Raw genomic sequence first — 47,807 nt, forward strand, 5'->3', positions numbered from 1 at the left:
ATTATACCACAGCGATAATCTCAGGGGAACTATGACTGGCCTTCGCTTTTGCACGTTGCATTAGGATTATACCACAGCGATAATCTCAGGGGAACTATGACTCACGATCGGACCGTCATCCGCATCTGCCAATTATACCACAGCGATAATCTCAGGGGAACTATGACCACTTCTCCCATGAATGGATAAATATTTTTATTATACCACAGCGATAATCTCAGGGGAACTATGACCTCCGCCGCTTCTTTGTAGCTAAATCCTTTATTATACCACAGCGATAATCTCAGGGGAACTATGACTCCGCCATTTAACCGCAACACCTCCGACGTCATTATACCACAGCGATAATCTCAGGGGAACTATGACCCATTCGCCGTCGTGAAACATTTTGCCGAAATTATACCACAGCGATAATCTCAGGGGAACTATGACTTTCGGCTCGACAACGAATACTTCCGGCTTATTATACCACAGCGATAATCTCAGGGGAACTATGACACCGCCGACGCAATTACTATCACAGACAGTATTATACCACAGCGATAATCTCAGGGGAACTATGACAAGTTCGTGCAAGACGCATACCAAGCGCGGATTATACCACAGCGATAATCTCAGGGGAACTATGACTCCGAAACTCTTCAAAGTGAAGTTTGGTTTATTATACCACAGCGATAATCTCAGGGGAACTATGACTTTTTTAATCGGCTTATCCACCATTACCGATTATACCACAGCGATAATCTCAGGGGAACTATGACGTTGAAAACTTTTAATTATCATCATTATGAATTATACCACAGCGATAATCTCAGGGGAACTATGACTCCGACCGCCACCCGTTTTCATAAGGCATAATTATACCACAGCGATAATCTCAGGGGAACTATGACGTCGTACCGATTTTTAAATGTCTAAACACAATTATACCACAGCGATAATCTCAGGGGAACTATGACGCAGTAAGTGCAACTGCTTGACCGTCAGTAATTATACCACAGCGATAATCTCAGGGGAACTATGACGTATACCCAGCTCGCACTCGTCCATCCCGGATTATACCACAGCGATAATCTCAGGGGAACTATGACACAGTTGCGGGGTCGACGACAACATATGTAATTATACCACAGCGATAATTTCAGGGGAACTATGACAAACGCATAAAACCATTGTCGTCGATCCCCCGGGATTTTTGCACGATTGGGGGTCGACGACAATGTGAGGCTCGACGGCGAAGAGTCTGCTCTGCTTACCCCTTCACCCGTTCGATCTTCTCAACCGGCAGCCCGGTCAGTTCGTGGATCGTGTCGACATCATACCCTTTCGCCAGCATTCTCCTCACCACGTCGAGCTTCCCTTCCTCAATCCCTTTTTGGCGCCCTTGTTTAATGCCTTGTTTGATCCCTTGTTCGATTCCCTTCTCGATTCCCTTTTCCATTCCCCGCTGTTCGTACGAGACGATGAGCTCCATCACTTGCTTCGCCTCCTTCGTCTCCATTTGGCTCACCTCGTTTCGCAGTTTCGCTTCCTCCTCTTCGGACAACCGCAAATACGTTTCAAAAAAACCGAACAACAGCCGCTGTTTCGCCTCATCGAGCTCAAGGCGGACGAGCATGCGCAAAAATTCTTTTTTCACTTCGACCTTTTCTTCTTCATTATACCCCATTTTGCTNGCTCCATCACTTGCTTCGCTTCCTTCGTTTCCATTTGGCTCACCTCGTTTCGCAGTTTGACTTCCTCCTCTTCGGACAACCGCAAATACGTTTCAAAAAAACCGAACAACAGCCGCTGTTTCGCCTCATCGAGCTCAAGGCGGACGAGCATGCGCAAAAATTCTTTTTTCACTTCGACCTTTTCTTCTTCATTATACCCCATTTTGCTTAACAAGGCAGCGGCGACGGGATTGTCATGGCGGATGTACGCGCGCCACGGCAGTTTGCGCAGCTCCACCGTCAAGTAACGAAAATCGAGAACCGTCAAAAACGGAAACTGGACGACCAATGAGGAAGGTTCATCGTGGTGTTCATCATAGCTGAAGATGGCGATCGGAACAATACGGCGGCGGTATTTTTGAAACAAGCGGCTGAAGTAGAGGAACATTCGCTCGGGGAAGGTCCGCTGTGCGTAGCTTTGGTGTTCGACATGAACAATGACGAGCCCGTCTTCCCCTTTCATCTTCGTTTCCACCAACAAATCGACGCGGTGCTTCTCTCCGGCCGTCACGTCGGTAAACAGTTCTTCTGTGAGGAAAGAAAGGTGGTGAACGTCGATGTGCTCGTACACGTTGGGAAAGAAAAGAAGCAAAAACTCTTCGAAAAACGTCGACAGCAGCTCTTTGAACAACCGGTCGTGATCGATTCGCTGTTTGGCCACGTTTCCCCTCCTTGCGACATGGAATTCACGATATGTATTCGCTCTACGCGACGCAATTCCTTCTCATGAATGTAACTTTTTAGGAAGGAGGCCCGATCGCTTTGGGCTCCTTCCCTTGTCCTTCCTCTAGCTCGTGAATGGACTACCCGTTGATATCCCCTGTCAACCTCCCAATGATCGCCTCTTGATACCCGGCTTTTTTCTTTCGCCCGATGGCTTCTTTCACCGGCCGCAATGGTTCCGATGTGACGGATGCGAGTTTGGCGAGGCGCTCGGGTGTGAGTTCAACGACTGGGTTGGCGGCCGCATAATCGTCCAAGGAAAAGCGCCAGAGCGTGACGGCCTGTCCATACCGTTCAAGCAGCCGCTCTGCCATGGCCAATCCTTCCGGATCGAAGTCGCCGGAATAATACAGCTTGGCGCCAGAGGCCGCGAGCAAATCGAGCAGCTTCATCGTCGCCAAATTCATTTGCCCGTTCGTGCTGACAAGCGGGGCGCGGGTGTCAAGCAACGTCGAAAAAACACCGGCGTTTTCCACAATGTACACCGTCTTGCCGCGGGCGGGATGGGCGCCAACAAGCGACAAAACGTCCCTAAGCGGCATGTTCAGCGCCGTGTTCGTCTCCGAGGCGGCGGAGAAGACGGGATGCGGGCCGCCCTCGGTTTCAGCAAGGATGTTGGCGCATGTGACAAAGTTCAAAATATCTTCGCGGAGCAGGCCGACGGACTGCAACAGTTCATTGACACTCTCTACGGACGCCACATCCCACTGGCCTGGTGTCGTCGCTTGCAAGGCGGACAACAACAATCTCCCAGGAAGAGTGGACAAATCGAACGCGTGCGGGTCGCTGGCCACTTGCTGGGCAAAGAGCGGGAGGCGCATATATGAAGAGAGCGGGAGGCGGCAGAGGGCGGCGCCGACAAGGCGGACGGCGGCCTCAAGGCCGCCGCGGTCGGCTTCGTACGCCGTTTGGACGAAGCGTTGGCCGCGGACGGCCGCGAACCAATGATGTTCCTCTGCAAGGCGCGCGAAAAAACGCTCCCGCTCTTCCGCCTCTGCCTGGCGCCGTTCTTTGTTCGACATAAGCGGGACGCCGAAATAATGTTCGAGCAGTTCGACGAGTCCAACACCCGCAAACCTTGTCTGTCCGAGCTGTTTTTCAAAGTCGGAGAGAAAGACGCGGGAGACGTCTTTGCCGAAAAAGGCGGCGATCGACTCCCGCTCTTCCTTGGAGAACGACTGCAACGAAACCGCGCCGCCGACGCGGCCGAGCGACTCGTACTTGCGTTTCATTTCGACAAACAGCCGCTTAAAGCCCTGTTCGGAGCGGAAAAAGGCGGCCGCTTCTTTGACGGTGCTCACGTTTTGATCATCTCCCATTCTTTGTCATCAACCATGAGCTGTTTGACACGCCCGTTCCAACGGTAATGAATAACGGTGACAAACGATGCATTGCGCGGGCGGACGAGTTCGCAAATGGACAAAGCGGGCACGGTGTCGTAGTCGCCCCAAAGCGCCTGCGAGTTCATGATATAGTTAAAGCCAAGCTGTTCGACAAGGCCGAACAGATTGCGGATGTTGTTTTCGTCAACGCCGGCGAACGCCTCGTCGAGCGAGATGATGTACGGGGCGTCATCGCCCGCTTCTTGGTAGCGCGAATACGCCGCGGCGAAAAGGGGAATGTACATCGCCATCGCCTTTTCCCCGCCGCTGAATTGGTAAAAACGGTGGTTCGTCAGCTCGCGTTTCGGCTCATTTGTTTTTTCATAGTACAAGGTGAAGGCAAACCATTTCCGATAGTCGAGCACTTCTTTAATAATTTGATGGAGTGTGTTGCCTTGGCCGCGCTCCTCAAGCAATTCGCGGGCGCGGGCGATTTTCGAGCGGAAATGGTTCGTCACCCGCTGCAAATCTTCCTCTTTCAACAGCCGCGAATCGATCCGCAACAGACGGACCAACTCTTTCGTATCCAGCTCCGCTTCCGTCTCCGCCGTTTTCGGCTTCCATTGAATGGACAGCACGAGCCCTGATGACGTGTCGAGACCTCCCATCAGTTTGTTCATATCGCTCACCCACCGCTCGGCGCGCTGGATGCGGCTGCGCAAAATGCGGCCGACTGATTTTAAAATGACGTCCTCATACAGCTCGCGGTCTTGCTCCTTCATATACTCGTGCTGCAAGGCGATGTCGCGCTCCACCTCGGCGAGCACGGCAAACGGCGTGGCACGCTGGCCTTTGTAGTCGAGATAAATGACATGCCGTTCTTGTTTTTCCCGCCAATCGGCCGCTTTCATCGCCATCTCGTCGTCTGGGGCGGCGGCGATCCATTCGGACTCCTTTTGTTCCGCCAGCCGCTCGAACGTCGCCCGGTATTCGGTCAAGTTGGACGACTCTTGGAAGAAGACGGTGTTCAGCCGCGCCAAAAGCGAGGAACGCGTCTCTTTTAACACTGTTTCATACCGTTGTTTCGCTTCTCTGGCCTGCTCCAAAAGCGAACGTGAACGATCAAGATCCACGAGCCCAAGCGCCGCTTCATCGGCAAACGACCGCTCCCACATGGCGGCCAGCTGGCAGGCGAACTCTTCCCGTTGCGCTCCTTTTTCCCGCTCTTCGACTAAGCGCATGAGGCGCTGTTCCGTGCGCGCCCGTTCGTTGACAAGGCGCGGAATTTCTTGGCGCAAAAACGCCAATCGTTCTTGGATGCGGGCGATTTCCGCGCGAATGTCATCCGCTCCCATTTGGGCGAGCGTCCGTTCCATCTCAACGATCTCCAAGGAGATCCGCTCTTTTTCATCCCGAATCCGATTTCGTTCGCCTTTCGCTTCGTCGATCTCCGTTTCCAGCGCCGCGAGCCGCTCGCGCTGTTGGGCGATCATGGCCTCGGTATGGCGCGTTTCGCGGTAAAGCACTTCGAGTTCGTGCAAATGGCGGACGTACGATTTCATGGCGAGCTGGGCTTGTTCGCAGCCGTCCAAGGTAAAAGCCAAATCAAGCTCGGCCGACTCGTCATGGAGCTGTTGTTTGATTTGTTTCCATTCGCGCGCGAGGAGGGCGGCTTTTTCTTCTTGCCGCTTCCATTCCCGTTCTTTGCTTTCGGCTTGGCGGCGGGCTTCTTGCCCTTCCTCAAACGCGGTGCGCACATCGCGGTCCGATGGGAAGGACACAAACCAGTCGGCAAGCGCTTGGATGGCCGCTCCCACCGCCTGATGCTCACCGCTTAGACGGTCGATCTCTTGTCCCACAGCGGCGATCTCGGCTTCCAGCGCCGCGATGTTCTCAAGCCGCCACCGCTCCCGCGCCGCACGGCCGATGAACATCGCCCGCGCTCTCCGCGGCGCATGGCCACGGACAAGGCCGAGCGAATAGCGTCCTGTTTCGTCGATCGTCATGCCGCCTTTTTGTTCCGCATCGGTGATCACGATGCTTCGGAGCACTTCGTCAATCCGCTCCGCCGACACAGGGGCATCCGCATCTGGGCGCAAATAATCGGCCAACGTATGCACCATATGAACCGGTTTCGGGATGAGCACACGGTCGCAGTCGACGTCGACATCGCGGGCCGCAATGAGGGCGTCAAGCAACCCAGCGTGCGAAAGCGCCGATTCGATCCGCTCGCGCACATCGTCAGGCACATCGTCGACAAATTCGACCGCGGCATAAAACGGGACAAACGGAATCCCTTCCCGTTCCAATGCCAAGCGGGCGGCTGTCGTTTGTTCATCCCGTTCGGGTTCAGGGTCGCGTTGTTCCCGCCATTGACGCAGTTCGGCCTCACGTTCTGCCCGTTTCTCTTCCAACAGACGGATGTCATGTTCGAGCCGCCATTTCTCATCCTTTTTCTTACCGACGGCATCGTAATACGCTTGAACGAACGGGCGCTTCAGATCATCGAGCGAATACAGCTCATAGAGGGCGCCCATTTGTCGCAAAAACGCCTGAATGTCCGCTTCGGAAACGTCGATTCCTCCTTGCTCGACCCAGGCAAGCACGGCTTGTTCAAACCGCTCTTTCTCCTGCTCGAGCAGCTCTTCCCATTTCTGTTGCTGATGACGCCATTCGTCCATTTCCTGCCGCCGCTCGCCCGCTTCGGTGCTCGCTTCTTCATAGCGTCGTTTCACATCGTCATGCCTGCGCCAAAGGCGCGCCAACTCCTCGAGCTGCTCGATATGGCGGTCAGCTTCCTGTTTCCAAGCGGCAAACGAAAACTCTTGTTGCTTTTGGCGATGGCGGTGAAAATCGTCTTCGTTCGTTTCATGCAAAGAAAAGGCTCCTTCTTCCGCATCCGCTCGCAGCTGCGCCAACTCGTCTTCAAGTTTCCGTTCAAGGTCATCCAGCCGCGCTTCCGATTCATCGAGGCGGCGGCGATGTTGGCGTTCCAGCCGTTCTTTTTCCGCGATCGTCTGCTCGTGCCGCTCCCACCGCTCCTGCAGACGCTCCCTCTCCGATTTCAACTGTTCATACTTCTCCGCTTGCTGGAACACTTCGTGGCCAGCCAAGTCGATTTCACGTGAACGCAGCACGTCTTCTTCACGGCGGAGGCGGGTGATGGACTCATCAAGCTCATCAAGCGTCTTTCGCGCCTGCTCTTCTTCATCGTGAAGGCGGTGTTGTGCAGCAGCGAGCTGTTCAGCTTGCTTGACCGCTTTTACGTATTCTGTCGCCTTTTCGGCGATCATATATTCGTTGTAAAGGCGGTATTGATCGCAAAGACGCTTCAACGCCCGCTCGTCGCGTTCGAGCTGCTCAAGCTGCTGCTTCGCCTGGTCCATGTTTTCGATCGTGTCCGATAAATGGCGGAGCTCGTCGTCGGTCAACGGAGGCAGCGAGCTTTCCAAAATTTCATAAATCACGGTCGGCTTAAAGTCTTTGGACAGCTTCGGGCTGCGCAGTTGAATGAGCAGCTCGATCAATTCTTGAAACGCCTCAAGCGATTCAAAGCGAAACACATGCTTATTGACGAGCTCCATATAGTCTTTTTGCGTCTCGACGACCGTCCCGCCCGCGCCGAGCGCTGTGGCCAGCTCCCGCTTGGTCAGCGGGATTTTTTCACCTGTTTTTTCTTGTTTATACAACTGAAGGTCATAGCCGATGCGGCGGTTGTCAAAGAGGACAAACCCCCAGAAATCGAGGCTTTTTTGCCGCTTCGCGCGCAGGCCGATGCCCGTTGTGACGTATTGGTCGGATTCTTTCCGTTTATATTCCAAAAACAAATACCCGGTCCGCTCATCGCGATTGACGACATCTTTTTCCCCAAGCAAGTAGTCTTCCATGCGCCGCGCCCGTGAACCGAACGGATCGAGGCGATCGGGCGTCTTCTTGCCGTCTAAAAGCACCGGGATCAAGCTTTGCATCGTCACCGACTTGCCCGCCCCGTTGCTTCCCCGCAAGAGCAGCTTACCGTCAGCGAAATGAAAATACTGCTCGTCGTAATACCAAAAATTAATCAGCCCCGCACGATGAAGCACCCATGGATTCGCCATGTTCTCCTCCCTCTTTCGCGTCAAAATCATCCGGATACCGTCCCGACATCCGCCCGAGGAGGGGATAAAGGACGATCATTCCGGTGTCGTGCTCCACATCGGCCATGCGCCATTCGTTGAGCGCCGCAAGCACTTCGCGGACAAGCTCGGCAGCCGACATGTCGCGGTACGTTTTCCCCCACCCAGCCCCGTAGCGGCGCCGGCAATCGGCAAGCCAGGCGGAAAATTGTTCAGGCGTCAATCGTATGCGGCCGTATTCATCCGGCGGATATTCCCCAAGCCGCTCGCGCACCAAGGCGGCAAAATGAAGGATGACCTCCGACGTTCCTTTCTGATCAGGAAATACGGTGTACGGCGCCTGCCGTTCGGGAAGCGTCAACATGGCGGCGTTTTTGTACAATTCATACCGAAACGGCGTATGCGCTTCGATATCATCCCGCAGCCGATGGCGGAAGTTGCGCAAGTAGTAAAAGTCTTGCTCGTCCCCTTCCGTCCGGTGCACCGCCGGGGATAAAAACAGCTTTCGATACAGGCGATGGCGCCGATAATCTTGCGGTGATGCTTTCCACTCCTCGGCGAGCAATTCGTCGATCGATTCATATTGCAACAAATCTTTCGGATACGTGCGCATAAAATAACGAGCCAACACTGGCACTTCGTACAACGCCTCTTCCTCCACATGCTGGGCGAACGCCTCAATCTCCCCATCCATCCGGCGGACGAGTCCGATTTGTTCCGCCGTTTTCAACACGCGGATGAGCGCGCGCCGATGCGAATAGTTCGTCCAATCGACCGGTAGATCACCCGGGTACATGGCGCGGATTTCTTCACATACGTCAGAAAGCAAAAACTTTTCTTCCACTGCTTTTCCTTCCAAATACGCCATCAAACAGCAAAACAACGCATAGTCAAGCGGCTCTTGAAACGACTCGATGCCCATCCACGGCTCCGGTTCGGCGGGAATTTTCTCGAGCTTGGCAAAATAGCGGTGAACGATGAGCCGATAGCCAAACTTCTCCTCCACATACTTTTTCAACACATGTTCGCGCTCACGGACGAGCTGATACAAATCCGGCTCTTTGTCGCGAATGATCCAAAATTGTTCGAACAGCGCGGCGAGCGCCTCTTTCGCCTTGTCGTCAAACGCCGTTTCCATCCTCACTCACCTCGCGAAAGCACATGAATTTCGTAGTTCGGCATTACGAGTTCTCCATCTTCTGCGCGAAGGCAAATCGTCCCCTCTTTGTTCACCACGTTGACAACCCACCCGTTTTCCGTCTTCATTGCTTGCCCCTCGCGCCCCATCGCTTTGGCGATCCAGCCGAGCAGCGTTTTCCGTACGTATGGGGTCACCTCAGGAAGGTCGGCAAGCACGATTTTCCCGTCGGTCACAAATTGCTTCAGCTCGGCTTCCTCGCGCGCTTTTTCTTCCAAATAGCGAAGACGCGCTTCTTCTTTCTCCCGTTCTTTGTCTTCAATCGCCTGCGGCTTTTTCTTTTCCCCATAATGGCGGACGCGCGGTTTCGTCACCCACTCGGCTGGCGGCTCGTCCCATACGTCGCGGTATATGTTGTCTGTCGCCCCGAAATCGGCGACGAGATGTTTCGTATGGAAGCAACCGAACACGACCGCTGACAGGCAGTGCGCCTCTTCAATCGATTCAAGGCGGGAAAACCAACGGGCCAAATGCAAGTAGTCGCCTTTGCGGCTGCGAAAATGGTGATGCCGCTCGCCAAGCCGTTGCACGACGCGCGTCAGGCGGCGAATCGCCTCATTCGTCTGGTATTGCAAAAACGAAAGCTCGCTCTCGCGCCCATCGCGGCCTAAAAACCATTCGCACAGGCTGCGCCACGTCTCCCATTTTTCTTCAATCTGGACAGCGCGCGGCGGCAGCGCATCGGCAAAGCGAGGGATGGACCTCTCATAGTCGACGACATGCTCGATGAACTGCCGAACCCCGTCTTCCGGCAAGTCTTCAAGCAATTGCTCAATCTGCATCGACGTTTTTTGCAAGGCGACGATAAAATCGCGCAAATAAGCAGTAAACTGCTCTTTATAAACGAGAAACGACTCCGATGTCATCCGCTCTTCCAAATTTTCACCGTGCAAATAAGCGATATAGTCGGCGGAATTTTGGATGATTTTTTTGAAATAATCGAACGTCTCTTCCCATACTTGATGCATTTCATCCGGCTGCTCTTGAAAATCAGAGGCGATGATCGTTTCCATGCGAGAAAGAGAGGCATACAAACGGTCAAACCGCGTTCTCTCGAGCGACCCCCCAAATGAATCCCCAAGCTGCTCGAGCGTGCGGATCATCCGTTCGATTTCGACCGTGTACGGGCTGCATTGATAGCGGAACCGCTTTTTCTTAAACTCTTCAATCGTCCGCACGTGAGAAGTCTCTTGACGGGCGATCAAGTTGTTCCATTTGACGAGCTGGTCGAGGTCTTGCTGCAGCTCTTCCTCAGTGTAATCGGCAAACTCCTCGTGCTGCTTTAAAAAGGCGTACACTTCTTCCGGAAACAAATATTGCCGCATCCGCTCGTGCTGAATGTAGAAATAGCGCAAAATCGCCCGGTAGCGGTGCGCGTTTTCCGTCGATAAATATTTTGTTTCGACAATGGGCTTCAACCACGTGGCGTCCATCTCCGTCCACCTTTGCTTCGGTTTTTTCCTATGTTTATTGTAACGATTTTCTCCGCTCTTTTTCTAGCAAAAACCGTTTTCCTATTTTTTCTCGCCATCGGCGCGCGTTTTTTGTAAAATAGAGGGGAAAAGGAGGTGAAACGAATGGAAGCGTTGCTGCGGGAAATTTTGCATGAAGTGAAAGCGACGCGCACGGCGGTCGAGTCGCTCGAGCAGCGGGTTGGCGCCTTGGAGGGACAAGTGGCCAATCTCAATGAAAGAACGGGTGCCCTTGAAGTGCTGGCGGCCAACCTTAATGAACGAACGGGCGCTCTCGAAGCGCAAATGGCCCAGCTCAATGAGCGGACGAGCGCCCTTGAGCAACAATTCACTCAGCTGAACGAGCGGACAAGCAACCTCGAACACCAAGTCGCCCAACTGAGCGAACGCATGGGCACCGTCGAACACCAAGTCGCCCAACTGAACGAACGCATGGGCACCGTCGAACACCAAGTCGCCCAACTGAACGAACAGACGAACACGCTTGCACGGCGAATCGACCTGCTTGATGAGCGCACGAACGAAACGAAGGCGATCGTTGAAGCGCTCCGCCATAGGCAAGAAGTGCTGACCGCCAAATACGAGGCGATGGCGCACGACCTTCATCATATGAAAGGCGACCTCACCCGTATCACATCCATCCTTGAAGACAAAGTGCTGCCTGCCCTCGCCGAACATGAAGCGGGACTCTCTGTTTTAAACGCCCGCGTCTTCAAAACGGAAAGCGCCCTTCATCGCCTTGTTTATGCGTAACACGTTCCCCTCAGAGAAATGTTCAACACCTATTCCCTTTTCACTAGGCAGCCGTGAGCTGCCTTTTTTGTTCGAGTGTTTATCGATTAGCCTTCACCTTGACCATTTGCCAAGGCGCCGGCCTTCTCGCGGCAAGTGGTAGCATCACCCCGCACTCTCGATGAACGGCGCGGGTCATGCCTGGCTGGCGCATCGATGGATGAACACGAGGCTTATGCAAACATCTCGAATTCGGAGCATCTAGGAGGATTCGCAAGCATTCCCGAGCATTTTTCAGGATCAAGGAGGAGAGAACGCTCATCGCCGCGAGAGCAAGCGAGAAGCAAACATATCGGCCGATACCAAATTTGCCAGCCGCACCCAAATTACGGTATCCTTTGTTTGTGACGCTTTTTCACCTCCCTCCGCGTCCTTTTGCTGCTTTTTTTATCCCCGTTCATTTGTATGATATCAGCTGAAAAAGAAGGAGGAATTGTGTTGCGAAAATGGATGATGATTTTGCTCGCTGTCGGGCTTGTATTTGGACTAGCGGCCTGCAGCGGAACGAGTGATGCGAAAGGAAAAATTGTTATCAGTGGGAAGAAGTTTACCGAGCAAGTTATTTTGACGCATTTACTGGCGGAGTATGTGAAGGCCAACACCGATTTGGACGTGGAAGTGAAGGACAGTCTAGGCGGCGCGTTTATGCTCCAGCAGGCCATTGAAAATGGCGATGTCGACATGTATGTCGAGTACACGGGGACAGGGTATTTGAACATTTTAAAACAGCCGTACGATCCTAAAAAGACGCCCGAACAAATTTACAACGAAACAAAGAAATTATATAAGGAAAAATACAACATCGCTTGGCTCAAACCACTCGGGTTTAACAACACCTACGCCTTGGCCATGCGCAGAGACCTCGCGGAAAAGCTCGGGGTGAAAACGTACTCCGATTTGGCGAAACATTCGTCTTCCCTCACCTTTGGGTCAGACGCCGAGTTTTTTGAGCGAAGCGACGGCTATGACGGGCTTGTTGATACGTACGGGTTTCAGTTCAAGAAAAAAGTGACGATCGACCCAGACTTGCAATACGAAGCAGCGAAAAATGGAGAGATTGACGTCATCACCGCCTACACGACCGATGCCCGGATAAAAAAATATGATTTGGTCGTATTGAAAGATGACAAACAGTACTTCCCGCCGTACCACGCCGTGCCGATCATCCGCCAGGAAGTGTTGGATGCCAACCCGGATCTCGAAGAAAAACTGAACAAGTTGGCCAACATTTTGACCGATGAAAAAATGATGGAACTAAACGGCGAAGTGAACTTGGAAGGAAAACGGCCGCGTGAAGTGGCGATTGACTTCTTAAAAGCGGAAGGACTGATCGACTAGAAAGCGAGGAATTTGGATGATTCGATTTGAAAACGTCACGAAACAGTATGAGGACGGCTTTGTCGCCTTAAAAAATATCAATCTTGAAATTCGCAAAGGCGAGCTTGTCGCCCTCATCGGGCCGAGCGGCTGCGGGAAAACGACGACAATGCGGATGATCAACCGCTTGATCGAGCCGACATCAGGCAAAGTGTACATCGATGGGCAAGACATTTCCCAGCTTGACCCGGTTGAGCTGCGGCGCAACATCGGCTACGTCATCCAGCAAATCGGGCTGTTTCCGCATATGACGATCGCAGAAAACATCGCACTTGTGCCGAAACTAAAAAAGTGGGAAAAACACGCCTATGAAAAACGGGTTGACGAATTGCTTGAGCTCGTCGGATTGGATCCAGCGACGTTCAAGCATCGCTATCCGTCGGAGCTCAGCGGCGGGCAACAGCAGCGCGTCGGCGTCGTTCGCGCGTTGGCCGCAGAACCGGATATCATTTTGATGGATGAGCCGTTCAGCGCTCTTGACCCGATCAGCCGCGAACAGCTGCAAGATGACATCGTCCGCTTGCAAGAGGAGATTCACAAAACGATCGTCTTTGTCACCCATGATATGGATGAAGCCATTAAAATCGCCGATCGGATTGCGCTCATGAAAGACGGGGAAATCGTCCAGTTTGCGACGCCGGACCAAATGCTTCGGCGGCCGGCGAACTCCTTTGTCCGCGAGTTTATTGGTGAAGACCGGCTGCGGATCCGCCATACGGCCGTGCCGACGGCGGAGGATTTAATGTCGGCTGACGTCGCGACGATCTCGCCGCGGCGCGGCTTGGCCGAAGCGTTCCGATTGATGAAAGCGAAAAAGGTCGACAGTTTGGTCGTCGTCGATAAAAAGCAGGTCTTTCTCGGCATCGTCACCTTAAAACAAATCGAACAGCGCTACCAAGAAGAACATTTATTAGTCGCCGACATCGCCGACTACGATGTGACGACGTTGTCGAAAGAAGCGGACGTCACCAACGTCGCCGCCCTGTTCCAAGACCCGGATGTGCGCATCATTCCGGTGTTGGACGGCGACCGGCTCGTCGGCGGGATCACGCGCTCGAGCATGATGCGCGCACTCGCGGAGTGGACGTTCCAGCAACATGCCTAATGCCAACGAAGACGGGCGAATGGGGGCTTGAAAAAACGATGCCGCCCCGTTTCTTGTCATCTAGCCAGAAACGTTGCCGCGGCCGTCGCCCCGCCTGAATCACACGTCTCATTTTGAAAAGACAAGGCCGCTCCAAGCGGGCTTGCCGATGGGATTCGTTCCGCTAGTGAACCAAAACCTTTTCAAGTTTTCGGTCTCAGCCCATGACCAAGCGGCAGCCACCCGCTGCCGCTTTTCCGCCAAGGAGGGATACGATGGAATTATTGCAGACGTTTATCGAACGAAAGAATGATATTTGGATCGCCTTTCAAGAACATGTGCTCTTATCCGCCATCGCTATGAGCATTGCGATCGTCATAGCCGTGCCGCTCGGTGTGGTGTTGACGCGGTATCGCAAACTCGCCGAGCCGATTATCGGCATTGCCGCCATCATCCAAACGATTCCGAGCTTGGCGTTGCTTGGGTTTATGCTGCCGATTTTCGGCATCGGCAAACTGCCGGCGATCATCGCGTTGACGCTGTACGCCTTGCTTCCGATTTTGCGCAACACGTACACTGGGATTCTCGGCGTCGACCCGGCGCTGGTGGACGCTGGCCGAGGGATGGGGATGACATCGCGGCAAATTTTATGGATGGTGGAGCTTCCTCTCTCGCTTCCCGTCATTATGGCTGGCGTGCGCACGGCGACGGTGCTGACGATCGGCGTCGCCGCCTTGGCGACCTTCATCGGCGCCGGCGGTCTTGGCGACTTGATCGACCGCGGCTTGCGCATCGCCGATAAAAACTTGATTTTAGCCGGGGCCATTCCTGCGGCGATCTTAGCGATTGCCTTTGACTGGCTGCTGCGCAAAGTCGAAAAGAAAGTGACGCCGAAAGGGTTGTGACGGGCCATTGGCCCCAACATGAAAACACAAACCTTGAGGAAGCCATGTTCCCAGCTTGCCTGCCTGGAGGAAACGAGCCGGCATCGACTAGTAAACATGATGGTACGCGTACCAAGCCAATCTGGAACCGTAAGACGATGTCCCAGTGAACTACCCACCACCTACGCTTCGCTTAGAGGTGGGGGCTTCAAGCGACTTGTGTGTGTTCGCTGAACGGTAAGCCACACACAAGAACCCTTTACGCTTCCCTTCGTTCCGAAGGTGTCCGTTCTAGCCATATTCTATCCTATTCGTTGGCTAACGCCAACCGAAATTCATCTCCCACTTTCACTGGTGCTGGCGCACCTTCACGTTTAGAAGTAGGAGACTTCTTTCGGAGGGAAGTTAAAAAAACAGGCTGTCTCTGCGCTTACGAAAGCCACCCAGCAAGCGGGTGGCTTTCCTTGTGCATCCACTACTTCACCCCCACCGTCTGACTCTGGCGAATGGCTTGGCGCAAGTCGTCCAAAATATCGTCGATCGCTTCGGTGCCGACAGACAGGCGCACAAGGCCTGGGGTGACGCCGGCGGACAGCTGTTCTTCCGGGGTCAGCTGCTCGTGCGTCGTGCTGGCTGGGTGGATGATGAGCGATTTCGAATCGCCGATGTTGGCCAAATGCGAGAACAGCTTCACCGAGTCGATCAATTTTTTCCCGGCTTCGACGCCGCCTTTGATTTCAAACGTAACGATCGCACCTTGCCCGTTTGGCAAATACTTTTTCGCGAGTTCATGTGACGGATGGCTTGGAAGCCCTGGATAGCTGACGGATTCGACGGCTTCTTCCTCTTCCAAAAACTTAGCAACAGCGAGCGCATTTTCGCTATGACGCTGCATCCGCAAGTGAAGCGTCTCTAATCCTTGCAAAAGCAAAAACGCATTAAACGGCGACAGCGCTGCCCCTAAGTCGCGCAAGAGCTGGATGCGCGCTTTCGTGATGTACGCCGCTTCGCCGACGGCGTCCACATACACCAAACCATGATAACTCGGATCAGGTTCGGTGAACTCCGGAAACTTGCCGCTCCCTTTCCAGTCAAACTTGCCGCTGTCCACAATCACACCGCCGATCGAATTGCCGTGCCCGCCGATGAACTTCGTCGCTGAGTGGACGACGATATCGGCGCCGAATTCAATCGGCCGCAATAAGTATGGACTGGCCACCGTGTTGTCGACAATGAGTGGAATGGCGTGGCGATGGGCGATGTCGGCCACCGCTTCGATGTCGAGCACATCGTTTTTCGGGTTGCCGATCGTTTCCGCAAACAAGGCTTTCGTTTTGTCGGTGATCGCCCGCTCAAAGTTTTCCGGATCGGACGGATCGACAAACTTCACCGTAATGCCAAACTTGCGCAGCGTATGGGCGAACAAGTTGTACGTGCCGCCGTAAATGGACGAGGACGAGACGATTTCATCGCCCGCCGAGGCGATGTTGATGATCGAATAAAACACCGCCGCCTGCCCTGATGAGAGCGCAAGCGCCCCGATCCCGCCTTCAAGCGCCGCGATCCGTTTTTCAAGCACATCGTTCGTTGGGTTCATAATGCGCGTATAAATAAAACCTTCCTCTTTCAAACCAAACAAATTGGCCGCATGCTCGCTGTCGCGGAACACATATGAGCTTGTTTGGTAAATCGGCACCGCCCGCGCGCCCGTTTCCGCATCCGGTTTTTGCCCGGCGTGGATGGCGAGCGTCTCCGGGCGGAAGGTTTGTTCATTGCTCATCGTTTCCTCTCCCCTCTTTGACCCTTCGAGATTTCATATCCTACTAAATCAATTGGTTTTTTCTTATAAAAAATCTATCATTCGATCACAACGTTTGTCAATTGTATTTTTTTAATAGTGCAAAAATTTTTATTGAAAACAGAGCCTGCCGGTGGGCAGGCCTCCTATTGTTTCATTATCGTTTTCCAATTTCCTCTACTAACAGCTTATTGACAAGCGGCGGATTCGCTTGTCCTTTCGTCGCTTTCATCACTTGGCCGACGAGGAAGCCAAGCGCGCGGTCTTTGCCGTTTTTATAGTCTTCGACCGACTGCGGGTTGGCGTCGAGCACTTCGAGCACGATTTTGCGCAGCGCTCCTTCGTCGGAAATTTGCACGAGCCCTTTTTCTTTGACGATTTTCTCTGGATCGCCGCCGTGTTCGACGAGTTCTTTGAACACTTTTTTGGCGATTTTCGACGAAATCGTGCCGTTTTGGATGAGTTTGATCATTCCAGCCAAGCTTTCCGGCGTCAAGGCGATGTCATGGAGCTCTTTTTGCTCGGCGTTTAAGTACCCGGATACTTCGACCATGAGCCAGTTCGACGCCAGTTTCGGATCGGCGCCGTTTGCGACGGTCGCTTCAAAGAAGTCGGCCATTTCTTTTGTCAGTGTGAGCACTTTGGCGTCATACTCCGGCAAGCCCCACTCTTCGACATACCGCTTCCGGCGGGCGTCCGGCAGCTCCGGAATCGAGGCGCGGACGCGCTCTTTCCATTCGTCGTCAATATAGAGCATCACCAAGTCCGGCTCTGGGAAGTAGCGGTAGTCTTCCGAACCTTCTTTGACGCGCATCAAAACGGTCGTTTTCGTCGCTTCATCAAAGCGCCGCGTTTCTTGACGGATGACGCCGCCCGAGAGCAAAATTTTCTCCTGCCGCTTCGCTTCGTATTCCAACCCCATGCGGACGAAGTTGAACGAGTTGAGGTTTTTCAATTCCGTTTTTGTACCGAACTTGTCCGAACCGAGCGGGCGAAGCGAAATATTGGCGTCGCAGCGAAGCGACCCTTCTTCCATTTTGCAGTCGGAAACGCCGGTATATTGGATGATCGCTTTTAATTTTTCCAAGTAGGCGTACGCTTCTTCCGGCGAGCGGATGTCTGGCTCGGAGACGATCTCAATGAGCGGCGTCCCTTGACGGTTAAAATCCACGAGCGAATAGCCGTCGCCCGTATGCGTCAGCTTGCCGGCGTCTTCTTCGAGATGGATGCGGGTGATGCCGATTTTTTTCTTTTTTCCGTTTACTTCAATTTCAATCCAGCCATTTCGGCCAAGCGGCTGATCGTATTGCGAAATTTGGTACGCTTTCGGGTTGTCCGGATAAAAGTAGTTTTTGCGGTCGAATTTCGTCTCGGTCGCGATTTCGCAGTTTAACGCCATCGCCGCTTTCATCGCAAACTCGACCGCCTGTCGGTTCAACACCGGCAGCACGCCTGGATACCCTAAGTCAATGACGTTCGTTTGCGTGTTCGGGGGCGCGCCGAACGCGTTCGGGCTGCTGGAGAAAATTTTCGATTTCGTTTTCAGCTCGACGTGCACCTCAAGTCCGATGACCGTTTCAAAGTTCATCACCTAACCCCCCTTACAACACCGGTTTTTGCTTATGGTAGTCGGTCGCTTGTTCAAAAGCGTGGGCGACGCGGTAGACGGTGCTTTCATCAAAGTGCTTGCCGATAATTTGCAAGCCGACCGGCAAGCCATCAACAAAGCCGCACGGCACAGAAATCGCCGGTACACCCGCAAGGTTGACTGGAATCGTTAAAATGTCGTTCATGTACATCGTCAGCGGATCACTCGTTTTCTCGCCGATTTTAAACGCCGGCGTCGGCGTTGTCGGGCCGATGATGACGTCATATCGTTCAAATACGTTTTCGAAGTCGCGCTTGATCAACGTCCGAACTTTTTGCGCTTTTTTGTAATACGCATCGTAATAGCCCGAGCTTAACGCGAACGTCCCGAGCATAATGCGGCGCTTGACCTCCGCCCCAAACCCTTCGCTTCGCGTCAGTTTATACATATCGATCAAGTTTTTCGCGTTGTCCGTCCGATAGCCGTAGCGGACGCCGTCAAAGCGAGCCAAGTTCGCTGATGCCTCGGACGAAGCGAGCAAATAGTACGTCGCCAAGGCGTATTTTGAATGCGGCAGCGACACTTCTTCCCACGCCGCGCCAAGCTTCTCAAGCACGGCAAGCGCCGCAAGCACTGACTGGCGCACGCCTTCATCGACGCCTTCACCTAAATATTCTTTCGGCACAGCGATTTTCAACCCTTTGATATCGCCCGTTAACGCCTCCACATAGTTCGGCACTGGAATGTTCGCTGAAGTCGAATCCATCGGGTCGACGCCCGCGATCGCTTGCAATACATACGCGTTGTCTTCGACCGTGCGCGTAATCGGGCCGATTTGGTCCAGCGACGACGCAAACGCAACAAGCCCGAAGCGCGAGACGCGTCCGTACGTCGGTTTCAACCCGACGACCCCGCAAAACGCCGCCGGCTGGCGGATCGAACCGCCCGTATCAGAACCTAAAGCAAACGGCACTTCGCCGGCCGCCACCGCCGCCGCCGAACCGCCGCTTGAGCCGCCCGGAACGCGCTCTAAGTCCCACGGGTTGCGCGTCAGCTGAAACCCGGAGTTTTCCGTCGACGAGCCCATGGCGAACTCGTCCATGTTCAACTTCCCGATCGTGATCGTCCCTGCGGCATTCAACCGCTCCATGACAGTGGCGTCGTAAATCGGGTCAAAGTTGTACAAAATTTTGCTGGCGCATGTCGTACGCAGCCCTTTTGTGACGATGTTGTCTTTAATGCCGATCGGCAAGCCGAACAGCGGGTTCGTTTCTTCGCCTTTGGCGAGCTGGTTATCCAACTCTTTCGCTTTCGCCCGCGCCTGTTCTTCATTTAATGTTAAAAACGCTTGCACTTTCTCTTCCACTTCATCGATGCGGCGGTACGATTCGTCGACTAAATCGGAAATCGACACTTCTTTTTTCTTCAGCAACGTATGTAATTCTGACACGGAATGGTCAAAAAGCGACATAAATCCCCCTCCTTACTCTAAAATGGCCGGCACACGGAACTGGCCGTCTTGCTGATCTGGCGCGTTTTTCAACACTTCTTCGCGCGGCAGCCCCGGTTCTGGAATATCCTCGCGCATCACGTTTCTCATATCAAGCACGTGCGAAGTCGGCGGAACGTTCTCCGTATCCAATTCATTCAGCTGCTCGGCAAACGTAATAATCGCATCGAGCTGTTTCGTAAACATCTCGGCCTCTTCATCCGTAATCGCCAACCGCGCCAAATCGGCGACATGTTTCACTTGTTCAATCGAAATTCGCGACATTGTATTCACCTCCGACATGGTCGACCTTCCACAATACTATGATGATACCAAACGTTTAGGAAATAAAGCAACCGTCTGGCCCTCTTTTGCCTAGTTGCCCGTTGACGAAAACGAACATATGTACTATAATGGCCATAACGGACAAAAAAGGGGGAATAATGACGATGAGTGACGCTTTGCTCGCCCAAGTGCTTGACCGCTTGAACGCGATGGACGGGACGCTGCAAAAGCTCGTGGAAGGCCAAGAGCGGCTCGAGCGGGAACAAATCGCCATTCGCCAGGAACAAGAAGAAATTCGAAAAGAACAACAAGAAATCCGAAAAGAGCAGCAGGAAATCCGTTTGGAACAACAGCGTCTGCGTCAAGAACAAGATTCGCTTCGCGCCGGGCAAAAGGAATTGAACGGCATCGTGGCCGCTCTTCTCCACCGCCAAGACGAAACAGACGCCAAACTGGAAGCTCTCGCCGCTGACGTCCACCAGCTTCACCAGGAATTTGCCTCATTGAAACAAACGGTGGACCGCCTCGAACAAAAAATGGACTCCCGTTACGAACAATTGGCTGCCCAAATCGAAGACATCAAGCTGGACTTGAATTTTATCGCCCACCGCACCGTCGACAACGAACGAATCATTTACAAGCTGAAAGAAATGTTGTTCCGCTGATCGATTCCATCTAGGAGGAGGTCGCCGCCATGAATGTCGCGTTTGACCATCTCGTCCACTTAACCGAACGACCGGAGCAAGCGAAAACGGCGTTTGAACAATGGGGGTTTACAGCCATCCACGGCGGCCGCCATCCGTCATGGGGAACGTATAACGCATTATGCTGCTTCGAGCATTTGCGCTACATTGAGTGGATCGGCATCGCCGATGAGCAGACGGCGAAAACATGCGGAAATCCGCTCATCGCCCAGCTTGTCGCCGACCGCCAAGAAGGAAACGGCTTCTCCCAATTTGCCTTCCGCACGAACAACATCGGAGCGGTGGCGGCACATCTCAAACGAAACGGGTTTACCCCAATCGGTCCGCTCCCCGGCAGCCGCGAGCGCGATGACGGCAAGCGGCTGACATGGTCGATGCTGTTTATCGAAGACGACACAGACGGTGCATTTCGCTATCCGTTTTTCATCCAATGGGGCGACGGTGATGACGTGCGGATGAACGAGCTGGCGCCGCTCATGCACCATCGAATCGGGGCTTCTTCTTTGTCGTCCATCGGCGTCTATACGCTTGACCTTCGCCGCGCCATCGACGCGTATCGGCGGCTGTTTGGCCTTCCTGTCCCTCGCTTTGGGCGCGATGAGGCAGGGGCGTACGCTGAACTAGCCGTCGGCGGCATCGCCCTTTGTTTTTATGAAGCCGACCATCGACCGTCAACGCGCCCTTTTTTGTGCCGGCTTGTGGGCATGCAGGAGCAGCGCCGCATCGAAATCGATGGCGGGACGTATATCGTTTCCAGGCCGTGACGGGCATTCCTATTCTCACATACTCCCCTTTGCCGCGGAATAAGATGGAATAACCGCACCTTCATCCTCGCGCGGTGAAAACGGCAAAGGGGGATTCAAACGTGGCACATCCTTATGTGTTTCCGAAACTCCCAATGGAAACGATGATTGCGATCATCCGAAATGGGTTGACGAAAACATCCACCCCTCAAAACATCGTCATTATCGGCGCCGGAATGGCCGGACTTGTCGCAGCGTCATTGCTGAAGCAAGCCGGCCATCGCATCACGATTCTTGAAGCGTCCGAGCGGGTCGGCGGCCGAATCTACACGCTCCGCTCCAACTTTCGCGACGACCAGTATCTTGAAGCTGGCGCCATGCGCATCCCGCACACCCATCAATTGACATTGGAATACATCAAAAAATTCAACTTGCCGCTTCACCCGTTTATCAACAGCACTCCGCGCGACATTCTGTATTTTCGCGGCGTGAAAGCGCGCCTTGGTGAATATGAGCGGCATCCCGACCTCTTTGGCTTTCCGGTCGCCCCGCATGAACGAGGCAAAACCGCTTCCCAATTATTGCAGATGGCGATTCGTCCGGTCATTCAATTCATCGAACAAAATCCGGAAAAACATTGGCCGATTGTCATTGAACAGCTCGACCGCTACTCGCTGGACGCCTATTTGCGCTACAACCCATTCGGTCTACCGTTGTCCGTGGGAGCCATCGATATGATCAAAGCCGTTCTCTCGTTAGAAGGATTCCCTGAACTTTCGTTTCTGGAGATGCTGCGCGAACTGATGGTGCTGTTTACGCCGAATATTCGCTTTTATGAAATTGTCGGCGGCAACGATCGGCTTCCCAAAGCTTTTTTGCCGCAGCTGAAGGACGAGATTTTCTTTAGCCATAAAGTGCAAAAAATCGTCCAGCACGAAAACGGCGTCACCATCCACGCCACCCATACAAAAATTCTCCAGCCGTTTCAAATCACCGCAGATCGCGTGATCGTCACCATCCCGTTTTCGATTTTGCAGTTTATCGAAATGGAGCCGCGCCATTCGTTTTCCGAAAACAAATGGAAAGCGATCCGCGAACTGCATTACGTCGGCTCGACGAAAACCGGCATCCAATTTAAAACACGATTTTGGGAAAAAGAAGGGATGTTCGGCGGCAAAACGGTCTCGGACTTGCCGATTCGATACACTCAATATCCGAGCCAAGGCATCGGCACGGCAGGGCCTGGCGTCGTATTGGCCAGCTATACGTGGGAAGACGACACGATCCCGTGGGACAGCTTAAGCGATGAAGAGCGGCTTGAATACACGCTCAAAAACTTAGCTGTCCTCCATGGCGAACAAGTGTACCGTGAATTTGAAACCGGAACAAGCCATAGCTGGGTTCGCTATCCGTACTCAGGCGGCGCCTTCACGATGATGAAGCCGAATCAAGTGACGGAGCTGTCGCCGTATATCGCCGCTCCCGAAGGAAGGGTGCATTTTGCCGGGGAACACGCTTCCACCCACCACGGATGGATTCAAGGCGCCATTGAATCCGGCATCCGAGCCGCTTATGAAGTGAACAATTTGCCAGCTTAGCAGGAAGCGGCAACCCGTTCCTTCATGTTCCAGAACAGCGATGATGGCGGAACGTCTTCATCCGCTCATACAGCGTCGAAACATCCTCAGCACTGACAATCAGATCGAGATCTTCCGGCGCGGCAAATCCGTTTTCGACTGTATGCCGAAGCAAATGAAGAAGGGGGTCGAAAAACCCGTCCACGTTGAGCAGGCCGATCGGTTTTTGGTGGAGGCCGACGCGCGACCATGAGAGCACTTCAAACAGCTCTTCATACGTCCCGTACCCTCCTGGCAGGGCGATAAACCCGTCGGCCGACTCATACATTTTCGCTTTGCGCGTATGCATCGTATCGACGACCAACAGTTCGCTCAATCGATTATGCGCCACTTCCCGGTCCTTCAAAAATTGTGGAATGACCCCAACCACGCGCCCTTGATGCCGAAGCGCCGCCTCCGCGACTTCCCCCATCAAGCCGCGTTTTCCGCCGCCATAAATGAGCGTCATGCCGCTTCGGGCTAAAAACGTTCCGAGCTCTTTCGCCGCTTCCTTGTATTTTACGCTTTGTCCATAACTTGATCCGCAAAACACACAGATGGCTTTCATGATCGTGACACACCTTTACTCGCATCTAGGTCTTCATTATTTTATCAGTCTGTCCCCCATCCGGCAAATCACACCGACAGGCTGCCACCGAATCCGTTTACACCAGCCTTTTCGAACCGCAACATCGCAAAAAACACATCCCCTCTGGCTCGTCCAGAGGGGATGTGGCACGTTGTCATTGATAAATATGCACAAACGGCTCGTCTGCTTTCGCCTGGCGCACGATGAGGCTTTCCGGCTGGCCGGCCGAGGCGATGTAGACGTTGACGGTGATGTAGTCCGGGAATTTTTCCATCACCAAGCCGGTCACGTATTGGGTAAAGCCGATCACTTCCGCTTTGCCGTAAAACGGCATCGTAATGTTGATCGTTAACTTCTGAAGCTGGTCGTTGACATACAGCCCTCTGCCGACGATGCCGGTGTAGTTCGGGAAAAAGTCCTCAACGTCTGATTTAAAATTATTGAATTTCAGCCAATCGTCGCGGTGGTTTTCTTCCGCCTCATCAGACGGGAATAAATAATATTCCTCGTTCACCGCCTCCCAATCATCGATGGTGCTGCTTCCTTCATCGACATGGGCGACGGCGAAAAAGTGGCCTGGAACAACAGATGAACGGGGCGCTTGTTTGTACAGGGCGATCGTAATCGGCACGTTCCCAAGCCCTTTCATGCTCCGCAGCCGCTTCAGCACCTCGGCGGCGATCCGCTTTCCTTCCCGTTCGATGACATCGTCTTTGATTTTGACCTCCCGCGGATAGCCTTGCTCGGTCGAATAATAGTGGACGGAGTTTAACGCCAGGCCGATAGCGATGCCGCCGAGCTTCACTTTGTCGTTGTCGATCTTCACCAAATAATCATGTTCCAAAATGCTCGCCAAATAAATCGGGCTTTGTTTGTTTTTTTGTTCGTTTGTTCCCGTGTCGCTGATCGGTGGGTTTAAGCCGATGTTGTCTTCCGGCTTCATTTTCTCTTCCTTCAGCTGGCGAGTCGTCTTCTTGCGAGCGAGCCATTTTCCAACCGTCTCGCTGTCTAAATATTGCCCCTCTTGGAACAAGTACTCATCCGACGGAAACTGCTCAGTGGCCAAGCGCATGAGCCCCGTCTCAAATTCGTCGACATCAAGGCGCGTATTTAAATCATTGACGACCTCCCCACGGGCCCCGGACGGTTTGAACGGAAGGATGACGCGGTAATACGAGTCGGCAATGTTGTATTTCGGGATGACGGCTTCTTGCTGTTTGCTGCCTTTGTCTTGCACGACTTCCTCACCTTTGTCAAACTTCGGCGCACACGCAGACAACAAACAAATCGAAGCGAGGCCGACAGCGGCCAACCGCTTTCGGGCCCGATTCGTCCAACGGCAGGCAACCAAACTGCGAAGTGGTGAGATTCGTTTCATCGTTTCCCCCTGCTGATCTCTTGCAAAAATCGTGATTCGTCCCAAATCTCAATGCCAAGCTGCTGGGCTTTCTCCAGCTTCGATCCGGCGTCCTCACCGGCGATGACGATGTCGGTGCTGCGGCTGACGCTGCCGGTGACGCGCCCGCCGAGCCGTTCAATCTCTTCTTTTGCCTCATTGCGCGACATCGACGCGAGTTTGCCGGTCAAGACGACCGTTTTGCCGGCGAAGGCGGAGTCAGCAGGCGCTTCAGCCGCCCGCTTCAGCCCTTTGTATGCCATGTTGACGCCGTAAAGCCGCAGCTCATGGAGCAGCTCGGCCGCTTCTGGCTGGGAAAAGAAGGCGATGATCGAGTCCGCCATTTTCTCGCCAATTTCCGGCACGGCCATCAATTCCTCTTTCGTCGCTTTTTCCAGCCGCTCCATCGTTTCAAAATGCTCAGCCAAAAGTTGGGCGGCTTTCGCTCCGACGTAGCGGATGCCAAGACCGAACAGCAACCGCTCGAGCGAGTTTTGCTTCGATGCCTCAATCGCTGCAAGCAAGTTGGTTGCTGACTTTTCGCCCATCCGTTCCAAACCGATGAGCTGTTCTTTCGTCAGCCGGTACAAATCGGCGACATCGTGGACGAGGCCAGCGTTAAACAGTTGGGTGACGACTTTTTCGCCCAACCCTTCAATGTTCATCGCTGCTCTTGAGGCAAAATGGATGAGCCGTTCGCGCAGCTGGGCCGGGCATTTCGGGTTTAAGCAACGGAGCGCCACTTCTCCATCTAGGCGGACGAGCTCGCTTTCGCATTCCGGACAATGCGTCGGCATCACAAACGGCGTTTCATCCCCGTCGCGCCGGTCGACGACGACGCCGACCACTTCCGGGATGATGTCGCCCGCTTTTTTAATGATGACCGCATCGCCGATGCGAATGTCTTTTTCCCGTATAAAATCTTCATTATGAAGAGTGGCGCGCTGCACGGTCGTGCCGGCGACGCGGACCGGCTCTAAGATCGCTGTCGGAGTGACGACGCCCGTGCGGCCGACGTTCACCTCAATGCCGATGAGCGTCGTCACCACTTCCTCGGCTGGGAATTTGTAGGCGATCGCCCAGCGCGGGCTTTTTGCCGTCGCACCAAGCTCCCGCTGTTGGGCGAACGAGTCGACTTTAATGACGATGCCGTCGATCTCGTACGGCAGCTGCGGCCGTTTTTCGTGCCACTCGTTGACGAAGGCGATCACCTCATCGATGTTGGCGCAGCGCCGCCGCTCGGGATTCACTTTAAACCCAAGCGCCTGTAAGTAGTCGAGCGCCTCGCTGTGCGACTCAATGCCAAGCTCTTCAGCATTGGCCAAACCATAAACGAACAAATCGAGCTGGCGCGACGCCGCCACTTTCGGATCGAGCTGGCGGAGCGAGCCAGCCGCAGCGTTGCGCGGGTTGGCAAACAGCTCCTCGCCTCGGGCTTTTCGCTCCTCATTCAAGCGCAAAAACGACGCTTTCGGCATGAACGCCTCGCCGCGCGCCTCCAGCGACACCGGCTCCTTCAGCCGAAGCGGCAGTGAACGGATCGTTCTCAAATTTTCCGTAATGTCCTCGCCGGTCGTTCCGTCGCCGCGCGTCGCCCCTTGGACGAAATAACCATCTTCATAGCGGACGGAGACAGCGAGACCATCGATTTTCAACTCGCACACGTACGCTGCTTCGCCGACCTCTTGGCGGACGCGGCGGTCAAAATCGCGCAAATCCCCTTCGTCAAACGCGTTCGCGAGACTCATCATGGGAACAACATGCGTCACTTTGCGAAACGCCTCAAGCGGAGGGCCGCCGATGCGCTGGGTCGGCGAGTCGCTCGTTTTCAATTCCGGATACTGTTCCTCGATGGCCATCAACTCTTGCATGAGCCGGTCATACTCGGCGTCCGGGACGGACGGCCGGTCGAGCACATAATATTCGTAGCCATAGCGGTGCAGCAGTTCGCGCAGCTCGGCCGCGCGCCGTTCGGCTTGTTGGCGGTCCATACGTTCACCCGTTCTCCTTTCTATACTTTCTCAATCGGCGCAAATTTAGCGAGCAGACGTTTAATGCCGATCGGGCTCGGGAAGGCGATATCGAGTTCTTGGTCGTCACCTTCGCCACGGACACTGACAACCGTACCGATTCCCCATTTCCGATGGTTCGCCCGGTCTCCGACTTTCCACACCCTGATGGCGCCGCCTGCCTGCAAGCGAGCGGACGCTGAACGGGAAACAGACGGTTTCCCACGCGAGACCGTCTCCAGCAAATGCGCGGGAATCTCATCTAAAAAGCGCGACGGCCGGTTCATTTGGATGTTGCCAAACAGCGTCCGCATTTGCGCGTTCGTCAATACGAGCTCTTCCTCGGCCCGAGTGATGCCGACATACGCCAGCCGCCGCTCTTCTTCCATTTCATCCTCATTCTCCAGTGAACGAAGATGCGGAAAAATGCCTTCTTCCATGCCAATCAAAAACACGACCGGAAACTCAAGCCCTTTGGCGGCGTGCAGCGTCATGAAGACGACGGCATCGCCCTCGGCCGCCTGATCTGTCCCATTCAGCTCGTCCAAATCAGAAATGAGCGCCAAGTCGGTTAAAAAGGCGACGAGCGATTTATCGTCGCTTACATTTTCGAAATGCTTCGTCACCGACAAAAACTCGTCCAAGTTCTCAAGCCGGCTTTGCGCTTCAATCGTCCGTTCCGCCTTGAGCATCTCGCGGTAGCCCGATTGGTCGAGCACTTCCTCCACAAGTTCCGTCACCGGAACGTATTCTTGCAACTGCGTCCATTGCTCAAGCTGTCCGCGAAACGCGGCGAGCGCCCCGGCCGTCTTCGCGCTGAAGCCGATCATCTCCAGCTCGCCGAGCGCTTCAAACAAGGACAGCTCATGCTCGGCCGCATAGCGGACAAGTTTGTCGATCGTAGAGGCGCCGATGCCACGCTTTGGCACGTTGATGATGCGAAGCAAGCTCAAATCGTCATCGGGGTTGGCGATGACGCGCAAGTAAGCGAGAATGTCTTTAATTTCTTTCCGGTCATAGAACTTTAAGCCGCCGACGATTTGGTACGGAATGTTCGCTTTTAAAAACATTTCCTCGATGACGCGCGACTGGGCGTTCGTCCGATAAAGCACGGCAAAATCGCGGTAGCGGCGCTCCCCGCTCTCAACCGCCTCTTGAATGCGGCGGGCGACAAATTGCGCTTCGTCCACTTCGTTCATCGCTTCATAATAGACGATTGGCTTCCCTTCCGGGTTTTCCGTCCACAACCGCTTTGGTTTTCGATTGACGTTATGCGCAATGACTTCATTTGCCGCCTGCAAAATGCGTTTCGTCGAGCGGTAGTTTTGTTCAAGCAAAATGACTTTCGCGTTCGGGTAGTCGCGCTCAAACGATAAAATATTGCGAATGTCCGCCCCGCGCCACCGGTAAATCGACTGGTCGGCATCGCCGACGGCGCAAATATTTTGAAACCGGTCTGCGAGCTTTTTCACCAGCGTATATTGAGCGCGGTTCGTATCCTGGTACTCATCGATATGGATGTACTGGAACTTATACTGGTAATATTGAAGCACATCCGGCACGCGGTCAAACAAGTGGATCGTCGTCATGATCAAATCGTCGAAATCGAGTGAATGATTGCGGAGAAGGCGCTGTTGATACTCTTGATACACGTCGCCGACGATCTTTTCGTAGTACGTCGATGCCCGCTTTGCGAATTGCTCGGGCGTGAGCAAATCGTTTTTCGCCCCGCTGATCGTCGCTAAAATCGTCCGCGGCTCAAATTTTTTCGGATCGATATTTTTGTCTTTCAAAATCGCTTTGATGACCGAAAGCTGATCCGTCGGGTCAAGGATGGAAAAATTGCGATTGATGCCGATGCGGTCAATGTCGCGGCGCAACATGCGGACGCACATCGAATGGAACGTCGAAATCCACACGTCTTCCGCCGCCCCGCCTAAGAGCGCCTGCACCCGCTCCTTCATTTCACGCGCCGCTTTGTTCGTAAACGTAATGGCTAAAATATTCCACGGCGCCACCTGTTTTTCCGCCATCAAATAGGCGATCCGGTGCGTCAGCACGCGCGTTTTTCCGCTGCCCGCTCCCGCCATGATGAGCAATGGGCCTTCTGTCGTTTTAACGGCTTCTTGCTGCTCTTTGTTTAAATGCGCAAGCAGCTTTTCCGATAAAAAATTCATCATGTCCACCACCAACAAAACATATGTTCTATTTTCCGTCATCGCCGTTGCGTTGACCAGCCATCTGCTTCACCGCCGCCACCGTCGCCAACGCCTGTTCGAACGCGTCGTAAATCGCGTTGCCGACGACCACCGTATCGGCATAGCGCGCCATATGCTCCGCCTGCTCAGGAGTTGTGATGCCGCCGCCGTAAAACAGCTGCGTCTGATCAAGCGCTTGTTTCACTTTTTCCACGACAGACGGATCTCCATAAACTCCGCTATACTCAAGGTAAAAAATCGGCAGCTTGTACAAATGCTCAGCCAAACGGGCATAGGCCACAATATCGTCGACGTCAAGCTCCGTATCGGCTCTCGTCAGCTTGGCGGCCTTGCATTCCGGATTTAAAATGCAATAGCCCTCTGCGGCAATCTCATCCCAGTTCATCATATCACCGTATTGTTTCACCGCCTCGTGATGACGGCCGATGATCCACTCCGCCTGCCGGCTGTTTAACACGATCGGAACCAAATATACGTCAAATCCCGGCGTCAGCGCTTCGACGTCGGTGACTTCGAGCGCGCATGGCACCGAAAAACGGCGGATGCGAGCCAATAAATCAAGCACGTTGTCGATGGTCACCCCGTCGGTTCCGCCGACGATGACGGCATCCGTTCCCGACTCGCAAAGGCGCTCAAGGCGCTCGTCATCAATCGGTTTATTCGGGTCGAGTTTAAACACATGGCGCCAAGCGCGAATCTCCTCCATAGCGGCAACCCTCCACTCCGTCTCCATTGTTCCATTATAACAAATCCGCAAAAAGAAAAGGAGTTCCTTTGCAAATGGAAGGAATCTCCTTGCCGCGTCAGTCTGTGACCGCTTCGTTGGCTTCTTTCTCTTCTTGCTGTTGCTCCTCTTTAATGCGATCGAGCGCCATGGCGTAAGCATCATTGCCGTAGTTGAGGCAGCGCTTGACGCGCGAAATCGTCGCCGTGCTCGCTCCGGTTTCCGTTTCGATTTTGTGATACGTATATCCTTCGCGCAGCATGCGGGCGACCTCGAGCCGCTGGGCGAGCGCCTGGATTTCATTCACGGTGCATAAATCATCAAAAAAACGGTAACACTCTTCTAAATCGCGCAGCGATAAAATCGCTTTAAACAGTTGATCCAACTCTCTGCCGCGCAGTTTGTCAATTTGCATAGCTGCTTCCTCCTTGCGTTTTGGCGGGAAAAATGTTGTAGCCAACCAATCTGCGAATCCACCGCCCCTTTGCCTTGCAACAGACAAGGCGGTTATGATTTCCACTGGACGATCGCCAGTTCCGGCACGATATTGATCCACGTTTTTCCCGGCACGAATCCGATCGGAGCCCCGTTATGGTACGGCAGCAGCCGGCCGTCGACGTTTTTCCATTCGATCGGCTGCATGACGCCGCCCTGCAGCAAGTACCCCTTGCCACCGGAGGCGAGGTCGATGTCGCGCCGTCCGTGGCTATCGATGACTCGATGCCGGGCAGCGATAATCATGACGTTTTGCACGACAACCGGCTTATGCGTATCATAATCGATCGTTTGCTCGCCGCCGCTGTACCGGTAATACCCCTTTTGTTCAGGAACATATTGGTATTCAACCTGGGCATAGGCGCGATGCGAATAGGCGATGTGAACCGTCTCGACCTTTTGGCCGCTCGGCTCATCGGTGCGAAACGATAGCGGGGCAACGTGGTCCGTCCAAGCATACCCGTTTTGTTTCGCTCCTTTTTCGATGTTGGCGAATGAAATGTATGAGTTGTGCGGCGCCTTGCGGAACGGGACGCGCTGAAACAATGTGCCGTCGTAAAACAATCCGTTCAAATAGTCGATTCCGCCTCCCTCAAGACGCGCTTTCGCCTCCGGACTCCAGCCGTGACATACATACAGTGCATGGTAGCCTTCACTCAAGTCAATATAGTAATCACGCGCGCTTCGCACCGGTCCGACCCGCTCCGGCAATTCGCTTTGGTACAACGCCAACAAACGGGTGATATCGCCCTCGGCAAGCACCTCATACACGATGTCCGCCGCACGAAGCCCCGATTGCGGCCGCGCCTTCGGGTGATTGTTGATCATCACGCCGACGACCCGTTGATGGATGTTCCCTTTCGCCGGCAGCCCCGTCAGCGGGAACGTTTGTTTTTCCTCCGCCGGAGGCTTGGACGGCTGCTCCTGCCGAGGAGCCGGTTTGGCTGGTTCAGCCTGCTTCGGCTCGCTTTTGGTCGTGCAGCCCCCTAACAACAACAATGCCGCGCAGCTGATGACGAACAGCCAATGTTTCAATGGACACACAACCTTTTCTTTTTTATTTTACCGCATTATCGAAGGAAAGAGTACCGTTTTGTGCATCACATCATAAATGCCGCGTTGGGTGACGCGCACATACGGCAGGTGGGTCGATTGCAAAAAGAGCAACGAATACACCGGGTCTTCGAACGGATATCCACGCTCGCGCAACAAACGGACGAACGTTTTTTCTTCGTTGATCAATTCATCCACCTCCAAGGAGGACATCATGCCGCCTAAAGGAAGCGAGAGCTCAAACAAAATCTCTCCGTCCTCAGCGAGCACAATGCCGCCGCCGATCTCCTTCATCCGCCGGAAGGCGAGCATCATATCTTCCTTATGCTTGCCGATCAAAATCAAATCCCCGGTGTTCGAGTAAGAACTCGCCAGCCCGCCAAGCACCGATGAAAAACCTTTTAACATCGTATTGACGCGCCAGCGGCCGTTTCGGTCAAACAAGGCCAGAAAACACTCATCATGGTCATGCCCTAAACGGTCGCGCGACGTATCGATCGACACGGAATACGGTTTTAAAATGACGGCGTTTTCCATGCGCAGCCCCATCGGCATCGAAAATTGCAAATCATCCCATTCAAGCTCCCATGACAACGAAAGCGGCCGAATGCCAAACCGAGACCATTCCGGCGCCGGCCAGAGAGGCGGCGCTTCTCCATCGCGCTTCACCCATTCGCCTTTGGCGAGCACTTGCGCCGGCGTCGGATCGTGAGCCGAGCGCAAAAAGTTGATATGAGCGATGCGGCCGGTGGCAATGCTGCCGTGAAGATGCTCGATGCCGTAGTGGCGGGCAGCGTTGATCGTCGCCATCGCATAGGCATCGATCACCGGCACGCCATGCTCGATCGCGATGCGGATCAGCCAATCGATCACCCCATTCTCATAAAACGCCGGCGGCGAGCCATCCGTCGTCAACAAGCATTTATCATAATGCCGGATGCCAAGCGCTTTCATCTCTTCAAGCAGCACCGGCAAATCCGGGCGAATCGAGGAATGCCGAAGCGCGACGGTATAGCCGTGCCAAAGGCGCATGCGCACTTCCTTTCCCGTCATTGCCTCATGATCGCCATCTGCGCCAAAGAGCGCCATTTTGACAAGCGTCTTTTCCGACGCCCCCGGAAAATGCCCTTCAATTTTGCGGCGCCGCCGATGCGCTTCTTGCATCCAATACAAGATGATGTCATCGCCGCTCGCCACTTTTGGCCATGAGGTCAACTCACCGCCTTGAAGCACCGCCTCTTGGTCAAGCCAGCGCTTGATCCGAGCATTGGACACTTGTTCCTCTTCGCGCTCGAGCTCCGTTTGCCCATCAAACCGGCACCACCAATACATCGACGTTGGAAGCGCATTCATTTCTTGTAAAAATAAAAGCGCGTCTTCATCATCGAGCTGCAAAAGCAAAAACAAGTTATCGTTGATGAGCGTTGTTGTTCCGTGCGCCGCTGCATAACGAGCAAACGAATGGGGATTATATAATTGAAATGGATGAACATGCGGCTCAATGTAGCCGGGAACGAGCACGTACCCACGGCAGTCGACGATCTCACACGCCTCGTCGACACGATCGGGAAGACGCTCTCCGGCATACACGATGCGGTCGCCATGGATCCATATGTTTCCTTTTACCCATTCACGAAAATACGAATGCAAATATGTGGCGTTCACCAATACTTTCGTCGGCGATTGTTTGCCATCAATCACCGCTGCTTGTGCACGCAGTTCGCTGCCTTTCCATCGGTAACGTTGTTCGCCCATTGACACCCCGTCCCTTGTTTCCTAATCGTTCCATACAACCATTTTAACGCACAAAAGCGACTTTCACAATAAAAATATAAGGAGGGGACAGACCGATGGCGAATATCGGCATTGTGAACGCATTCATTCGCATCACGGTTGGCCTGACTGTCATCGCCTGGGCCACCGCCCGCCTCGCCCGGCGGCCATGGTGCACATCCTATTTGTGGGCCGCTTTGCTTGGGGCGATGAAAGTCGGAGAAGGGATCACCCGTTTTTGTCCGATGACCGCCCTGTTTGACAATATGCAGCGCCGGCAGCTGTTTGAAGAGGAAAAGGAAGCGGTCGTCAATCCGACATGAGGGAGGACATCCGTCCGACGTTGCGCACCGCTTTTGCCGATGTCTTCCATTCCACCGTCATTCGGCAACATTTTTCGCATCGTGAGCGATACGTGCTGCTATGTATCGAAACGGCCGATGAAGAGTGCCAACTGTCAACGAAAGAGAAGAAAGCAAAATGATCTGCGGCTTGGCATTGTGGACTAGCCAAACATCATCAAAAAAGGTGTCCCATACTTGGGACACCTTCGACTACAAAGGAGTGAACCACCATGCTGCTCGAGTATATGACCGATATGTCGTTCGTATTGGCCGCGTTAATCGGCGGCATTATCGCCCTTTCATACGTGTATATGCGGCGGAGGCGCGTTCGATAGCGCGCCGGCCGATGTCGCGCCGGTAAAATAAGCCGTCGCAGTCGATCGCCGCCAACTGCTCGTACGCTTTTTCCTTCGCTTTTGCGAGCGTCTCCCCTTTGGCCGCTAACAGGAGAACGCGTCCGCCATTGGTGTACCATGCGCCGCCTTCTCGTTTGGTGCCAGCATGGAACAACAACGCATCAGGGGAAATTCGGTCCAACCCGCGGATTTCGGCCCCGCGCTCGTAAGCCCCGGGGTAACCTTTAGCTGCCAGCACGACGCCAAGCACCGCCTCGTCCGTCCATTCAAGCTCCAACTCTTTTCCATCCATCACCGCTAGTACCGCTTCCACCAAATCGGTCTTCAGACGCGGCAGCACGACTTGCGCTTCCGGATCGCCGAAGCGGGCGTTGAATTCGATCACTTTCGGCCCATTTGCCGTGGCCATCAATCCAGCGTACAGCACGCCAAGAAACGGCCGTCCTTCCGCCGCCAACGCTTTCGCCGCCGGCCGCAAAATGGCCTCTAGCGCGGCATCCATCATCTCATCCGAAATTTGCGGCACCGGCGAGTAGGCTCCCATGCCGCCGGTGTTCGGTCCTTCGTCTCCGTCATACGCCCGCTTATGGTCTTGGGCGATGGCGAGCGGATACACCTTCTCGCCGTTAACGAACGCCATAAACGAAAATTCTTCCCCTTCTAAATACTCCTCAATGACAACTTGACTGCCGGCTGTGCCGAATTGTCCGTCGACAAGCGCTGCCTTCGCCGCGGCAAGCGCTTCTTCCACCGTTTGGGCGACGGTGACGCCTTTTCCGGCGGCCAATCCGTCCACTTTAATGACGATCGGCGCGCCTTTTTGTTCAATATAAGCTTTCGCCTCTTCGTACGACGTAAAGGCCGCATGGTCCGCCGTTGGGATGCCGTATTTCTTCATCAGCTCTTTGGCAAACGCCTTGCTTCCTTCGATGAGCGCCGCCCTCTGGCTTGGGCCGAAAATGCGAAGCCCCTCGGCCATAAAACGGTCAACAATGCCGGAAGCAAGCGGCGCTTCCGGCCCGACGATCGTCAAATCGATCGCCTGTTGTTTCGCAAACTGCACCAATGCCTCAATATCGAGCTCATCAATATGGACCAGTTCCGCCACGTCCGCGATGCCCGGGTTTCCCGGCGCTACATACAGCCTGCCAACAAGCGGGCTTTGCGCCGCTTTCCAGGCGATGGCGTGCTCGCGCCCGCCTCGTCCGATGACCAGTACATTCATCGTCTCCCTCTCCTTTGCCACGCTTAATGTTTAAAGTGGCGCACGCCGGTGAAGACCATGGCTATGCCGTATTCATCCGCTTTGCGGATCGAATCCGCGTCGCGAATCGAGCCGCCCGGCTGAATGATAGCGGTAATGCCGGCTTTCGCCGCCGCCTCGACCGTATCGTCCATCGGGAAGAACGCATCGGAGGCCAACACGGCGCCAACCGCCTGTTCCCCGGCTTGTTCGATCGCAATTTTGGCCGCGCCGACCCGGTTCATTTGCCCGGCGCCAACGCCGACTGTCATCCCGTTTTTGGCCAGTACAATCGCATTCGATTTCACATGTTTGACAACCTTCCAAGCAAACCGAAGCTGTTCGCGCTCAGCCTCGGTCGGCTCGCGCTTCGTAACGACGTTCCATTCAGCGTCTTCGAGCGTGAACGTATCGGCCTCTTGGACGAGCAAGCCGCCATTGACGGAAACGAGCATTTTTTCCTTGACGTCCGGCGCGGTAAAATCAAGCGCCAACAGACGGATGTTTTTCTTTTTCGTCAAAATGGCAAACGCCTCGTCGCTGAATGACGGAGCGATGACGATTTCCAAAAAGATGTCGTGCATCCGTTCGGCTGTTTCTTTGTCCACTTCACGGTTGACCGCAATAATGCCGCCGAAAATCGACACCGGGTCCGCTTCGTACGCTTTCGTAAACGCCTCAAGAAGCGTCGCGCCGACGCCGACGCCGCACGGGTTCATATGTTTGATGGCGGCCACAGCCGGCTCTTGAAATTCGCGAATGAGGTTGATCGCCGCATTGGCGTCGTTAATGTTGTTGTACGACAACTCTTTGCCATGCAGCTGTGCCGCGTTGGCAATCGAGAACGCCGCACCGAGCGGCTTGGCATAAAACGCTGCCGATTGATGCGGATTCTCGCCATAGCGCAATGATTGTTTTTTCGTATACGTGACCGTGAGCGTTTCCGGATAGTTCTCTCCGGTGAGGTTTGTCAAATACTCCGCAATCATCGCGTCATACGCCGCCGTATGGCGGAACGCTTTCGCCGCCAGTTGTTGCCGCGTTTTTGCTTGGATCGAACCGGTCGTTTTCAGTTCTTCAATCACCATCGGATAATCGGCTGGATCGACGACAATCGCGACATCAGCATAGTTTTTCGCCGCCGCACGCACCATCGTCGGGCCGCCGATATCGATGTTTTCAATCGCCTCCGCGAGCGTCACATCCGGTTTGGCGATCGTTTGTTGGAACGGATACAAGTTGACGACGACCAAATCGATCGGGCGAATGCCATGCTCTGCGAGCGCTGCTTGGTGGCGCTCATCGCTGCGCACCGCCAAAATGCCGCCGTGAATGGCCGGATGCAATGTTTTGACGCGCCCGTCCAAAATTTCCGGAAAGCCGGTGACATCGGAAATCGAAATGACGGGAACGCCGGCGTCTTCAAGCGCTCGTTTCGTCCCACCGGTCGAAATGATATCAATGCCAAGTTCAGCCAGCTGCTTCGCAAACGGAATGACGCCTTCCTTATTGGACACGCTGATCAATGCTCGTTTCACTGCCATCGTTCTCGATCCTTTCTTCCTGTTGTTCCTTTTCCCCTAGCAGCATGCGCAACACCGTCGGGTACAGCTCGTGTTCGACTTGATGGATGCGCTCCTCAAGCGCCTCGATCGGCTCGCCCGGCACGATCGGAACAACGCGCTGGGCGATGACCGGCCCGGTATCCATTCCCTCATCGACGTAATGAACGGTAACGCCCGTTTCCGATACACCAGCCCGATACGCTTGGCCGATCGCATCTTTGCCCGGAAACGCGGGCAACAGCGACGGATGGATGTTGACGATCTTCCCCTCATAAGCCGAAAGCAGCGTCGGCCCGATCAAGCGCATATAGCCGGCCAACGCAATCCAGTCGATTTGGCGCCCCTTTAGCTCACGCAAAATCTCGCTCTCAAACGCCGCTTTGGACGGGTAGTCTTTTGGGGAAAACACAAACGCCGGCACGTTTTCGCGCGCCGCTCGTTCAATGACTTTCGCACCAGGGCGGTCGCAGACCAAAAGCGCCACACGAGCCGGCAAATCGCCGCGTTTGGCCGCGTCCACGATCGCTTGAAAGTTCGTGCCGCTTCCTGAAGCGAACACCGCCAGCCGCTTCATGCCCGGCCCCCTCCAGCAAACGACACGCCCGCTCCTTCGGCCACTTCGCCGATGATGTACGCCGGTTCGCCTCGTTTCGAAAGCCACTCAACAAGAGGAGCCGCCGTTTCCGGACTGACAGCGAGCACAAGGCCGATGCCCATATTAAAGACGGAAAACATTTCTTCTTCCTCAAGGCTGCCCTTTTCACGCAAAAAGTCAAAAATCGGCAAAATCGGCCATGAACCGAGCTGAATGCGCGCGCCGATTCCCGGCGGCAGCATGCGCGGAATGTTTTCGATCAACCCGCCGCCGGTAATATGCGCCATCCCTTTGATCGTAAACCGCTCGCGCACAGAGCGCAACAGTTTCGCATAAATGCGCGTCGGCTTCAATAACTCCTCGCCGAGTGGAACATCAAGCGGCTCGTAAATCTCATCAAGCGACAATTTCGCTTGTTCAAACACGATGCGGCGCACAAGCGAATAGCCGTTGCTGTGAAGGCCGCTTGATGGCAGGCCGACAAGCGCATCGCCCGCTTGGATCGTCTCTCCGGTTATGAGTCGCTCTTTTTCCGCAACGCCGACCGCAAACCCAGCCAAATCATACTCATCTTCATCATACATTCCTGGCATTTCCGCGGTCTCCCCGCCGATCAAGGCGCAGCCGGCTTCGACGCAGCCGTCGGCCACCCCTTTGACGATGGCGGCGATTTTCTCCGGCACCGCCTTGCCGCAAGCGATATAGTCGAGGAAAAAGAGCGGCTCCGCCCCTTGGACAATAATATCGTTGACACACATAGCGACACAGTCGATGCCGATCGTATCATGCCGGTCAAGCAAAAACGCTAGTTTCAACTTCGTTCCGACACCGTCCGTGCCGGAGATGAGCACCGGCTGGCGGTAACCAAGCGCGGATAGATCAAACAAGCCGCCAAACCCGCCGATCCCGCCCAGCACTTCGGGACGCATCGTTTTTTGCACGTGCTCTTTCATGAGGGCGACGGCCTGATAACCAGCCTCGATGTCGACCCCTGCTTGTTTGTATGCCTTTGCCACGTCAACTCCTCCTTTTCGCCGCCCATCACGCTCAGGACGCCAGGCGACGCTCTTGTTGCGCAGCGTTTCTCTCGCGGAAACGCGCCACCACATTCGTCAGCTGCACCGGTTATACTTCCTCCATCATTTCATCGTCAGACATGGCCGCGCCGCTTGACCGAGGCGGGTCGGATATTGGCCAGTGAAACACGCCAAACATTGCCCGCGCTGCGGCGAGACGTCCGGACGCCCGATGGCCTCAAGCATCCCTTCCTGGCTGATAAAGGCGAGGGAATCAGCGCCAATCAAGCGCCGAATCTCTTCAACAGTGCGATTCGCCGCGATCAATTCTTCCTTTGACGACGTATCAATGCCGTAAAAGCAAGGATGGGTGATCGGCGGCGCGCTGATGCGCACGTGCACTTCAACCGCCCCGGCTTCACGGAGCATCGCGACGATGCGCCGGCTCGTCGTCCCGCGCACGATCGAATCATCCACCATCACAACCCGTTTGCCGGCCACAACCCCGCGCACCGGCGACAGCTTCATTTTCACTCCTTGCTCGCGCAACGCCTGCGACGGCTGGATGAACGTCCGCCCGACATATCGGTTTTTAATCAACCCCAATTCGTATGGAATGCCGCTCGCCTCAGCGTAGCCGATGGCAACAGAGATGCTTGAGTCCGGCACGCCGGTGACGATGTCGGCCTCTGCCGGCGCTTCCAAGGCCAGCCGCTTTCCTAAGTTTTTTCGGGCCTTATGGACATTGATGCCGTCGACATGGCTGTCCGGACGAGCGAAATAAATGTACTCCATGCTGCAAATCGACCGCGGCTGCCTAGGAGCGAACCGTTCTGAACGCACCCCTTCGCGGCTGATGATGAGCAATTCCCCAGGCGCCACTTCCCGCTCGTATGTGGCGCCGATGACGTCAAACGCGCACGTTTCCGACGCCACGACATACGCCGAGCCGAGCCGGCCGAGCGACAGCGGCCGAAACCCGTGCGGATCAAGCGCCGCATAGAGCGCCTTTTCCGTCAGCAGCAAAAACGCAAACGCCCCTTCGATCTGACTGAGCGCCTCTTTCATTTGCTCGACAAACGTCGGCGCTTGGCTGCGGCGGATGAGATGGGCGAACACTTCCGTATCCGATGTCGTCTGAAAAATGCTTCCTTGCCCTTCAAGCGCGAGCTTCAACTCGATGGCGTTTGTCAAGTTGCCGTTATGGGCGAGCGCCATCGCGCCGGTTTGCGAGCGGAACAAGAGCGGCTGAACGTTTTCATAGCCGCCCCCGCCCGCCGTCGAATAGCGGACATGACCGATGGCCGCCGCCCCTTTGAGCGCATCGAGCGTACCGCTTTGAAACACATCGGTCACCAGCCCCAGCCCTTTATGACTGGATAAGCTCCCGTTATGCGCGACAACGATGCCGGCCCCTTCCTGCCCACGGTGCTGCAGGCTGTGAAGCCCGTAGTATGTGAGCCGGGCGGCGTCTTCATGCCCCCAAATGCCGAAAATGCCGCACTCCTCGTTCAATCCTTTGATTTCAGCAAGCATGGAATAGCCCCTTTCCAGACGTTTCGCATCTTGGCAACGGAAAGGTGAATGAGCGTCTCACCGTGCTCCCCGTTCACCACGAATGCGCCGTCGTCTGTCACTTCGCCGATTTGTTTCGCTTCAACCAGTTGCTCAAACGCCTCTTTTTGCTCTTTTTTCACCGAGACAACAAAGCGTGATTGCGTTTCGCTGAACAGTTCACTGACGAGGTCACCGCCGATCGTCACCTTGGCGCCAAGCCCCGAGGCACCCATGACACACTCAGCAAGCGCAACGGCTAATCCTCCTTCGGCAATATCATGCGCTGACGCCACCACCCCCGCGCGGATCGCCGCAAGCAGCTGGCGCTGGCGGCTTGCTTCCACCTCTAAGTCAATCTCCGGTGCTTTTCCAAAAATGCGGCCTTCCAGCCATTTTTGCAACTCGCTGCCGCCAAACTCCGGCTTCGCCTCGCCGATCACGTAAATGAGGTCGCCCGCTTGTTTAAACGACTGAGTCGTAATATGGGAAAGATCGTCAATGAGACCGACCATGCCAACGACCGGGGTTGGGTACACGGCCTCGCCGTTCGTTTCATTGTACAGCGAGACGTTGCCGCTCACCACCGGCGTCCCGAGCGCCCGGCACGCTTCGCTCATCCCGTCGACCGCTTTTTCGAGCTGCCAGAAAATCTCCGGCTTTTCCGGGCTGCCAAAGTTGAGGCAGTCCGTAATGGCGAGCGGCTTTGCTCCGGAGCAGATGACATTGCGCGCCGCCTCGGCGACCGCGATTTTCCCGCCCGTTTCCGGATCCAAATACAAGTAGCGCGAGTTGCAATCCGTCGTCAGCGCGAGCGCCTTGTTCGTGCCGCGGATGCGCACGACCGCCGCGTCCGATCCCGGGGCGACGACCGTATTCGTCCGCACCATATAGTCGTACTGGTCGTACACCCATTCTTTGCTCGCAATCGTCGGCTGGGCGAGCAGCCCGAGCAATGTTTGATTGTAGTCTTCGATGTGCGGAGTATACGGCGGCATCGCTTGAAACTCGCGGTAATAAGCCGGCTCGGCAGACGGTTTATGATACACCGGCGCGTCTTTCGCCAAGGCGTCCACCGGAATTTCCGCCGCCACCTCGCCTCGGAACAAGAGGCGGAGCATTTTGTCATCGGTCACTTTGCCGATTGCTTTGGCCTCGAGGCCGTATTTGGCAAAAATCGCGGCGATTTCGTCTTCACAACCTTGCTTGACAACAAGCAGCATCCGTTCCTGCGATTCGGACAGCATCATTTCGTACGGCGTCATGCCTGCCTCACGCTGCGGGACGAGATCCAAATTCATTTCAATGCCAAATCCGCCTTTGCTTGCCATCTCGGCGGATGAACTCGTGAGTCCTGCCGCCCCCATATCTTGAATGCCGACTAACGCATCGGACTTGACTGCTTCAAGACACGCCTCAAGCAGCAGTTTTTCCATAAACGGGTCGCCGACTTGCACGGCGGGACGCTTTGCTTCCGACTGTTCGCTCAACTCTTCCGAAGCAAACGTCGCCCCGTGGATGCCGTCGCGGCCCGTTTTCGCCCCGACGTACATGACCGTGTTGCCGACCCCGGTCGCCACGCCGCGCTGAATGTCCTCATGGCGGATGATCCCGACGCACATGGCGTTGACCAATGGGTTGCCTTCATACGCCGGGTCGAACTGCACCTCGCCGCCGACGGTCGGGATGCCGACGCAGTTGCCGTACCCGGCAATGCCGGCGACGACCTGCTCGAACAAATATTTGACGCGCGGCGACGTCAATTCGCCAAATCGAAGCGAGTTCAGCAGCGCAATCGGCCGCGCTCCCATTGAAAAGACGTCGCGGATGATGCCGCCGACCCCGGTCGCCGCTCCTTGGTACGGCTCGATCGCTGACGGGTGATTATGGCTTTCGATTTTAAACGCCACCGCCAGCCCGTCGCCAATATCGACAATGCCCGCACCCTCACCCGGCCCTTGCAGCACGTGCGGACCATCAGTCGGGAATTTTTTCAGCACCGGCTTCGAGTTTTTGTAGCTGCAATGCTCCGACCACATGACGGCAAAAATGCCGGTTTCCGTGTAGTTCGGCAGTCTCCCCAAAATCGCTTCAATGCGCGCAAACTCTTCATCTGTTAACCCCATCTCACGGTACAACTTTTGTTCTTTGATCATCGCCGCGCTCGGCTCAAGCAGTAACGACATGCGTCTCCCTCCAATAGTTGACGATCGATCGGAATAGTTTCAATCCGTCCGCGCTGCCGAGCAAGGCGTCGACCGCCCGCTCCGGATGCGGCATCATGCCGAGCACATTGCCCTGTTCATTGACGATGCCGGCAATATCCGCCAAGCTGCCGTTCGGATTTTCTCCATGGTAACGGAACACGATTTGCCGGTTCTCGACAAGGCGCTCGAGCGTCTGTTCATCGCAATAATAATTCCCTTCACCATGGGCGATTGGAATTGTAATGACTTCGCCTTTTTCGTAGGCAGACGTAAACATCGTTTCATGATTTTCCACCGTCAGCTGGACCGGCCGGCAGATGAATTTCAACCCTTGATTGCGGCGCATCGCCCCAGGAAGCAAGCCGGCTTCGAGCAAAATTTGAAACCCGTTGCACACCCCAAGCACCGGTTTTCCCGCTTCGGCGGCTTTTTTTACGGCAGCCATCACCTTGGAGAAACGGGCAATGGCTCCGGAACGCAAGTAATCGCCGTACGAAAACCCGCCTGGAAGCAAAATGGCGTCAAAACGGTCTAGATCGTCCTCGTCATGCCAAACGTATTCGACCTCTTCGCCAAGTTCATCGGCGATCGCATGATACATATCGACATCGCAATTCGATCCCGGAAACACAACGACGGCAAACTTCATCGGGCGACGGCCTCCTCGATTTCATAGCGGTAGTCTTCAATCACCGGGTTGGCAAGCAGTTTTTCACACATCTCGCGAACGAGCTCGTTGATGTCGCGGTCGCTCTCTTCAATCACGAGCTCCATAAACTTCCCGATTCGTACATCTTTCACTTCCGTATACGATAAGCTGTGCAGCGCCCCTTTTACAGCGGTCCCTTGCGGATCCAACACACTCTCTCGCAACGTGACATACACTTTTACTTTGTACATGCCGATTCTCCCCCTAACCGTTGTAAAATGACTTCGTATGCGTCCGTCAAACTGCCCAAGTCGCGGCGGAACACGTCTTTGTCGAGCTTTTCGTTCGTCTTTGCGTCCCATAACCGGCACGTGTCCGGTGAAATCTCATCCGCCAAGAGGATGGCTCCGTCTGCTGTACGGCCGAACTCAAGCTTAAAATCAATCAACCGCACGTTCCGCTCGGCAAAATGGAGGCGCAGCACGTCATTCACCGCAAGCGCGGCCTGCTTCAGCGCGGCGACTTCCTCGCGGCTGGCGAGTTTTAAAATGAAGATATGATCTTCCAAGAGCAATGGGTCGCCAAGGTCGTCGTTTTTGTAATAAAACTCAACAAGCGGCGCCTCAAGCGGCGTCCCTTCCTCTAGACCGATCCGCTTGGCTAAACTTCCCGCTACCACATTGCGGACAACGACTTCAAGCGGGATGATCGTCACGCGCCGGACCAATTGTTCCGTTGGCGACAGCTTTTCAATAAAATGATTGGCAATGCCTGCTTCGCGCAGCTTCAAAAACAACAAGCTGGAAATCTCGTTATTGAGCCGCCCTTTGCCGGCGATCGTCGCCTTTTTTTCGCCGTTAAACGCCGTTGCGCTGTCTTTGTACTCGACCCAAAGCACATCTGGCTCGTCAGTCGCGTAAATTTTTTTCGCTTTCCCTTCATATAACAGCTGTTGTTTCGTCGGCACGATCAACGCCTCCATTTGTCCAGAAGATTGAAAATCTTTTGTATAGCCGGCCGGCTTCGACCAGCCGGCAGCCGCTCACTCCAACCCTAAGCGTGCAAAAATCGTATCGACATGTTTCAAGTGATAGCGATAATCAAAACAATCATCGAGCTCCTCTTTCGTCAGCCGGCTCATGATCCGCTCATCCGCTTCAAGAAGCGAGCGGAACGGCACTTGTCTCTCCCACGCTTCCATCGCTTTCGGCTGCACCAAATCGTACGCCTCCTCGCGCGTCATCCCCTTGTCGATCAAAGCAAGCAAGACTCGCTGTGAATAAATGAGCCCGAACGTGCGCTCCATATTTTTTTTCATGTTTTCCGGGTACACAAGCAAATGTTTCACGATATTCGCGAATCGGTTCAACATATAATTCAACGCAATCGTCGCATCCGGCAAAATGATGCGCTCGGCCGACGAATGGGAAATGTCGCGTTCATGCCAAAGCGGCACGTTTTCGTACGCTGTCACCATATAGCCGCGAATGACGCGCGCCATGCCGGTCATGTTTTCCGAACCGATCGGATTGCGCTTATGCGGCATCGCTGATGAGCCTTTTTGTCCTTTGGCAAAAAACTCTTCGACTTCGCGGACTTCGCTTTTTTGCAAGCCGCGAATCTCGACGGCAAATTTTTCAATCGATGTCGCAATTAAGGCCAATGTCGCCATATAGTAAGCGTGGCGGTCGCGCTGCAGCGTCTGCGTCGAAATCGGCGCCGGCGTCAAGCCGAGTTTTTCACACACATACTGCTCCACAAACGGATCCACGTTGGCGTACGTGCCGACTGCGCCGGAAATTTTCCCTACTTCCACCATCTTGGCAGCTTGTTCAAACCGCTCCAAATTTCGCACCATCTCGGCATACCAAAGCGCCAGCTTCAGCCCGAACGTCGTCGGTTCGGCATGAACGCCGTGCGTGCGCCCCATCATGACCGTGTATTTATGTTCGCGCGCTTTCTCTTTCAGCACTTGAATGAAGTTTTCCAAATCACGCCGCAAAATCGCGTTCGCCTGCTTTAACAAGTAGCCGAGCGCCGTATCGACGACATCGGTCGACGTGAGACCATAATGCACCCATTTTCGTTCTTCCCCAAGCGTCTCAGAAACGGCGCGGGTGAAGGCGACGACATCGTGGCGCGTTTCTTCTTCGATTTCCTTAATGCGGTTGACGTCAAACGACGCGTTTTCACGCAGGCGGCGGACATCTTCTTTTGGGATGACGCCAAGCTCGGCCCACGCCTCGCACGCGAGCAGTTCCACCTCAAGCCATGCCTTAAAGCGGTTTTCCTCGGTCCAAATCGCTCCCATTTCCGGTCTTGTGTAACGTTCAATCATCCTCGTTCCAGCCTCCGATCATGCCAAATTTGCCACGATTCGATTCTCGCCAACGCCGCCTCGACATCGTCTGCCAGCACCGTCACATGCCCCATTTTCCGCTTCGGCTTCGCTTCGTGTTTGCCGTACAGATGGACGTAGGTCCCCCCGTCGAACGCACCGATATGCCGAATGACCGGCTCGACGTGCTCGCCTAAAATATTGACCATCACCGCCGGCTTCAACAATTCGGTCGATCCGAGCGGCCAGTTGCAGACGGCGCGGATGTGCTGGGCAAACTGCGACGTCGCGCATGCATTGATTGTATAATGTCCGGAGTTGTGCGGTCTAGGGGCCAGCTCATTAATATAAATATCCCCGTCCGCAGTCAAAAACATTTCCACCGCCAGCGTCCCAACGAGCGAAAACGATGCGGCCAACACTTCCGCGTAGCGAATGGCCCGCTCTTGCACGCTTTCCGGAATTCGAGCCGGAACGATCGTTTGATGCAAAATGTTCTCGATATGAATATTTTCCGCCACTGGAAAAACAGCCGTCTCACCATCGAGGTTGCGGGCGACAATGACCGACATTTCCTTCACAAACGGCACCCAGCCTTCCAAAATGCATGGGCCAAGCCCAAGCAAATCAGCCGCTTTGGCTAGATCGCCTTCGCCGCGCAGCACATATTGTCCTTTGCCGTCGTAGCCGCCGCGCCGCGTTTTCAAGACGCACGGGAAACCGATCGTCTGAACGGCCTGTTCAAGTTCCTCCGCTCCATTCACTTCGACATAGGGCGCCACCGGCAAGCTGGCATCAACGATCGCCGCTTTCTCCAGCGCCCGGTCTTGCGTCACCGCAAGCAGTCGGCTTCCTTGCGGGACATAGGCGTTTGCCTCCAGCCACTCAAGCGCTCGCGCATCGATATTTTCAAATTCGTACGTAATGACATCGCTCACGCGGGCCAGTTCAGCGATGGCGTCCAAATCATGATAAGGCGCCGTAATCTCCACATCGGCCACTTGCCCGCACGGGGAGTCAGGCGTTGGGTCGAGCACGGCGATGCGAAAACCCATCTCGCGCGCCGCCAAAGCCATCATCCGCCCGAGCTGCCCCCCGCCGATGATGCCGATCGTCTGCCCAGGAACGATCCGTTGCTTAGTCAAATTGATCACTGCTTTCTACGATTTGTTTGCGAATCGCTTCCCGCCGCGCTTTGAGCGCCTCCATATAGCGTGGCTCAAGCAGTCCAAGAATCGATGCGGCGAGCAGTCCGGCGTTGGTCGCCCCCGCCTTGCCGATCGCCACCGTCGCCACCGGCACCCCGCCTGGCATTTGCACAATCGACAATAACGAATCAAGTCCATTCAATGCTTTTGACTGCACGGGCACCCCAATCACCGGCAGCGTCGTTTTCGCCGCGATCATCCCCGGCAAGTGAGCCGCTCCGCCAGCGCCGGCAATGATCACGCGGATGCCGCGCTCCTCGGCTGTCTCCGCATACCGAAACATCTCATCCGGCGTCCGGTGCGCCGATACGACTTTTTTCTCAAACGGAACACCCAATTCCGCCAAAATGGCGCAAGCATGTTTCATCGTTTCCCAATCCGAATGGCTTCCCATGATCACCCCAACGAGCGGGCTCATACCGTTTCACTCCTTTTGCTAGCACAACAAAACCCAGAACATGCGTTCCCGTTCATAAACGAGGGAAAGCATCGTTCTGGGCTTTGACAGTTGCTGATCGAAAAAAAGCCAAAACCGATCCTTTCCCTCATAGTCCAATCATTTACGGTGATTGGGTAGAAACTTTTGGGCCATATTCCCAAAATTATATGAGGGATCTTCTCATACACTATGAAGTTACCTTTATAGTAGCAGGTTTTTTTTCGGCGTGTCAAGGAAAAAATCGAACATTTAGTATTTCACCAAAGCAAATGTTCGTGTTTTTTGAATCACCAAACGAAGAAGACGGCATATGATGAAGGAGCGGAGGAGGGAGACGTTATGACCAACGAAAATCCATTTATGCCGTTTTCCGATTGGACAAAACATTGGCAGCAATTTTTCCAAAATGATTTTTGGGGAAGCATCCAGCCGTTGCTGCCGTCATCAAACTCAAACAAACCATCATCCGGCATGAACATTTATAAAAAAGACAACGAGCTGCTCGTTGTCATCAGCCTCCCGGGGCTCGAAAAAATCGAAGATGCAGAAGTGTATGTATCATACAAAACGTTGGAAGTGAAGGCAACCATTAATCTAAACTTCAAAGGGTTTGAGCTAGTAGAAGAAGGCCTTTTCCAAGGCCAATTCCAAAAAACAATCCCACTGCCGTTCGCCGTCAAAGAGGACCGCATCGAAGCAACATACCATAACGGCCTGTTGTTCATCCACCTGCATCGACTTATCCCTGACGAGCCGAAAAAGAAAATTGTCATCAAAAAAAGCGAATAATCTCCCCACGAGTGCAAAAAAAGAAGATACCTGCCTTTCCAAAAAAAGTAAAAAAAGAGGGTGTCCATGCCGTACAGGACACCCTTACGCGAGTTTCCGTTTCCTATCGCTTTTATGAAAAAGGGGGTCTAGGAAACGATGATCACGCTTTACATTTTGGGGGAGAGGATTGAAAATGGCGTCATTCAAAATGACTCATTTCCCATTAGGCAAAAATAATGAGAGAACCATTCAGCTCCCTCATTTTTTTGCCTGCCTAGCAGCGACCTACTCTTGCAGGGGCGCTGGCCCCAACTACCATCGGCGCTGGAGGGCTTAACTTCCGTGTTCGGGATGGGAAC

The 47,807-nt window shown here is 54.4% G+C and carries 39 protein-coding genes, 1 rRNA gene, 2 pseudogenes, 1 CRISPR repeat array and 1 riboswitch (1 of these 44 only partly in view); of the genes and pseudogenes, 11 read left to right on the top strand and 31 right to left on the bottom strand.

The features are described 5' to 3' along the window. A CRISPR array of direct repeats spans positions 1 to 1,157; the repeat unit is 36 nt; unit sequence ATTATACCACAGCGATAATCTCAGGGGAACTATGAC (it extends 240 nt beyond the left edge of the window). A gap of 95 nt (positions 1,158 to 1,252) precedes the next feature. The 6 genes and pseudogenes from T260_RS0119495 to T260_RS136650 form a co-directional block, all read right to left on the bottom strand. Further along, a pseudogene (locus tag T260_RS0119495) lies at positions 1,253 to 1,675 on the bottom strand (RpnC/YadD family protein); the annotation flags it as partial. A 2-nt stretch (positions 1,676 to 1,677) separates the two neighbouring features. Next, positions 1,678 to 2,376 (bottom strand): annotated as a pseudogene (locus tag T260_RS0119500) (Rpn family recombination-promoting nuclease/putative transposase); the annotation flags it as partial. Between the two features lie 142 nt (positions 2,377 to 2,518). Beyond that, positions 2,519 to 3,739: a TIGR02679 family protein gene (locus tag T260_RS136665; RefSeq protein WP_011229825.1), complete on the bottom strand. Its 1,221-nt coding sequence runs from the start codon at positions 3,737 to 3,739 to the stop codon at positions 2,519 to 2,521. Beyond that, positions 3,736 to 7,857 (bottom strand): TIGR02680 family protein, encoded by a 4,122-nt coding sequence (locus T260_RS136660; protein ID WP_023633353.1) that lies wholly within the window; start codon positions 7,855 to 7,857, stop codon positions 3,736 to 3,738. Before T260_RS136660 ends, T260_RS136665 begins: the two co-directional genes overlap by 4 nt. Continuing rightward, on the bottom strand, positions 7,817 to 9,013 hold the full coding sequence (locus T260_RS136655) for a TIGR02678 family protein (protein WP_011229823.1): 1,197 nt from the start codon (positions 9,011 to 9,013) through the stop codon (positions 7,817 to 7,819). Before T260_RS136655 ends, T260_RS136660 begins: the two co-directional genes overlap by 41 nt. A gap of 2 nt (positions 9,014 to 9,015) precedes the next feature. Further along, positions 9,016 to 10,506 (bottom strand): TIGR02677 family protein, encoded by a 1,491-nt coding sequence (locus T260_RS136650; protein WP_014194802.1) that lies wholly within the window; start codon positions 10,504 to 10,506, stop codon positions 9,016 to 9,018. A 144-nt stretch (positions 10,507 to 10,650) separates the two neighbouring features. Between T260_RS136650 and T260_RS136645 the strand changes: the two genes are divergently transcribed. The 4 genes from T260_RS136645 to T260_RS136630 all read left to right on the top strand — a co-directional run bounded on the left by T260_RS136645 (position 10,651) and on the right by T260_RS136630 (position 14,703). Then, positions 10,651 to 11,298: a coiled-coil protein gene (locus T260_RS136645; protein WP_023633354.1), complete on the top strand. Its 648-nt coding sequence runs from the start codon at positions 10,651 to 10,653 to the stop codon at positions 11,296 to 11,298. A gap of 474 nt (positions 11,299 to 11,772) precedes the next feature. Continuing rightward, positions 11,773 to 12,675: a glycine betaine ABC transporter substrate-binding protein gene (locus tag T260_RS136640; protein ID WP_031206583.1), complete on the top strand. Its 903-nt coding sequence runs from the start codon at positions 11,773 to 11,775 to the stop codon at positions 12,673 to 12,675. A gap of 16 nt (positions 12,676 to 12,691) precedes the next feature. Further along, complete coding sequence (locus tag T260_RS136635; RefSeq protein ID WP_011229819.1) at positions 12,692 to 13,819, top strand: betaine/proline/choline family ABC transporter ATP-binding protein; 1,128 nt, start codon at positions 12,692 to 12,694, stop codon at positions 13,817 to 13,819. A 254-nt stretch (positions 13,820 to 14,073) separates the two neighbouring features. Next, positions 14,074 to 14,703, top strand: coding sequence for an ABC transporter permease (locus T260_RS136630; RefSeq protein WP_023633355.1), 630 nt, complete (start codon positions 14,074 to 14,076; stop codon positions 14,701 to 14,703). Between the two features lie 454 nt (positions 14,704 to 15,157). Here the strand turns inward: T260_RS136630 and T260_RS136625 are convergent, their stop codons facing one another. The 4 genes from T260_RS136625 to gatC form a co-directional block, all read right to left on the bottom strand. Further along, a complete protein-coding gene (locus T260_RS136625) occupies positions 15,158 to 16,462 on the bottom strand; it encodes a homocysteine synthase (RefSeq protein WP_023633356.1) in 1,305 nt (434 codons plus the stop codon). 175 nt (positions 16,463 to 16,637) lie between these two features. Continuing rightward, on the bottom strand, positions 16,638 to 18,068 hold the full coding sequence (gene gatB / locus T260_RS136620; protein ID WP_031212135.1) for an Asp-tRNA(Asn)/Glu-tRNA(Gln) amidotransferase subunit GatB: 1,431 nt from the start codon (positions 18,066 to 18,068) through the stop codon (positions 16,638 to 16,640). Positions 18,069 to 18,081: 13 nt separating this feature from the next. Further along, the gene (gatA, locus tag T260_RS136615) at positions 18,082 to 19,539 is read right to left on the bottom strand and encodes an Asp-tRNA(Asn)/Glu-tRNA(Gln) amidotransferase subunit GatA (protein ID WP_011229791.1); all 1,458 of its coding nucleotides are present in this window, start codon (positions 19,537 to 19,539) and stop codon (positions 18,082 to 18,084) included. Positions 19,540 to 19,551: 12 nt separating this feature from the next. Continuing rightward, positions 19,552 to 19,842 carry an Asp-tRNA(Asn)/Glu-tRNA(Gln) amidotransferase subunit GatC gene (gene gatC, locus T260_RS136610; protein ID WP_011229790.1) on the bottom strand — a complete coding sequence of 97 codons (291 nt, stop codon included), beginning with the start codon at positions 19,840 to 19,842 and terminating at the stop codon, positions 19,552 to 19,554. 158 nt (positions 19,843 to 20,000) lie between these two features. On the opposite strand from gatC, the gene T260_RS136605 reads away from it, so the two are divergent. The 3 genes from T260_RS136605 (at position 20,001) to T260_RS136595 (ending at position 22,887) form a co-directional block, all read left to right on the top strand. Beyond that, positions 20,001 to 20,507: a hypothetical protein gene (locus T260_RS136605; protein ID WP_011229789.1), complete on the top strand. Its 507-nt coding sequence runs from the start codon at positions 20,001 to 20,003 to the stop codon at positions 20,505 to 20,507. Positions 20,508 to 20,536: 29 nt separating this feature from the next. Next, on the top strand, positions 20,537 to 21,310 hold the full coding sequence (locus tag T260_RS136600; RefSeq protein ID WP_023633358.1) for a VOC family protein: 774 nt from the start codon (positions 20,537 to 20,539) through the stop codon (positions 21,308 to 21,310). Between the two features lie 134 nt (positions 21,311 to 21,444). Beyond that, positions 21,445 to 22,887: a flavin monoamine oxidase family protein gene (locus T260_RS136595; protein ID WP_020279425.1), complete on the top strand. Its 1,443-nt coding sequence runs from the start codon at positions 21,445 to 21,447 to the stop codon at positions 22,885 to 22,887. Between the two features lie 22 nt (positions 22,888 to 22,909). On the opposite strand, the gene T260_RS136590 is transcribed toward T260_RS136595, so the two are convergent. From T260_RS136590 to T260_RS136555, 8 genes are all read right to left on the bottom strand, one after another. Then, complete coding sequence (locus tag T260_RS136590; protein ID WP_023633360.1) at positions 22,910 to 23,473, bottom strand: LOG family protein; 564 nt, start codon at positions 23,471 to 23,473, stop codon at positions 22,910 to 22,912. Between the two features lie 175 nt (positions 23,474 to 23,648). Further along, the gene (locus tag T260_RS136585) at positions 23,649 to 24,872 is read right to left on the bottom strand and encodes a CamS family sex pheromone protein (protein WP_023633361.1); all 1,224 of its coding nucleotides are present in this window, start codon (positions 24,870 to 24,872) and stop codon (positions 23,649 to 23,651) included. Then, positions 24,869 to 26,881: an NAD-dependent DNA ligase LigA gene (gene ligA / locus T260_RS136580; protein WP_014194775.1), complete on the bottom strand. Its 2,013-nt coding sequence runs from the start codon at positions 26,879 to 26,881 to the stop codon at positions 24,869 to 24,871. The genes T260_RS136585 and ligA overlap by 4 nt, the downstream gene beginning before the upstream one ends. Before the next feature lie 20 nt (positions 26,882 to 26,901). Next, a complete protein-coding gene (gene pcrA, locus T260_RS136575) occupies positions 26,902 to 29,076 on the bottom strand; it encodes a DNA helicase PcrA (protein ID WP_011229784.1) in 2,175 nt (724 codons plus the stop codon). A 28-nt stretch (positions 29,077 to 29,104) separates the two neighbouring features. Continuing rightward, a complete protein-coding gene (pcrB, locus tag T260_RS136570) occupies positions 29,105 to 29,824 on the bottom strand; it encodes a heptaprenylglyceryl phosphate synthase (RefSeq protein ID WP_011229783.1) in 720 nt (239 codons plus the stop codon). A gap of 97 nt (positions 29,825 to 29,921) precedes the next feature. Beyond that, positions 29,922 to 30,257: a YerC/YecD family TrpR-related protein gene (locus tag T260_RS136565; protein WP_011229782.1), complete on the bottom strand. Its 336-nt coding sequence runs from the start codon at positions 30,255 to 30,257 to the stop codon at positions 29,922 to 29,924. A 92-nt stretch (positions 30,258 to 30,349) separates the two neighbouring features. Beyond that, on the bottom strand, positions 30,350 to 31,372 hold the full coding sequence (locus T260_RS136560) for a DUF3048 domain-containing protein (protein ID WP_031212138.1): 1,023 nt from the start codon (positions 31,370 to 31,372) through the stop codon (positions 30,350 to 30,352). A 27-nt stretch (positions 31,373 to 31,399) separates the two neighbouring features. Beyond that, positions 31,400 to 33,145: an adenine deaminase C-terminal domain-containing protein gene (locus tag T260_RS136555; protein ID WP_023633363.1), complete on the bottom strand. Its 1,746-nt coding sequence runs from the start codon at positions 33,143 to 33,145 to the stop codon at positions 31,400 to 31,402. A gap of 95 nt (positions 33,146 to 33,240) precedes the next feature. On the opposite strand from T260_RS136555, the gene T260_RS136550 reads away from it, so the two are divergent. The 3 genes from T260_RS136550 to T260_RS1000000140705 all read left to right on the top strand — a co-directional run bounded on the left by T260_RS136550 (position 33,241) and on the right by T260_RS1000000140705 (position 33,842). Further along, the gene (locus T260_RS136550) at positions 33,241 to 33,486 is read left to right on the top strand and encodes a YgaP family membrane protein (protein ID WP_011229779.1); all 246 of its coding nucleotides are present in this window, start codon (positions 33,241 to 33,243) and stop codon (positions 33,484 to 33,486) included. Then, a complete protein-coding gene (locus T260_RS1000000139890) occupies positions 33,483 to 33,647 on the top strand; it encodes a hypothetical protein (RefSeq protein WP_023633364.1) in 165 nt (54 codons plus the stop codon). Before T260_RS136550 ends, T260_RS1000000139890 begins: the two co-directional genes overlap by 4 nt. A gap of 90 nt (positions 33,648 to 33,737) precedes the next feature. Continuing rightward, on the top strand, positions 33,738 to 33,842 hold the full coding sequence (locus T260_RS1000000140705) for an EYxxD motif small membrane protein (protein ID WP_325048220.1): 105 nt from the start codon (positions 33,738 to 33,740) through the stop codon (positions 33,840 to 33,842). Here T260_RS1000000140705 and purD read toward each other — a convergent pair. From purD to purE, 12 genes are all read right to left on the bottom strand, one after another. Beyond that, positions 33,796 to 35,088, bottom strand: coding sequence for a phosphoribosylamine--glycine ligase (gene purD, locus T260_RS136545; protein WP_023633365.1), 1,293 nt, complete (start codon positions 35,086 to 35,088; stop codon positions 33,796 to 33,798). The genes T260_RS1000000140705 and purD overlap by 47 nt on opposite strands. Positions 35,089 to 35,111: 23 nt before the next feature. After that, on the bottom strand, positions 35,112 to 36,650 hold the full coding sequence (gene purH, locus T260_RS136540; RefSeq protein ID WP_023633366.1) for a bifunctional phosphoribosylaminoimidazolecarboxamide formyltransferase/IMP cyclohydrolase: 1,539 nt from the start codon (positions 36,648 to 36,650) through the stop codon (positions 35,112 to 35,114). After that, on the bottom strand, positions 36,613 to 37,245 hold the full coding sequence (gene purN / locus T260_RS136535; protein ID WP_011229775.1) for a phosphoribosylglycinamide formyltransferase: 633 nt from the start codon (positions 37,243 to 37,245) through the stop codon (positions 36,613 to 36,615). Before purN ends, purH begins: the two co-directional genes overlap by 38 nt. Then, positions 37,242 to 38,282, bottom strand: a complete 1,041-nt coding sequence (gene purM / locus T260_RS136530) for a phosphoribosylformylglycinamidine cyclo-ligase (RefSeq protein WP_023633367.1) — start codon at positions 38,280 to 38,282, stop codon at positions 37,242 to 37,244. The genes purN and purM overlap by 4 nt, the downstream gene beginning before the upstream one ends. 123 nt (positions 38,283 to 38,405) lie before the next feature. Next, positions 38,406 to 39,818, bottom strand: coding sequence for an amidophosphoribosyltransferase (gene purF / locus T260_RS136525; protein WP_011229773.1), 1,413 nt, complete (start codon positions 39,816 to 39,818; stop codon positions 38,406 to 38,408). Next, entirely contained in the window at positions 39,794 to 42,022 is a 2,229-nt protein-coding gene (purL, locus tag T260_RS136520) for a phosphoribosylformylglycinamidine synthase subunit PurL (RefSeq protein ID WP_021321603.1), read from the bottom strand. Before purL ends, purF begins: the two co-directional genes overlap by 25 nt. Beyond that, positions 42,006 to 42,692, bottom strand: coding sequence for a phosphoribosylformylglycinamidine synthase subunit PurQ (gene purQ, locus T260_RS136515; protein ID WP_014194764.1), 687 nt, complete (start codon positions 42,690 to 42,692; stop codon positions 42,006 to 42,008). The genes purL and purQ overlap by 17 nt, the downstream gene beginning before the upstream one ends. After that, complete coding sequence (gene purS, locus T260_RS136510; RefSeq protein ID WP_014194763.1) at positions 42,689 to 42,943, bottom strand: phosphoribosylformylglycinamidine synthase subunit PurS; 255 nt, start codon at positions 42,941 to 42,943, stop codon at positions 42,689 to 42,691. The genes purQ and purS overlap by 4 nt, the downstream gene beginning before the upstream one ends. Further along, complete coding sequence (purC, locus tag T260_RS136505; protein WP_014194762.1) at positions 42,931 to 43,674, bottom strand: phosphoribosylaminoimidazolesuccinocarboxamide synthase; 744 nt, start codon at positions 43,672 to 43,674, stop codon at positions 42,931 to 42,933. The genes purS and purC overlap by 13 nt, the downstream gene beginning before the upstream one ends. A gap of 60 nt (positions 43,675 to 43,734) precedes the next feature. Then, positions 43,735 to 45,030: an adenylosuccinate lyase gene (gene purB / locus T260_RS136500; protein ID WP_011229768.1), complete on the bottom strand. Its 1,296-nt coding sequence runs from the start codon at positions 45,028 to 45,030 to the stop codon at positions 43,735 to 43,737. After that, positions 45,027 to 46,175, bottom strand: coding sequence for a 5-(carboxyamino)imidazole ribonucleotide synthase (purK, locus tag T260_RS136495; protein ID WP_011229767.1), 1,149 nt, complete (start codon positions 46,173 to 46,175; stop codon positions 45,027 to 45,029). The genes purB and purK overlap by 4 nt, the downstream gene beginning before the upstream one ends. Then, positions 46,168 to 46,656, bottom strand: a complete 489-nt coding sequence (gene purE / locus T260_RS136490) for a 5-(carboxyamino)imidazole ribonucleotide mutase (protein WP_011229766.1) — start codon at positions 46,654 to 46,656, stop codon at positions 46,168 to 46,170. Before purE ends, purK begins: the two co-directional genes overlap by 8 nt. A gap of 110 nt (positions 46,657 to 46,766) precedes the next feature. After that, positions 46,767 to 46,868: riboswitch (purine riboswitch) on the bottom strand. A 148-nt stretch (positions 46,869 to 47,016) separates the two neighbouring features. On the opposite strand from purE, the gene T260_RS136485 reads away from it, so the two are divergent. Beyond that, positions 47,017 to 47,466, top strand: coding sequence for an Hsp20/alpha crystallin family protein (locus T260_RS136485; protein WP_011229765.1), 450 nt, complete (start codon positions 47,017 to 47,019; stop codon positions 47,464 to 47,466). A gap of 254 nt (positions 47,467 to 47,720) precedes the next feature. Here the strand turns inward: T260_RS136485 and rrf are convergent. Continuing rightward, positions 47,721 to 47,807: ribosomal RNA gene (rrf, locus tag T260_RS1000000138225) — 5S ribosomal RNA — on the bottom strand; the annotation flags it as partial.

The organism is Geobacillus thermopakistaniensis (genome assembly GCF_000498995.1).
GTDB classification, from domain to species: Bacteria; Bacillota; Bacilli; order Bacillales; family Anoxybacillaceae; genus Geobacillus; species Geobacillus thermoleovorans.

Excerpts from the sequence above, each read along its gene's own strand:
- T260_RS136660 (WP_023633353.1), bottom strand. The coding sequence starts at position 7,857 with ATGGCGAATCCATGGGTGCTTCATCGTGCGGGGCTGATTAATTTTTGG.
- T260_RS136655 (WP_011229823.1), bottom strand. The coding sequence starts at position 9,013 with ATGGAAACGGCGTTTGACGACAAGGCGAAAGAGGCGCTCGCCGCGCTG.
- T260_RS136650 (WP_014194802.1), bottom strand. The coding sequence starts at position 10,506 with ATGGACGCCACGTGGTTGAAGCCCATTGTCGAAACAAAATATTTATCG.
- T260_RS136645 (WP_023633354.1), top strand. The coding sequence starts at position 10,651 with ATGGAAGCGTTGCTGCGGGAAATTTTGCATGAAGTGAAAGCGACGCGC.
- T260_RS136635 (WP_011229819.1), top strand. The coding sequence starts at position 12,692 with ATGATTCGATTTGAAAACGTCACGAAACAGTATGAGGACGGCTTTGTC.
- T260_RS136630 (WP_023633355.1), top strand. The coding sequence starts at position 14,074 with ATGGAATTATTGCAGACGTTTATCGAACGAAAGAATGATATTTGGATC.
- T260_RS136625 (WP_023633356.1), bottom strand. The coding sequence starts at position 16,462 with ATGAGCAATGAACAAACCTTCCGCCCGGAGACGCTCGCCATCCACGCC.
- gatB (WP_031212135.1), bottom strand. The coding sequence starts at position 18,068 with ATGAACTTTGAAACGGTCATCGGACTTGAGGTGCACGTCGAGCTGAAA.
- gatA (WP_011229791.1), bottom strand. The coding sequence starts at position 19,539 with ATGTCGCTTTTTGACCATTCCGTGTCAGAATTACATACGTTGCTGAAG.
- gatC (WP_011229790.1), bottom strand. The coding sequence starts at position 19,842 with ATGTCGCGAATTTCGATTGAACAAGTGAAACATGTCGCCGATTTGGCG.
- T260_RS136605 (WP_011229789.1), top strand. The coding sequence starts at position 20,001 with ATGACGATGAGTGACGCTTTGCTCGCCCAAGTGCTTGACCGCTTGAAC.
- T260_RS136600 (WP_023633358.1), top strand. The coding sequence starts at position 20,537 with ATGAATGTCGCGTTTGACCATCTCGTCCACTTAACCGAACGACCGGAG.
- T260_RS136595 (WP_020279425.1), top strand. The coding sequence starts at position 21,445 with ATGGAAACGATGATTGCGATCATCCGAAATGGGTTGACGAAAACATCC.
- T260_RS136590 (WP_023633360.1), bottom strand. The coding sequence starts at position 23,473 with ATGAAAGCCATCTGTGTGTTTTGCGGATCAAGTTATGGACAAAGCGTA.
- T260_RS136585 (WP_023633361.1), bottom strand. The coding sequence starts at position 24,872 with ATGAAACGAATCTCACCACTTCGCAGTTTGGTTGCCTGCCGTTGGACG.
- ligA (WP_014194775.1), bottom strand. The coding sequence starts at position 26,881 with ATGGACCGCCAACAAGCCGAACGGCGCGCGGCCGAGCTGCGCGAACTG.
- pcrA (WP_011229784.1), bottom strand. The coding sequence starts at position 29,076 with ATGAATTTTTTATCGGAAAAGCTGCTTGCGCATTTAAACAAAGAGCAG.
- pcrB (WP_011229783.1), bottom strand. The coding sequence starts at position 29,824 with ATGGAGGAGATTCGCGCTTGGCGCCATGTGTTTAAACTCGACCCGAAT.
- T260_RS136565 (WP_011229782.1), bottom strand. The coding sequence starts at position 30,257 with ATGCAAATTGACAAACTGCGCGGCAGAGAGTTGGATCAACTGTTTAAA.
- T260_RS136555 (WP_023633363.1), bottom strand. The coding sequence starts at position 33,145 with ATGGGCGAACAACGTTACCGATGGAAAGGCAGCGAACTGCGTGCACAA.
- T260_RS136550 (WP_011229779.1), top strand. The coding sequence starts at position 33,241 with ATGGCGAATATCGGCATTGTGAACGCATTCATTCGCATCACGGTTGGC.
- T260_RS1000000139890 (WP_023633364.1), top strand. The coding sequence starts at position 33,483 with ATGAGGGAGGACATCCGTCCGACGTTGCGCACCGCTTTTGCCGATGTC.
- T260_RS1000000140705 (WP_325048220.1), top strand. The coding sequence starts at position 33,738 with ATGCTGCTCGAGTATATGACCGATATGTCGTTCGTATTGGCCGCGTTA.
- purD (WP_023633365.1), bottom strand. The coding sequence starts at position 35,088 with ATGAATGTACTGGTCATCGGACGAGGCGGGCGCGAGCACGCCATCGCC.
- purH (WP_023633366.1), bottom strand. The coding sequence starts at position 36,650 with ATGGCAGTGAAACGAGCATTGATCAGCGTGTCCAATAAGGAAGGCGTC.
- purN (WP_011229775.1), bottom strand. The coding sequence starts at position 37,245 with ATGAAGCGGCTGGCGGTGTTCGCTTCAGGAAGCGGCACGAACTTTCAA.
- purF (WP_011229773.1), bottom strand. The coding sequence starts at position 39,818 with ATGCTTGCTGAAATCAAAGGATTGAACGAGGAGTGCGGCATTTTCGGC.
- purL (WP_021321603.1), bottom strand. The coding sequence starts at position 42,022 with ATGTCGTTACTGCTTGAGCCGAGCGCGGCGATGATCAAAGAACAAAAG.
- purQ (WP_014194764.1), bottom strand. The coding sequence starts at position 42,692 with ATGAAGTTTGCCGTCGTTGTGTTTCCGGGATCGAATTGCGATGTCGAT.
- purS (WP_014194763.1), bottom strand. The coding sequence starts at position 42,943 with ATGTACAAAGTAAAAGTGTATGTCACGTTGCGAGAGAGTGTGTTGGAT.
- purC (WP_014194762.1), bottom strand. The coding sequence starts at position 43,674 with ATGGAGGCGTTGATCGTGCCGACGAAACAACAGCTGTTATATGAAGGG.
- purB (WP_011229768.1), bottom strand. The coding sequence starts at position 45,030 with ATGATTGAACGTTACACAAGACCGGAAATGGGAGCGATTTGGACCGAG.
- purE (WP_011229766.1), bottom strand. The coding sequence starts at position 46,656 with ATGAGCCCGCTCGTTGGGGTGATCATGGGAAGCCATTCGGATTGGGAA.
- T260_RS136485 (WP_011229765.1), top strand. The coding sequence starts at position 47,017 with ATGACCAACGAAAATCCATTTATGCCGTTTTCCGATTGGACAAAACAT.